The sequence below is a fragment of the Leisingera coralii genome (genome assembly GCF_049056525.1).
In the GTDB taxonomy this organism is placed as follows: domain Bacteria; phylum Pseudomonadota; class Alphaproteobacteria; order Rhodobacterales; family Rhodobacteraceae; genus Leisingera; species Leisingera coralii.
This window is the reverse complement of the sequence record NZ_JBHUPT010000040.1, coordinates 1-57671: the sequence shown is the minus strand read 5'-3', so window position 1 is coordinate 57671 and position 57671 is coordinate 1. Positions and strand designations below refer to the sequence as shown.

Annotated in this window: 50 protein-coding genes and 1 tRNA gene (1 of these 51 running past the window's edge); 30 read left to right on the top strand and 21 right to left on the bottom strand. The window is 63.0% G+C overall.

Translation table 11 applies throughout. From position 1 onward, the window contains the following. From ACFMBG_RS14405 to tsf, 5 genes are all read left to right on the top strand, one after another. Positions 1 to 112, top strand: the 3' portion of a protein-coding gene (locus ACFMBG_RS14405) for a DUF3553 domain-containing protein (protein ID WP_027237671.1). Its footprint begins 71 nt before the window's first position; 112 of the gene's 183 nt are visible here — the last part of the coding sequence; its start codon lies off the left edge, out of view; the stop codon is at positions 110 to 112. Between the two features lie 106 nt (positions 113 to 218). After that, complete coding sequence (gene olsB, locus ACFMBG_RS14400; RefSeq protein WP_421055395.1) at positions 219 to 980, top strand: L-ornithine N(alpha)-acyltransferase; 762 nt, start codon at positions 219 to 221, stop codon at positions 978 to 980. Then, positions 977 to 1807, top strand: a complete 831-nt coding sequence (gene olsA, locus ACFMBG_RS14395; RefSeq protein ID WP_421055394.1) for a lyso-ornithine lipid O-acyltransferase — start codon at positions 977 to 979, stop codon at positions 1805 to 1807. The genes olsB and olsA overlap by 4 nt, the downstream gene beginning before the upstream one ends. A gap of 188 nt (positions 1808 to 1995) precedes the next feature. Then, positions 1996 to 2766 carry a 30S ribosomal protein S2 gene (gene rpsB, locus ACFMBG_RS14390; RefSeq protein WP_226428395.1) on the top strand — a complete coding sequence of 257 codons (771 nt, stop codon included), beginning with the start codon at positions 1996 to 1998 and terminating at the stop codon, positions 2764 to 2766. Between the two features lie 79 nt (positions 2767 to 2845). Then, a complete protein-coding gene (tsf, locus tag ACFMBG_RS14385) occupies positions 2846 to 3721 on the top strand; it encodes a translation elongation factor Ts (protein WP_421055393.1) in 876 nt (291 codons plus the stop codon). 481 nt (positions 3722 to 4202) lie between these two features. On the opposite strand, the gene ACFMBG_RS14380 is transcribed toward tsf, so the two are convergent. Then, a complete protein-coding gene (locus ACFMBG_RS14380; protein WP_421055392.1) occupies positions 4203 to 4958 on the bottom strand; it encodes an autoinducer binding domain-containing protein in 756 nt (251 codons plus the stop codon). Further along, positions 4955 to 5404, bottom strand: a complete 450-nt coding sequence (aroQ, locus tag ACFMBG_RS14375; RefSeq protein WP_421055391.1) for a type II 3-dehydroquinate dehydratase — start codon at positions 5402 to 5404, stop codon at positions 4955 to 4957. Before aroQ ends, ACFMBG_RS14380 begins: the two co-directional genes overlap by 4 nt. 287 nt (positions 5405 to 5691) lie before the next feature. On the opposite strand from aroQ, the gene ACFMBG_RS14370 reads away from it, so the two are divergent. Continuing rightward, on the top strand, positions 5692 to 6903 hold the full coding sequence (locus tag ACFMBG_RS14370; protein WP_421055390.1) for a serine hydrolase domain-containing protein: 1212 nt from the start codon (positions 5692 to 5694) through the stop codon (positions 6901 to 6903). A 69-nt stretch (positions 6904 to 6972) separates the two neighbouring features. Next, entirely contained in the window at positions 6973 to 7836 is an 864-nt protein-coding gene (locus tag ACFMBG_RS14365; RefSeq protein ID WP_421055389.1) for an acyl-CoA thioesterase, read from the top strand. Between the two features lie 319 nt (positions 7837 to 8155). Here the strand turns inward: ACFMBG_RS14365 and ACFMBG_RS14360 are convergent, their stop codons facing one another. The 5 genes from ACFMBG_RS14360 to pdxH all read right to left on the bottom strand — a co-directional run bounded on the left by ACFMBG_RS14360 (position 8156) and on the right by pdxH (position 14405). After that, on the bottom strand, positions 8156 to 11800 hold the full coding sequence (locus ACFMBG_RS14360) for a vitamin B12-dependent ribonucleotide reductase (RefSeq protein WP_421055388.1): 3645 nt from the start codon (positions 11798 to 11800) through the stop codon (positions 8156 to 8158). Between the two features lie 724 nt (positions 11801 to 12524). Beyond that, positions 12525 to 12601, bottom strand: a tRNA-Pro gene (locus ACFMBG_RS14355). Positions 12602 to 12644: 43 nt separating this feature from the next. Beyond that, entirely contained in the window at positions 12645 to 13121 is a 477-nt protein-coding gene (locus tag ACFMBG_RS14350) for a DUF192 domain-containing protein (protein ID WP_421055387.1), read from the bottom strand. A gap of 4 nt (positions 13122 to 13125) precedes the next feature. Next, the gene (locus ACFMBG_RS14345; RefSeq protein ID WP_421055386.1) at positions 13126 to 13665 is read right to left on the bottom strand and encodes a cold-shock protein; all 540 of its coding nucleotides are present in this window, start codon (positions 13663 to 13665) and stop codon (positions 13126 to 13128) included. A 134-nt stretch (positions 13666 to 13799) separates the two neighbouring features. Next, complete coding sequence (gene pdxH, locus ACFMBG_RS14340) at positions 13800 to 14405, bottom strand: pyridoxamine 5'-phosphate oxidase (RefSeq protein ID WP_421055385.1); 606 nt, start codon at positions 14403 to 14405, stop codon at positions 13800 to 13802. 134 nt (positions 14406 to 14539) lie between these two features. On the opposite strand from pdxH, the gene fabI reads away from it, so the two are divergent. From fabI to trpE, 5 genes are all read left to right on the top strand, one after another. Continuing rightward, a complete protein-coding gene (gene fabI, locus ACFMBG_RS14335; protein WP_421055384.1) occupies positions 14540 to 15343 on the top strand; it encodes an enoyl-ACP reductase FabI in 804 nt (267 codons plus the stop codon). Between the two features lie 73 nt (positions 15344 to 15416). Next, a complete protein-coding gene (gpt, locus tag ACFMBG_RS14330) occupies positions 15417 to 15920 on the top strand; it encodes a xanthine phosphoribosyltransferase (RefSeq protein WP_421055383.1) in 504 nt (167 codons plus the stop codon). Between the two features lie 168 nt (positions 15921 to 16088). After that, complete coding sequence (locus tag ACFMBG_RS14325) at positions 16089 to 17264, top strand: aminotransferase (protein ID WP_421055382.1); 1176 nt, start codon at positions 16089 to 16091, stop codon at positions 17262 to 17264. A 118-nt stretch (positions 17265 to 17382) separates the two neighbouring features. Then, complete coding sequence (locus ACFMBG_RS14320; protein ID WP_421055381.1) at positions 17383 to 19224, top strand: peptidyl-prolyl cis-trans isomerase; 1842 nt, start codon at positions 17383 to 17385, stop codon at positions 19222 to 19224. 15 nt (positions 19225 to 19239) lie between these two features. After that, positions 19240 to 20751 (top strand): anthranilate synthase component I, encoded by a 1512-nt coding sequence (trpE, locus tag ACFMBG_RS14315; protein WP_421055380.1) that lies wholly within the window; start codon positions 19240 to 19242, stop codon positions 20749 to 20751. Between the two features lie 81 nt (positions 20752 to 20832). Here trpE and ACFMBG_RS14310 read toward each other — a convergent pair whose 3' ends face one another. Then, a complete protein-coding gene (locus ACFMBG_RS14310) occupies positions 20833 to 22398 on the bottom strand; it encodes a divergent polysaccharide deacetylase family protein (protein WP_421055379.1) in 1566 nt (521 codons plus the stop codon). A 191-nt stretch (positions 22399 to 22589) separates the two neighbouring features. On the opposite strand from ACFMBG_RS14310, the gene ACFMBG_RS14305 reads away from it, so the two are divergent. The 7 genes from ACFMBG_RS14305 (at position 22590) to lexA (ending at position 28178) form a co-directional block, all read left to right on the top strand. Next, entirely contained in the window at positions 22590 to 23171 is a 582-nt protein-coding gene (locus tag ACFMBG_RS14305) for an anthranilate synthase component II (RefSeq protein ID WP_421055378.1), read from the top strand. Further along, a complete protein-coding gene (trpD, locus tag ACFMBG_RS14300; RefSeq protein ID WP_421055377.1) occupies positions 23168 to 24187 on the top strand; it encodes an anthranilate phosphoribosyltransferase in 1020 nt (339 codons plus the stop codon). Before ACFMBG_RS14305 ends, trpD begins: the two co-directional genes overlap by 4 nt. Further along, entirely contained in the window at positions 24184 to 24837 is a 654-nt protein-coding gene (locus ACFMBG_RS14295) for a uracil-DNA glycosylase (protein WP_421055376.1), read from the top strand. Before trpD ends, ACFMBG_RS14295 begins: the two co-directional genes overlap by 4 nt. Before the next feature lie 14 nt (positions 24838 to 24851). Next, positions 24852 to 25664 (top strand): indole-3-glycerol phosphate synthase TrpC, encoded by an 813-nt coding sequence (gene trpC, locus ACFMBG_RS14290; protein ID WP_421055375.1) that lies wholly within the window; start codon positions 24852 to 24854, stop codon positions 25662 to 25664. Between the two features lie 12 nt (positions 25665 to 25676). Further along, a complete protein-coding gene (moaC, locus tag ACFMBG_RS14285; RefSeq protein WP_421055374.1) occupies positions 25677 to 26147 on the top strand; it encodes a cyclic pyranopterin monophosphate synthase MoaC in 471 nt (156 codons plus the stop codon). Then, positions 26148 to 27320 carry a molybdopterin molybdotransferase MoeA gene (locus ACFMBG_RS14280; protein WP_421055373.1) on the top strand — a complete coding sequence of 391 codons (1173 nt, stop codon included), beginning with the start codon at positions 26148 to 26150 and terminating at the stop codon, positions 27318 to 27320. Positions 27321 to 27473: 153 nt separating this feature from the next. Further along, positions 27474 to 28178, top strand: coding sequence for a transcriptional repressor LexA (gene lexA, locus ACFMBG_RS14275; protein ID WP_421055372.1), 705 nt, complete (start codon positions 27474 to 27476; stop codon positions 28176 to 28178). Here the strand turns inward: lexA and ACFMBG_RS14270 are convergent. Next, a complete protein-coding gene (locus ACFMBG_RS14270; protein WP_421055371.1) occupies positions 28172 to 30244 on the bottom strand; it encodes a ComEC/Rec2 family competence protein in 2073 nt (690 codons plus the stop codon). The genes lexA and ACFMBG_RS14270 overlap by 7 nt on opposite strands. Positions 30245 to 30323: 79 nt before the next feature. On the opposite strand from ACFMBG_RS14270, the gene gltX reads away from it, so the two are divergent. From gltX to ACFMBG_RS14255, 3 genes are all read left to right on the top strand, one after another. After that, positions 30324 to 31724 (top strand): glutamate--tRNA ligase, encoded by a 1401-nt coding sequence (gltX, locus tag ACFMBG_RS14265; RefSeq protein WP_421055370.1) that lies wholly within the window; start codon positions 30324 to 30326, stop codon positions 31722 to 31724. Between the two features lie 126 nt (positions 31725 to 31850). After that, complete coding sequence (locus ACFMBG_RS14260; protein WP_421055369.1) at positions 31851 to 33146, top strand: citrate synthase; 1296 nt, start codon at positions 31851 to 31853, stop codon at positions 33144 to 33146. Between the two features lie 298 nt (positions 33147 to 33444). Then, positions 33445 to 34308 carry a calcium-binding protein gene (locus ACFMBG_RS14255; RefSeq protein WP_421055368.1) on the top strand — a complete coding sequence of 288 codons (864 nt, stop codon included), beginning with the start codon at positions 33445 to 33447 and terminating at the stop codon, positions 34306 to 34308. Between the two features lie 39 nt (positions 34309 to 34347). Here ACFMBG_RS14255 and ACFMBG_RS14250 read toward each other — a convergent pair whose 3' ends face one another. The 10 genes from ACFMBG_RS14250 to ACFMBG_RS14205 all read right to left on the bottom strand — a co-directional run bounded on the left by ACFMBG_RS14250 (position 34348) and on the right by ACFMBG_RS14205 (position 46132). Then, on the bottom strand, positions 34348 to 35124 hold the full coding sequence (locus tag ACFMBG_RS14250; protein WP_421055367.1) for an enoyl-CoA hydratase-related protein: 777 nt from the start codon (positions 35122 to 35124) through the stop codon (positions 34348 to 34350). Positions 35125 to 35227: 103 nt separating this feature from the next. Continuing rightward, positions 35228 to 35701, bottom strand: a complete 474-nt coding sequence (locus ACFMBG_RS14245; protein ID WP_421055366.1) for a cytochrome c-type biogenesis protein — start codon at positions 35699 to 35701, stop codon at positions 35228 to 35230. A gap of 5 nt (positions 35702 to 35706) precedes the next feature. Beyond that, positions 35707 to 37671: a heme lyase CcmF/NrfE family subunit gene (locus ACFMBG_RS14240; RefSeq protein ID WP_421055365.1), complete on the bottom strand. Its 1965-nt coding sequence runs from the start codon at positions 37669 to 37671 to the stop codon at positions 35707 to 35709. Positions 37672 to 37748: 77 nt separating this feature from the next. After that, on the bottom strand, positions 37749 to 38324 hold the full coding sequence (locus tag ACFMBG_RS14235; protein WP_421055364.1) for a holin family protein: 576 nt from the start codon (positions 38322 to 38324) through the stop codon (positions 37749 to 37751). Next, positions 38315 to 38926 carry a holin-associated N-acetylmuramidase gene (locus ACFMBG_RS14230; protein ID WP_421055363.1) on the bottom strand — a complete coding sequence of 204 codons (612 nt, stop codon included), beginning with the start codon at positions 38924 to 38926 and terminating at the stop codon, positions 38315 to 38317. Before ACFMBG_RS14230 ends, ACFMBG_RS14235 begins: the two co-directional genes overlap by 10 nt. A 180-nt stretch (positions 38927 to 39106) precedes the next feature. Then, the gene (ccmE, locus tag ACFMBG_RS14225) at positions 39107 to 39550 is read right to left on the bottom strand and encodes a cytochrome c maturation protein CcmE (protein WP_421055362.1); all 444 of its coding nucleotides are present in this window, start codon (positions 39548 to 39550) and stop codon (positions 39107 to 39109) included. Positions 39551 to 39588: 38 nt separating this feature from the next. Next, positions 39589 to 40617 carry an N-acetyl-gamma-glutamyl-phosphate reductase gene (gene argC / locus ACFMBG_RS14220; RefSeq protein ID WP_421055361.1) on the bottom strand — a complete coding sequence of 343 codons (1029 nt, stop codon included), beginning with the start codon at positions 40615 to 40617 and terminating at the stop codon, positions 39589 to 39591. Between the two features lie 114 nt (positions 40618 to 40731). After that, a complete protein-coding gene (gene murI / locus ACFMBG_RS14215) occupies positions 40732 to 41541 on the bottom strand; it encodes a glutamate racemase (protein ID WP_421055360.1) in 810 nt (269 codons plus the stop codon). 9 nt (positions 41542 to 41550) lie between these two features. Then, on the bottom strand, positions 41551 to 42429 hold the full coding sequence (locus ACFMBG_RS14210) for a lysophospholipid acyltransferase family protein (RefSeq protein ID WP_421055359.1): 879 nt from the start codon (positions 42427 to 42429) through the stop codon (positions 41551 to 41553). A 283-nt stretch (positions 42430 to 42712) separates the two neighbouring features. Continuing rightward, complete coding sequence (locus tag ACFMBG_RS14205; RefSeq protein ID WP_421055358.1) at positions 42713 to 46132, bottom strand: indolepyruvate ferredoxin oxidoreductase family protein; 3420 nt, start codon at positions 46130 to 46132, stop codon at positions 42713 to 42715. Between the two features lie 170 nt (positions 46133 to 46302). Here ACFMBG_RS14205 and ACFMBG_RS14200 point away from each other — a divergent pair, with 170 nt between their 5' ends. The 7 genes from ACFMBG_RS14200 (at position 46303) to grxD (ending at position 53839) form a co-directional block, all read left to right on the top strand. Beyond that, positions 46303 to 47208 carry a LysR family transcriptional regulator gene (locus ACFMBG_RS14200; RefSeq protein ID WP_421055357.1) on the top strand — a complete coding sequence of 302 codons (906 nt, stop codon included), beginning with the start codon at positions 46303 to 46305 and terminating at the stop codon, positions 47206 to 47208. A gap of 467 nt (positions 47209 to 47675) precedes the next feature. Further along, on the top strand, positions 47676 to 49862 hold the full coding sequence (locus ACFMBG_RS14195; protein WP_421055356.1) for a mechanosensitive ion channel family protein: 2187 nt from the start codon (positions 47676 to 47678) through the stop codon (positions 49860 to 49862). Positions 49863 to 50040: 178 nt separating this feature from the next. Then, complete coding sequence (purL, locus tag ACFMBG_RS14190) at positions 50041 to 52206, top strand: phosphoribosylformylglycinamidine synthase subunit PurL (protein ID WP_421055355.1); 2166 nt, start codon at positions 50041 to 50043, stop codon at positions 52204 to 52206. Positions 52207 to 52308: 102 nt separating this feature from the next. Then, complete coding sequence (locus tag ACFMBG_RS14185) at positions 52309 to 52827, top strand: hypothetical protein (RefSeq protein ID WP_421055354.1); 519 nt, start codon at positions 52309 to 52311, stop codon at positions 52825 to 52827. A gap of 66 nt (positions 52828 to 52893) precedes the next feature. Continuing rightward, positions 52894 to 53130 (top strand): BolA family protein, encoded by a 237-nt coding sequence (locus ACFMBG_RS14180; protein ID WP_039166638.1) that lies wholly within the window; start codon positions 52894 to 52896, stop codon positions 53128 to 53130. A 5-nt stretch (positions 53131 to 53135) separates the two neighbouring features. Further along, complete coding sequence (locus ACFMBG_RS14175; protein ID WP_421055353.1) at positions 53136 to 53369, top strand: hypothetical protein; 234 nt, start codon at positions 53136 to 53138, stop codon at positions 53367 to 53369. A 107-nt stretch (positions 53370 to 53476) separates the two neighbouring features. After that, a complete protein-coding gene (grxD, locus tag ACFMBG_RS14170) occupies positions 53477 to 53839 on the top strand; it encodes a Grx4 family monothiol glutaredoxin (protein WP_421055352.1) in 363 nt (120 codons plus the stop codon). Positions 53840 to 53919: 80 nt separating this feature from the next. On the opposite strand, the gene ACFMBG_RS14165 is transcribed toward grxD, so the two are convergent. Both ACFMBG_RS14165 and ACFMBG_RS14160 read right to left on the bottom strand, forming a co-directional pair. Next, on the bottom strand, positions 53920 to 54315 hold the full coding sequence (locus ACFMBG_RS14165; protein ID WP_421055351.1) for a cell division protein ZapA: 396 nt from the start codon (positions 54313 to 54315) through the stop codon (positions 53920 to 53922). Continuing rightward, complete coding sequence (locus tag ACFMBG_RS14160; RefSeq protein WP_421055350.1) at positions 54315 to 55184, bottom strand: coiled-coil domain-containing protein; 870 nt, start codon at positions 55182 to 55184, stop codon at positions 54315 to 54317. The genes ACFMBG_RS14165 and ACFMBG_RS14160 overlap by 1 nt, the downstream gene beginning before the upstream one ends. Positions 55185 to 55426: 242 nt before the next feature. Between ACFMBG_RS14160 and tkt the strand changes: the two genes are divergently transcribed. Next, complete coding sequence (gene tkt / locus ACFMBG_RS14155) at positions 55427 to 57448, top strand: transketolase (protein WP_421055349.1); 2022 nt, start codon at positions 55427 to 55429, stop codon at positions 57446 to 57448. Positions 57449 to 57671 lie beyond the last annotated feature (223 nt).

Genomic DNA, 57671 nt, shown 5'->3' with positions numbered 1-57671 from the left:
CGGTCAGGTGCAGTCGAACGCGGGCGGCAAGATCACCGTGAATTTTCCCGATCAAGGAAAGCTCGTGATTGACGGAGCGCGCGTCTCCCTTATCCCCGTCTTTGAGCCATAACGGTTTATGAAGGGTTAACAAACTCCCTCAAATCAGCCTCAAATGATGCGCACTCTTTGCCTCAAGGGCAGGCTGCGCTCAAGCCTGAAACATGCAAGGAAACCGTATGCAAGACCGCGCCCCGGAGTTCTCTGTGAAAATCGCCGACACGGAGGAAGAGCTGCGTGCTGCCCAGGCCCTGCGGTACGAGGTGTTTGTCCGGGAACTGGGCGGCGGCGGCGCGATGGTGGACCACGAGGCCGGTCTGGAACAGGACCGGTTCGACCCTTTTTTCGACCACATGCTGGTGACCGATACCGCCAAGGACATGGTCGTGGGGGTTTACCGGCTGCTGCGGGAGGATCAGGCGGCGAAGGCAGGGCAGTTCTACTCCGAGAGTGAATACGATCTGAGTGTTCTGAAAACCTCCGGCCGCAGGCTGCTGGAACTGGGGCGGTCTTGCCTGCATGCCGACTACCGCGGCGGGATGGCGATGTTTCACCTCTGGTCCGGGCTCGCCGCATATGTCGAGGAGCATGGGATAGAGGTCCTGTTCGGGGTGGCCAGCTTTCATGGCACCGATCCGCAGCAGCTGGCCAATCCGCTGGCGATGCTGCACCACAACCACTTGGCGCCGCCTGAGCTGCGCGTCCGGTCAAAATCGTTTCAGCCCATGGATTTGGTGGCCGAAGCTGATCTGGACCGGAAGCGCGCGATGATCGACACGCCCGCGCTGATCAAGGCCTACCTGCGGCTGGGCGGCTTTGTCGGTGAGGGCGCCTATATCGACCATGCGTTCAACACCACTGATGTCTGCCTGATCCTGGACACCGCGCGGATGAACGAACGGCAGCGCAAAATCTACACAGGAGGCCGGGGCCGGGAATGAGCGTCAGCTGGCAAAGTGAAGAGGCCCCGGACCCTGTCCGCATCACTGCCCTGGGCTGGTGCCTGGTGCTGCTGCGCGGTGTGCCGCTGGCGCTGCTGGTGTTTGGCGGGCTGCTGCTTCTGCTGACCGTCCGCCTGGTTGAACGCCCGCTGTTCGGGCTCCAGAGGCCGGTCACGCCGTTCATCACCCAGTTCGTCTGCCGCAATGCGTTCCGTCTCATGGGGATCCGCTACCAAACCCGCGGCACACTGATGCGGCAGCGCGGCCCGGTTGTTGCCAACCATTCCTCCTGGCTGGACATCTTTGCCTTGAATGCGCGCAAGCGAATTTACTTCGTCTCCAAGGCAGAGGTCGCCAAATGGCCGGGCATCGGCTGGCTGGCGCGGGCCACCGGCACCGTATTCATCGAACGAACCCCCAAGAAAGCCAAGGAGCAGGCAGACCTGTTCGAGCAGCGCCTGCGCGCCGGGCATAAGCTGCTGTTTTTCCCGGAAGGCACCTCAACCGATGGGTTGCGTGTTTTACGTTTCAAAACAACGCTTTTTGCCGCTTTCTTCAATGACCATCTGCGCGATGGCCTGCACGTTCAGCCGGTGTCCGTGGTGCACCATGCCCCCAAGGGGGCGCCCGCCCGGTTTTATGGCTGGTGGGGAGATATGGACTTTGGGCCGCATTTGCTGAAGGTTCTGGCCACTCCGCGCCAAGGCGCGGTGGAACTGATCTATCACCCGCCGCTGAAAGTGTCGGACTTTCCGGACCGCAAGGCGCTGGCCGCCCGGGCCGAGGAATTGGTGCGCAGCGGCCATCAGGTTGCCTTGAAAGCCTGAAATCCGGGGCAGGATGCCGATTTCTGCGGGACGGCACTTGTCAGCTGACAATATCTGCTCTATAGGCGCGCATACGAACCCGCAGGCGGGGTTTGGCCTGATCAGGGGAGACATCCCTGACGGACCCCCGGTTGGAGCTATTGCTCTGAACCCCCGCCGAGGATAGAAACCGGAAAGGAAAGAATAGCATGGCTCTTCCCGAGTTCACCATGCGTCAGCTGCTGGAAGCTGGCGTTCACTTCGGCCACCAGACTCAGCGCTGGAACCCGCGCATGTCGCCGTTCATCTACGGCTCGCGCAACGGCATCCACATCATGGACCTGACCCAGACTGTTCCGATGCTGGACCAGGCGCTGCAGGTTGTCCGTGACACCGTCGCCAAGGGCGGCCGCGTTCTGTTCGTCGGCACCAAGCGTCAGGCAGCCGGCCCGATTGCCGAAGCAGCTGAGAAGTCCGCTCAGTACTACATGAACCACCGCTGGCTGGGCGGCACCCTGACCAACTGGAAAACCGTTTCCCAGTCGATCAACCGCCTGAAGGAAATCGACGAGAAGATGGCGGGCGGCGCCGAAGGCCTGACCAAGAAAGAGCGTCTGGGCATGGAACGCGACCAGGAGAAGCTGCAGGCCTCCCTGGGCGGCATCCGCGAAATGGGCGGCGTGCCGGATCTGCTGTTCGTCATCGACGTGAAGAAAGAAGCGCTGGCAATCGCCGAAGCCAAGAAACTGGGCATCCCGGTTGTGGCTGTTGTCGACACCAACTGCTCGCCCGACGGCGTGGACTACATCATCCCGGGCAACGACGACGCATCGCGCGCCATCTCGCTGTACTGCGACCTGGTTGCCCGCGCGGCTCTGGACGGCATGTCGGCTCAGCTGGGCGCAGCAGGCGTTGACCTGGGCGCATTGGAAGAAGCACCGGCTGAAGAAGCCGTGGCTGAAGAAGCCGCCGAGGCCTGATCCGTCCTGTCACGGAACTGACATGCGGGGCAGGGTATCACCTGCCCCAAATCCGTTTTTGAATTGAGGAGAGCCTAAGATGGCAATCACTGCAGCAATGGTGAAAGAACTGCGCGAATCCACCGGCGCAGGCATGATGGACGCGAAGAAAGCACTGGTCGAAAACAACGGCGACATGGAAGCCGCGGTTGACTGGCTGCGCACCAAAGGCCTGGCGAAAGCCGCCAAGAAATCCGGCCGCACCGCAGCTGAAGGCCTGGTGGCCGTCGTTGTCGAAGGCGGCAAAGGCGTTGCGGTTGAAGTGAACTCCGAAACCGACTTCGTTGCGAAAAACAGCGAATTCCAGGAAATGGTTGCGGGCATCGCCAAGGCCGCTCTGAGCGCCGGCGACGTCGAAGCGCTGAAAGCAGCCGATCTGGGCGGCAAAACCGTCGAAGCAACCCTGACCGACAAGATCGCCACCATCGGCGAGAACATGTCGCTGCGCCGCATGGAGAAGCTGGAAGGCGAGACCGTCGTCTCCTACGTCCACAACGCAGCCACCGCCGGCATGGGCAAGATCGGCGTTCTGGTTGCCATGAACGGCGGCGACGAAGCGATCGGCAAGCAGGTTGCCATGCACATCGCAGCCGTGAACCCGGCCGCGCTGTCCGAAGCTGACCTGGACGCCTCCATCGTCGAGAAGGAAAAGCAGGTCCAGATCGACATCGCCCGCGAATCCGGTAAGCCGGAGCAGGTGATCGAGAAGATGATCGAAGGCCGCATGAAGAAATTCGTGGCTGAATCCACCCTGCTGAACCAGCAGTTCGTGGTGAACCCGGACCTGACCGTTGAAGCCGCTGCCAAGGAAGCTGGTGCCACCATCACCGGCTTTGTCCGCGTGGAAGTCGGCGAAGGCATCGAAGTCGAAAAAGAAGACTTCGCAGCAGAAGTGGCCAAGGCTGCTCAGGGCTGATCAGCACTGCTGACACCTTGCTGATTGAACGGCGGGTGGCTTCCACCCGCCGTTTTTTTGTTTGCACACGGTTCAGCCAGCGGCTGACACAGGACACGGCGGGGCCGCCGGGGTGCGGTTCTGAAACAGGCTGCGGGGAAGGTGAGGGGCCCCAGATGGGGATGGATGGAGCCCCTCTGGTATCCGGGATAGACGCGGACCAATACGCGCCTATTCCCGACCAGGTAGGAGAGCCTTGAAATCGCAAGGGGTCGTTACCCAAAGTTCCTTGGCCAAAGCCACCACTCACGGAACACGTGCAACATGCAGTGAATTACCCTTTAGCGGTAGTACTGAATTCCTTACTTTTTGATGCTGTTTGGCGTCTGGCATCTGCGCAGCAGATAAATCTCAAGCCCGCACACATGGCCGGACAATTTCGGAAAAGTAAAAGGATTTCAAAAAGCTGTACGGAGATCCGAACAAACCTTCGGCTGCCGGGCTATGCGTCCACAACATACATCTGATTGTGCAGAGCGGCCTTCAGAACGGCCTGCGCCGTGGTCTCGACAGACAGGGATGCACGGGCAAGACGCAGGTGCTTTTCAATCGTAGCGGGTGTTAAACCCATCAGAAGCGCGATGTCCTGCGTGGTCTTGCCGTCCCCGACCCATTGAAGAACTTCCCGCTGCCGTTTGGTCAGGCTCCGGTTCGGTGCGGCATAAGGCAGGGTGAGGATTTTCAGGTGCGCCACATTGTTCATCAGGGCAATGTCATCGCCGCAATCCGCCCAAATAGCGTCCACCTCATCCTGGGTCATGCCGGGTTTGGCCGCAAGCGAGATCGCGCCCTTGTACCGCTTTGATGCTGAATGGAAGCTGATAGTATACCCAGCCGTCATGTCCAGCTTCTGATTGAACTCCTGAACTTTCCTTGCTTCCGGAGTCAGCGTGCCGCTGTCGGCCATTTCCTGGGCAATGCGCCAGCTGCCGGCACCTTCATTCTCAAGCGCCCAGCGGAGCATCGGCGACGACAGATAAAGCCCCTTTTTCAGGAAGCCGTTCAGATACTCGCTTTGATGATTGGACAATATGACAAAGTCCTCGGGATCGCCCAGCGAGGTCTCCGTCCTGTAGCGCGTATAGCCGTAGATCAGCCGGTCGAACCCGAAGGAGGCCATTTGATTCACATGCTCGTGCCACAGCTCTTCGAGCCCCTGAGCGCCGCACAGGAAGTTCAGGTATTCCTTTACTTTCATGCCTGTCCGGCCTTATTCAAATGTGCCGCCAGGGCATCCAGCGCCAGCAGATACCCCTTGGCGCCGAAGCCGCAGATCTGACCCAACGCGGCCTTGGCGATGTAGGACGTGTGGCGGAACGGCTCGCGGGCATGAATGTTGGAAAGGTGTACTTCAACCGCCGGGATTTCCACGGAAATCAGCGCGTCCATCAGGGCAATGGACGTATGGGTATAAGCGCCGGCATTCAGAACGATCCCCTGATGCACGCCCTTGGCTCCGTGAATGGCGTCGATCAGCGCACCCTCATGGTTGGACTGCAGGCAGACAACGTCAAAGCCAAGCGTCTTGCCGTGCGCCTGGCAATCCTGCTCCACCATTGCCAAAGTGACAGAGCCGTAAACTTCCGGCTGCCGGGTGCCGAGCAGGTTCAAATTGGGGCCGTTCAATACCAGAATACTCGTCATCAGATGTAATTCCTTGCTGTCCTTCTCCTTGAAGTACTAAGACAATTTCTCTCGGAATGCGAATACACAATGGGATGCGAATATGAAAAAACGCTGCGTGGAATTGCCGAAAATAATATTTGTGCGGATGCCGCTCTGAATTGGTCGGATTGCTGGTACTAGGCCATTTCATTTCACCTCTTGCCAACGCATGCTGCCTTGCGTGAATTTCATGCGACTGGACGGGCACGGCGGCACAGCATGCGAGCGCGGCCTGACGGAAACTGGCAAATGACAAGGGAGCAGCGATGCAAACTGACCGGTTCGGTAGGATCAAGTCCTGGCAGCAACGCTATGTGGAAGAACGAAAATATCCCGGGAGTGCGCTGCTGGTGAAACGCGGTGGCGAAGAGATTTTCTTCCACGCTGCAGGCCTGCGCAATATCGAGGAACAGCTGTCGTTCACCCGCGACACTCTGGTGCGGCTCTACTCAATGACAAAACCGGTAACCTCGGTGGCAATGATGATCCTGCTCGAGCGCGGTCTGTTCCATCTGGACGCGCCCGTCAGCGATTTTTTACCGGAATTCAACGGTATGCAGGCGCTGGTTCCGGGAGCTGCCGACATCAGCCAGACGGAACCGTGTCCGGTGCCGACACTGCATCAGCTGCTGACCCATACCAGCGGGCTGAGTTATTCGTTCAATCCGGGCGTTCTCCCGGAGGCCATGGACGGGGCGGAATTGCTGTTCAAGCCAGACCAGGGCGGCCTGGCCCCGATGGTGTCGCGCCTGGCGGAACTGCCGCTTGCGTTCCAGCCTGGAACCCGGTGGGAGTATTCGGTTGCAACCGATGTGCTGGGCTGCGTCATCCAAGTGGTTTCCGGCAAGACCTTGGGCCAGTTTTTTGCTGAGGAGATCTTCGGGCCACTCGGCATGCGCGAAACCGGCTTCCAGGTGCCAGCCGGGGCAGGGAACCGGTTCGCCTCTCTCTATACTCCGCTGGCCGGCGACGCCATGGCGCTCAATTCGGCCGAGACCGGGGCCGAGAGCTTGCGGCTGACGGACAGCTGGGAGAGTTCACCGTTCCAGAAGGCAGAGATGCATTCCGGCGGCGGCGGCCTGGTCGGGACGCTTGATGACTACATGAAATTCGCTGAGATGCTAAGGCGCCGCGGAAGCTACGATGACGGCTTTATCATCAGCCCGCAAACTGCTGATTTCATGATTCAAAATCATCTGCCCGGTGAGATCGCCTCGATGGGGCCGCAAAGCTTTGCGGAACAACCGATGGAGGGCATGGGCTTCGGGCTCGGCGGTGCCGTGGTACTGGATCCGGCCCGGGCCCGTTGCCCTGGCTCGGTTGGCGACTTCAGCTGGGGCGGCATTGCCTCGACGTTCTTTTGGACCGACCGCAAGCTGGATTTGTCGGTGGTATTCCTGACCCAGCTGGCGCCCTCCAGCTCATACCCGTCGCGGCCGGAACTCAAAGCTCTGGTGCACGGCGCGATGACCACGTGACTTCCACGCGCCGTGTTTCCGGTTATGATAATGAGCCTGTAAAAGACGTGACCATAGAAAGCGCTGCCCATGACAGATACCGCCAAGGTGCTTCTCGACCTTCTGAATCTGGAGACATTGGACACCAACCTTTACCGCGGTTCCGGATCCGGCGGTGAAACGCCGACGCGCATCTACGGCGGTCAGGTGATCGCACAGGCGCTGGCCGCGGCCTATGCTTCTGTTTCCGGACGCTTGTGCCATTCGCTTCACGCGTATTTCATCCGTCCGGGTGATCCGTCTCGTCCCGTCATTTATGAGGTCGATCCGGCCCGCGACGGTCGCAGCTTCACCACGCGCCGGGTTGTCGCCATGCAGAACGGCAAGCAGATCCTGAACCTGGCCGCGTCCTTCCATGCCCAGGAGGACGGCTGGCAGCACCAGCACCCGATGCCGGAGGTTGCGGGACCTGAAGGCTTGGAGCCACGCCATGAAATCCTGTTGCGCAATGCGTTCCGCGTTGACCCCGAAAAGCGCGCCGAATTCACACGCCCGCGGCCGTTCGAAATCCGCGAGGTTGAGCCGCGCGATCCTCTGGCACCCGAAGAAACCAGTGACCTCAATCACATGTGGATCAGAATGGAAGCCGCCAAAGGCGCCGGGCCGGAACTGCAGCATATCCTGATGGCCTATGCCTCGGATTTCGGACTGCTGGGGTCATCAATGCGGCCGCATGGGCTAACGTTCCAAAAACCCGGAGCCATGACTGCCAGCCTGGACCACGCCATGTGGTTCCACGCGCCGGTGCATTTCGAGAACTGGCATCTTTACACCATGGACGCGCCATTCACCGGCAATGGTCGCGGTTTCAACCGCGGCGCCATCTACACGGAAGATGGGCAACTGGTCGCCAGTGTTGCGCAGGAGGGTTTGCTTCGGCCTCTAAAGAATTGATCTATTGAAAGAAAACAGTGTTCAGTTTCGGTGCGTAGATCGTCCATGGCAGGCCTGTTGTTTACATAATTCTGATTATAAGACTGAGCGAACGCCCAGGAACAGGCAAAGAAAATGGCTTCCTCTGCTACAGAGGAAGCCAGTTATCACCGGTCAGGCTCCTTCATTGACTGCCCGAAAGTATTTTCTTACCTGGGCCATCCCGGTGTTCAGAACGGGCGCACCCGTCCCTGATTTCGTCCAAAGCAGGCCTATTCCTGCCTAGGGTTATTTGTTTGCGGCGCCGCTGGGGGTAAGCCGGCGCCGCAAACGGAGGTCCTCAGCTGCAGCCCGAGGTGCCCCCGCAGGTGTTGCACTTCATGCAGGTGCCGTTGCGCACCAGCGTGTAGTTGCCGCATTCACCGCAGGCTTCGCCTTCGTAGCCTTGCATTTTTGCTTTGGTGCGTGCGTCCATACCACCAGTTGTTTGCGCCGGTGCCTCGGTGGTTTCCGGTACCAGCGACTGCAATGCAGCAACTGGATCGGTTCCGGTTCCCAAAATGCCCGCTTCTGTTTGGCCGCCTTGCAGCACCACCAGTTCCTGCGGCAGCCGCTTGCGCAGATAGCCGGTCGAGGAAATCTGCTTCAGCACCTCCAGCGACCGCGTGGCGGCGCTTTCGCTCAGCTCGGAGACGTTGGACACGCCTTCTTCCTCGCCGCGGCCCAGATCGTCGAAGGTCGCGCCCTCGGGTTTCACATGCGCCAGATCGGTGCGGTCCAGATAGCTGACCGCCAGTTCGCGGAACACGTAGTCGAGGATTGAGGTCGCATTCTTGATCGAGTCGTTGCCCTGGACCATGCCTGCGGGCTCGAACTTTGTGAAGGTAAAGGCGTCGACAAACTCCTCCAGCGGCACCCCGTACTGCAGGCCGACCGACACCGCGATGGCGAAATTGTTCATCATCGCCCGGAAGCCTGCGCCTTCCTTATGCATGTCGATGAAGATTTCACCGAGGTTGCCGTCCTCATATTCGCCGGTGCGCAGGTACACCTTGTGGCCGCCGACAACCGCCTTTTGGGTGTAACCCTTGCGCCGCTGCGGCATCTTGGTGCGGTGCGATTTCAGCACCTCCTTGATGACCACTTTCTCGACGATCTTCTCGGCCAACACCGCGGCCTTCTCTTGGGTCGAGCCGCTTTCCAGCACCTCCGCCGCGTCGTCGTCATCCTCGACCAGTGCCGCTGCCAGCGGCTGGCTCAGTTTGGAGCCGTCGCGATAGAGCGCGTTGGCCTTGATGCCCAGGCTCCAGCTAAGCTCATAGGCTTTCTGGCAATCCTCGATGGTGGCCGAATTCGGCATGTTGATGGTCTTGGAGATCGCGCCGGAGATGAAGCTTTGGGCCGCCGCCATCATATAGATATGGCTGTCAACACTCAGGAAACGCTTGCCTTTCTTGCCGCACGGGTTGGCGCAGTCAAAGATCGCGTAATGCTCTTCCTTCAGGTGCGGCGCGCCTTCGAGGGTCATGGTGCCGCAGACGTGGTCATTGGCTGCGTCAATGTCCGACTTGGTAAAGCCCAGGTGGCGCAGCAGGTCGAAGGTGGGGTCATTGAGCTTGGGTGCCGGAATGCCCAGCACGCCGGTGCAGAAATCCTCGCCCAGGGTCCACTGGTTGAACACGAAGCGGATGTCAAAGGCCGATTCCAGCGCCGCATCCACCTTGGCCAGTTCGTTGGGTCCAAAGCCGTGACCCGCCAGCGAGGTGTGGTTGATGCCCGGCGCATTGCCGATGGAGCCGTGGCCGACTGCGTAGGACACGATTTCTTCGATCTGGGCAGAGCTGTAGCCCAGCCCCTCCAGTGCCGACGGCACCGAGCGGTTGATGATCTTGAAGTAGCCGCCACCCGCCAGCTTCTTGAACTTCACCAGGGCAAAGTCCGGCTCAATACCGGTGGTGTCGCAGTCCATCACCAGGCCAATGGTGCCGGTCGGTGCAATCACCGTGGTCTGGGCGTTGCGGTAGCCGTGTTTTTCACCCAATTCCAGCGCCTCATCCCAAGCGCTGGCCGCCAGATCGGTCAGCAGCGCATCCGGGCAGTTGGCGATGTCCAGCGGCACCGGCTTGACCGACAGCTGCTCATAGCCGTCCGCGTTGCCCTTTGCAGCATTGCGGTGGTTGCGGATCACACGCAGCATGTGGTCCGCGTTTTTCGCATAGCCCGGGAAGGCGCCCAGCTCCGAGGCGATCTCGGCCGAGGTGGCATAGGCCACACCGGTCATCAGCGCGGTCAGCGCGCCGCACAGCGCCCTGCCCTCATCCGAGTCATAGCCGTAGCCCATGTTCATCAGCAGCCCGCCGATGTTGGCATAGCCCAGGCCCAAGGTGCGGAAGTCATAGGAGCGCTGCGCGATTTCCTTGGACGGGAACTGCGCCATCATCACCGAGATTTCCAGCGTCAGCGTCCACAGGCGGCAGGAATGCATGAAATCATCCGCCTGGAACAGCCCGTCCTTCAGGAAGCTGAGCAGGTTCAGAGACGCCAGGTTGCAGGCGGTGTCGTCCAGGAACATGTATTCCGAACAAGGGTTTGAGCCGCGAATCTCACCGTCTTCCGGGCAGGTGTGCCACTCGTTCACGGTGTCGTGGAACTGGATGCCCGGATCGGCGCAGGCCCAGGCCGCATGGCCGACCTTCTCCCACAGATCGCGGGCTTTCACCACCTTGGCGACCTTGCCGTCGGTGCGGTTGAACAGCTCCCAGTCGGCGTCCTTTTCGACCGCGTGCAGGAAGGCGTTGGTGACCCGGATCGAGTTGTTGGAGTTCTGCCCGGAAACAGAGCTGTAGGCCTCGGAATCCCAGTCCGTGTCGTAGGTCGGGAATTCGATCGAGGTATGGCCCTGCTTGGCGTAATCCAGCACCCTCTTGATGTAGGTTTCCGGAATTGCGACCTTCTTGGCCTCGCGGATCGCTGTTTTCAGCCCGCCGTTGACCGCCGGGTCATAGGCGTCGGCCTCGCCCCCGTCCCAGCTGCGGATCGCCTCGAAAATGCCGTTCAGCATCTTCTCGTGCATCTTGGAGCCCGCGACGATGGACGCGACCTTCTGCTCCTCGATCACCTTCCACTGGATGAACTGCTCGATATCCGGGTGATCCGCATCCACGATCACCATTTTTGCTGCCCGACGGGTTGTGCCGCCTGATTTGATGGCGCCCGCCGCGCGGTCGCCGATTTTGAGGAATCCCATCAGGCCGGAGGATTTGCCGCCGCCGGACAGCGGCTCGCCCTCGGCGCGCAGATGGGAGAAATTGGTGCCGGTGCCGGAGCCGTACTTGAACAGCCGCGCTTCGCGCACCCACAGATCCATGATGCCGCCGTCCTTGACCAGATCATCGGAGACGGACTGGATGAAGCAGGCGTGCGGCTGGGGATGCTCATACGCACTGTCGGATTTGGTCAGCTTGCCGGTCTTGTAATCGACATAGTGATGGCCCTGCGCCGGGCCGTCGATGCCATAGGCCCAATGCAGGCCGGTATTGAACCACTGGGGCGAATTGGGGGCCGAGCGCTGGGTTGCCAGCATATAGCGCATCTCGTCGTAGTAGGCGCGCGCGTCCTCCTCGGAGGAGAAATAGCCGCCCTTCCAGCCCCAATAGGCCCAGGCGCCCGCCAGACGGTCGAACACCTGCTTGGAGGAAGTTTCACCGCCCAGTTCCGCGCCCTCTTCGGGGACAGAGCGCCACAGGAATTCCGGCACACCCTTCTCGCGAACCTTCTTCAGGCGGGACGGCACGCCGGCCTTGCGGAAATACTTCTGGGCGATGACGTCGCTGGCCACCTGGCTCCAGGACGCGGGGATTTCGATATCGTCGAGACGGAAAACGATGGTCCCGTCCGGGTTGCGGATTTCCGAGGTGGCCGAAACAAAGGCCAGATCGGCATAGGCATCCTGTCCGGGTTTGGTGAATTTCCGTTCGATCTTCATGCTTTGCCCCTTCTCAAGCACTCGTCGTTCATGTGTCTCGGTGCCCCCGCACCATCCAGCCCCGGCTGCAGAACACACGAACATTCCTGCGCCCGCCGCATTTGGCGCACCCGAGGCCCTCGCCGGCCGTTCTTCCCAGGACTGTGTGCTGTTTTCAGCGTTGTTGCTGCGGCTCTAGAACCCACCAGATTTAGTGCCACCGCAACCGGTGAACACAATTTGGCGTATTAAGACACAAGGGGTCAACGTAAAATTTACGTCTTGGAAAGGATCTTTGCTGTTGACGCTTTCTGCGGTTTGCAGGGTCCGCGGGAACGCTTCGATTCATCCACAGGCCGCCGCCCCACCTGCGCCTTTTGACCTCAAAGCGAAAACCGCGAATTTCTATTTGTAAGCGAGTGACTTGCCGGCTTGCGGAAGGAGAAAGACAGTATGGTGTCCCCGGCCGTGACAGATTCTTTTCAACAGCACCGGTATTTGAAACGAAAGATCAGCCTAACGGTGATCCAGCTGTCCCGTTACGCTGCTGGCTTCATGGAAAACGGTCAACAATTAACCTTCTGATGCGCATCAGCGGCAATTGATTAAAGGTGCCTTAACAGGAGGTTAAGAAGACCTTAACGCTTAGGGTTGCGTCGAGCTTGATGGACTCCCCATTGGCGGGAAATGATTCCCGGGCCGCCAGGTGCCCACCAGAGATTCGCCGGATTTTTACTGAGAGAAGTGGTCGGGGCGGCGAGATTCGAACTCACGACCCCCTGTACCCAAAACAGGTGCGCTACCAGACTGCGCCACGCCCCGGACCGTGCGCCTTCCTATCTCCGGCGGATTGATTTGAAAAGCCCTAACAGGGCCAAACTGCGCCGCTACCGGAAAAAATTTCGTGCCGCATCTGGGTGCCCGCCGAGATGCCATAGCGGCGGGCCAGCCCGCCGTTGATTTCCAGAACAGCAAACACCTGGTTGCCGCCGGGGATCGGGGTCAGATCGCCAGGCACTGCGTTTTCGTGAACAGAGGTCACCTGCCCCCGGTCATCCAGAAAGATGATATCCAGAGGGATCAGCGTGTTCTTCATCCAGAAGGCAGCGGGCTGAGGCTGTTCGTAGACAAACAGCATCCCTGCCCCGCGCGGCAGTTCCTCCCGGAACATCAGGCCCCGGGCCCGCTCAGCCTCGCTGTCGGCGATTTCAACGTCAAAGGCGGCCTGCCCCCAGGCGCCGCGCAGGCCGACCCGGTCAGGCGCGCATTCCGCTGCCAGCGCCGGGGCGGCCAAAAGGGTAAGGGCGGCGCACAAGCTCAGAGGAACCAGGTGCCGTCCCATGGCGTCACTCCGTGGCGCCGGACAGCAGTGCGGCTTCCCAGGCCAGGACCTCCACCGCCATGCGGCCGCGCTTGCCGTCGATCACCCGCATCGCCAGCGCTTCGCCAGGCTGCAGGTCGGCAAGCCCGGACTGGCGCAGAACCTCCACATGCAGGAAGACATCCTCGCCGCGGCCAAAGACATTGGCAAAGCCGAACCCCTTGCCCTTGTCGAACCATTTGACCCGCGCCGGCTCCAGCGGCTCGCTCTGCAGGCTGACCATGTCAAGTTCGGCAAAGTCGCTCAGTACCGGGGTGTCGTCGCGCTCCGGCGGCATGATGGACAGCACCTCCACCGCCTGCACGCCGCGGCCGGTCTGATGCGTCACAATCTCGATCCTGGCCCCGTCTGCGACAGAGCTCTGGCCGAAATTCCGCAGCACATTAACGTGGAGAAGAATGTCCGGGCCGCCCTCGTCAGATACGACAAACCCGTAACCCTTGGCCGGGTCGAACCACTTCACCAGCCCCTGAACCTGCTGCAAGCTGCTGAGATCTTCTGCCACTGACTTATTCCCACCGCGTTTTTTTTATTTTGATGACGCTCTGATGCGCGATTCTGACCTTGGATTTCAAGTTAAAAAGTCTTGAAATTGTCACGAAACTGCTATTGACCCTAGGGAAACCTTAACCATTTTCATTACGGGCTAAGCCGCAGGATTTCCCATTCTGCGGTGCTCTCTTTGCGACGCCAGCGGAACCGGTCATGCAGCCGGAATGCGCCATCAGCCCAGAATTCGATCTCCACTGGCACCAGCCGGTAGCCGCCCCAAAACGGCGGCCGCGGCGGGTTCGGGCCCTTTGCGGCCGTGACCTTGGCCACCTCCGCCATCAGCGCGCCGCGGCTGTCTAGCGGCTGCGACTGTTTCGAGGCCCAGGCGCCCAGCCGGCTCTTGAGCGAGCGGGACCTGTAGTATTCGTCGGCCAGCGGCCCGTCCTCGCGGGTGATGGTGCCGCGCACGCGGATCTGGCGGCGCAGGGATTTCCAATGCATCACAAAGGCAGCCTTGCCGGACTGATCCAGTTCCTGCGCCTTTGCACTTTCGTAATTGGTGTAAAACACAAAGGCGCCGTCTTCGATTTCCTTGAGCAGAACCATCCGGCAATTGGGCAGCCCGGTTTCATCCACCGTTGCCAGCGCAATGGCATCGGGATCATTGGGTTCGGACTGTTCCGCCTCCGCCAACCAGGCACGGGCAATTGCAAACGGATCATCGCCCGCGAAAATTCCGGATCGGTCGGTCATTCTTGCACCTCGTCGTGGGGTTTCGGTGCAACCTATGCAGCTTCCTGTCCCGCGGCAAGGGCGTGCACCCTTGAAGCGGCCCGCGCGGCATACTAAACACCGTCTAATTCACAGATCACAGGCGGAGAACCTGCATGTCTAGTCAACTGATGGCCGGTAAGCGCGGCCTCATCATGGGCCTGGCCAACGACAAATCCATTGCTTGGGGGATTGCCAAGGCCTGCGCCGATGCCGGCGCCGAGCTTGCCTTTTCCTATCAGGGCGAAGCACTGAAAAAGCGGGTCGGTCCGCTGGCCGAGCAACTGGGCAGCGACATCGTCCTGCCCTGCGATGTTTCGGACGAAGCCTCGATCGACGGCTTGTTTGCAGAGCTGGAAGCCAAGTGGGGCAAGCTGGACTTTGTCGTTCATGCCATCGGCTTTTCCGACAAGAATGAGTTGCGCGGCCGCTACGTCGACACCAGCCGCAGCAATTTCCAGATGACCATGGACATTTCGGTCTTTTCCTTCACTGCGGTTGCAAAACGCGCCGAGAAGCTGATGACCGAAGGCGGCTCGCTGCTGACCCTTACCTACTACGGTGCCGAGCAAGTAATGCCCCATTATAATGTGATGGGCGTCGCCAAGGCAGCGCTGGAAGCCTCCGTCAAATACCTGGCTGAGGACCTGGGCAAGGACGGCATCCGCGTCAACGCAATCTCCGCCGGCCCGATCAAGACGCTGGCCGCCTCCGGCATCGGCGATTTCCGCTACATCATGAAGTGGAACGAGTACAACTCGCCGCTGCGCCGCAATGTGACCATCGGCGACGTCGGCAATTCCGCGCTTTACCTGCTGTCCGATCTCAGCTCCGGCGTGACAGGCGAGAACCTGCATGTGGACGCCGGCTACCATGTGGTGGGCATGAAGGCGGTGGATGCACCGGATATTTCGAAGTAAATTACTGATACCGGGCCCGGGGCTGCACCCCCGGTTCCGGCAAGCTGACGCGATTTCGCGGGGAGCAAGAAACATGACTGACCGTTTGCCGCACGAAAAAGGCTTTCACATCAGCTGGGATCAGATCCATCGCGACTCGCGCGCGCTGGCCTGGCGCCTGGACGGGCAAGGCCCCGATAACGGCGCCTGGCGCGCCGTGGTGGCGATCACCCGCGGCGGCATGGCGCCGGCGATGATCGTCAGCCGCGAGCTGGACATCCGAACCGTCGACACGATCTCAGTGCGGTCGTATCACCACCAGGCCCAGGGCGAGGCGGAAGTTCTGAAATCCCCGGACGCGGGGCTGATGGGCGACGGTGAGGGCGTGCTGATCATCGACGATCTGGTCGACAGCGGCAAAACCCTGGAGCTGGTGCGCGAGATGTACCCCAAAGCGCATTTCGCCACCGTCTATGCCAAGCCCAAGGGCCGCCCGATGGTGGATACCTTCATCACCGAGGTGAGCCAGGACACCTGGATCTTCTTCCCCTGGGACATGGCGCTGCAGTATGTTGAGCCCTACCGCGGCAAGGACTGATCCGGTCCCGGCAGCAGGATTTCAAAGGCGCGCGTTACAGCGCGCCTTTTTCTTTGGCTGTTCCCGTGACCGCCGTTCCCGCTTGAGCCGCCCGGGCCGCCGTGCCAGACATACGCAGGCGCCCGATCCGGCGCGCCTGACATTGTCTGCCGCCGCCCGGAGCTTCCCATGCCTCTTTCCCGCACCCAAGCCACATTTGTCTCACCCATCGTCGAATCGCGCCGCTGGGTGGCCGGGGCCACGTTTCCGCCGGACCGCCCGCTGCTGAACGTGAGCCAGGCTGCCCCGGCGGAAGCGCCGCCCGAAGAACTGCGCCAGGCAATCGCAGAGGCCGCGCTGAACGACGTCTCAGCGCATTTCTATGGCCCGGTCCTGGGCAACGATCCGCTGCGCCGGGCGCTGGCGCGGCAGATTTCCGGCCACTACCAGGCCGAGGTGCGGCCAGAGCAGGTCGGTATAACCTCCGGCTGCAACCAGGCCTTTGCCGCTGCCATCGCCGCGCTTTCCGGCGAAGGGGACGAGGTGATCATCCCTGTGCCCTGGTACTTCAATCACAAGATGTGGCTGGACATGGCGGGTGTCACCGCCGTGCCGCTGCATGTTGGCGAAGGCATGCTGCCGGACCTTGCTGCCGCAGAAACCCTGATCACGGAACGCACCCGTGCCATCGTGCTGGTGACGCCCAACAATCCCTGCGGTGTCGAATATCCCGCCGGGCTGGTGCAAGCCTTCTTCAGCCTCGCCCGCGACCGTGGCCTGGCGCTCATCGTGGACGAAACCTACCGTGACTTCGACAGCCGCGAGGGCGCGCCGCACGGGCTGTTTCAGATGCCGGAATGGGACAAGACCCTGATCCACCTCTACTCCTTCTCCAAGGCGTACCGGCTGACCGGCCACCGGGTTGGCGCCATTGCGGCGTCTCCGGAGCGGATGTTCGAAATGGAGAAGTTTCTGGATACCGTCACAATCTGTCCTTCGCAGCTGGGCCAGGCCGGCGCCCTTTGGGGAATTGAAAACCTGCAGGACTGGCTGGCTGGCGAACGGCAGGAAATCCTGGACCGCGGCGCCGTGATCCATGAAAACTTCCCGGTGCTGGCCGCGAAAGGCTGGAAACTGCTCGGCTGCGGCGCCTACTTTGCCTATGTCGAGCACCCTTTCGACGCCCCGTCCGAGGAAGTTGCGAAACAATTGGTTGCTGAGGCCTCCATCCTGATGCTTCCGGGCTCGATGTTCATGCCCGCAGGCGACCCGGACGGCGACCGCCAGTTCCGCATCGCCTTTGCCAATGTGGACCGGGCGGGCATCCGGACGCTGTTCGCGCGCCTCGCGGCCTTTAATCCCTGATCATCCAGCAGTTTGATCCGCAACCATCTTGCCCCTCTGCGGGCAGCCGCGTATTCAGTCAGCGGCATTTCCCGCTGCCGGGCAAACCCTTGCGCAGCAGAACAATAAAGAGGGCATCATGGCCGCAGGCATGAAAAAGCTATCCAAAACCTTTGTCTGGATCCTGATGGGGATGCTGATCGTCGGCCTTGCCGGATTTGGCGCGGTGAATTTCACCAGTTCCGCCTCCTCTGTTGCCCAGGTCGGCGACGAGGAAGTCAGCATCGGCAACTATGTGCGCGAACTGCAGCGGGAACAGCGCGCCTTGCAGGCTCAGACCGGTCAGGCGGTATCGATGTCACAGATGACTGCCTTCGGGATGGACCGGATGGTTCTGGGGCGGCTGATCTCCCTGGCGGCGCTGGACCACGAAGCCAAGCAGCTGGGCCTGTCGATCGGTGACGAAAACCTGATCGAAGAGCTGTCCGCCATTGATGCCTTCCAAGGCGTGAGCGGCGGGTTCGACCGCGAGGCCTACCGCTTTGCCCTCAGCAATGCTGGCCTGACCGAAAAGGAATTCGAAGACGACCTGCGCCGCGAAGCCGCCCGCACCATGGTGCAGAATGCGGTTCTGACCGGCACCAAAATGCCCGGGACGCTGACCGATACCCTGACCGGCTTCATCGGCGCCCGCCGCAGCTTCTCCTACGTGCAGATCAATGCCGCTGACATCGCCCTGACTGCCGAGGTGCCGTCGGATGAGGACCTGAAAACCTTCTTTGAGGCCAATCAGGACCAGTTCATGCTGCCGGAAACCAAGGTGATCACCTACGCCGCGCTGCGTCCCTCCATGCTGCTGGATGAGGTCGAGATCGACGAGACCGCCCTGCAGCAGCTGTTCGAGGACCGCGCCGAGCAGTACCAGGTGCCCGAGCGCCGCCTGGTCGAGCGTCTGGTCTTCGCCGACGAGGAGGCCGCGGCCAGCGCCAAAGCGCAGCTGGAAACCGGCGGTGCCACTTTCGAAAGCCTCGTCGAGGCCCGTGGCCTGTCGCTGCAGGATGTCGACATGGGCGACGTCACCATGGGCGATCTTGGTGCTGCCGGCACCGATGTCTTTGCGGCCCAAGTGGGCGATGTGGCTGGCCCCCTGCCCTCAAGCCTCGGCCCGGCGCTCTACCGGGTGAATGGCCGCCTGGAGGCACAGATCACCACCTTTGAACAGGCCGAACCGGAACTGCGCGAAGAGCTCGCCTCCGGCCGCGCCCGCCGCCTGGTGGAGACGCAGGCCGAAGAGATCGACGACCTGCTGGCGGGCGGCTCGACCCTGGAGGAACTGGCCACCGAAAGCGGCCTGGAACTTGTCCAGATCAACTGGACCGAAGAGGCCAGCGACGGCATCGCCGCCTATGAAGGCTTCCGCACCGCTGCCGCGGCGGTTACCGCTGAAGATTTCCCTGCCGTGGACTTCCTGGACGATGGCAGCCTGTTTGCCCTGCGCCTCGACGAGGTCCTCCCGGAACGCCCGGAACCCTTTGAAGAAGCCAAGGACAAGGTCCTGTCCGCCTGGCAGGCGGACCGCCTGGCCAGCGCGCTGAAGGCCCAGGGCGAAGGACTGCTGACCCAAGCTGAAGCCGCAGGCAGCTTTGCGGAGGACGCTGAGGTCAAAACCGAAACCGGAATGACCCGTACCGCTTATATCGACACCGTTCCGGCCGATCTGGTCACCGGGGTGTTTGGCATGGAGGTCGGCGATTTCCGTCTGGTGCAGGACGCGGATTCGGCCGTTGTGGTGCGTCTCGACGCCATCCTGCCGCCGGAGCAGAGCGACGACATGACCTTGCTCACCGACGCCCTGCAGGCGCAGCTGGACCAGTCGCTGGCCGAGGAGCTTTTCCAGGCCTACGTGCAGGACGTGCAGGCCCGCGCCGAACCCCGTGTCGACCAGCAGGCGCTGAATGCGGCGCAGGCAAACTTCCAGTAATCAAGGCAAGCACCCATGGCCCTGACCCCCGATTTCGACACTTTCGCCAAGGCTTATGAGGCCGGTGAAAACCAGGTCGTCTACACCCGCCTTGCCGCCGACCTCGACACGCCGGTGTCGCTGATGCTCAAGCTGACCGGCGCCCAGAAGGACGCCTTCATGCTGGAATCGGTGACCGGCGGCGAGGTGCGCGGGCGCTACTCGATCATCGGCATGAAACCGGACCTGGTCTGGCGCTGCCACGGCGAGCAGTCCGCGCTGAACCGCTCGGCGCGGTTTGACGCGGATGATTTCACGCCGCAGGACGGCAACCCGATGGACAACCTTCGGGCGCTGATTGCCGAAAGCAAAATCGCCCTGCCCGACGACCTGCCCCAGGCCGCGGCCGGCCTCTTCGGTTATCTGGGCTATGACATGATCCGCTTGGTGGAGCACCTGCCGGAGGTGAATCCGGACCCGCTGGGCCTGCCCGACGCGCTGATGCTGCGCCCCTCGGTGGTTGCCGTTCTGGACGGGGTCAAGGGCGAGGTGACTGTAGTCTCCCCCGCATGGGCCAGCGACGGCCAGACCGCCAAGGCGGCCTATGCCCAGGCCGCGGAGCGGGTGATGGACGCGGTGCGTGACCTGGAGCGCGCCATGCCGGCCGAGAGCCGCGATCTCGGCGACGCGGACGAGGTAGCCCCGCCGCAGTCGAACTTCACCAAGGAGGGCTATATGGCCGCGGTGGAGAAGGCCAAGGAATACATCCTCGCAGGCGACATCTTCCAGGTGGTGCCGGCACAGCGCTGGACCCAGGAATTCCGCCAGCCGCCCTTCGCGCTTTACCGCTCGCTGCGGCGCACCAACCCGTCGCCCTTCATGTTCTACTTCAACTTCGGCGGCTTCCAGGTGGTGGGTGCGAGCCCTGAAATCCTGGTCCGCGTCTTCGGGCAGGAGGTCACCATCCGCCCGATCGCCGGCACCCGTCCTCGCGGCGCCACGCCGGAAGAGGACAAGGCGCTGGAAGCCGATCTGCTGGCCGACAAGAAGGAGCTGGCCGAGCACCTGATGCTGCTGGACCTGGGGCGCAACGACACCGGCCGGGTGTCCAAGATCGGCACCGTGCGCCCGACCGAAAAGTTCATCATCGAGCGCTATAGCCACGTGATGCACATCGTCTCCAATGTCGTCGGCGAATTGGCGGAGGACAAGGACGCGCTGGACGCCTTCTTTGCGGGCATGCCCGCCGGCACCGTCTCAGGCGCCCCCAAGGTGCGGGCGATGGAAATCATCGACGAGCTGGAGCCGGAAAAGCGCGGCATCTACGGCGGCGGTGTGGGTTATTTCTCGGCCGGCGGCGACATGGATATGTGCATCGCCCTGCGCACCGCCATCGTCAAGGACCAGAACCTTTACATCCAGGCTGGCGGCGGTGTTGTCTATGACAGCGATCCCGAGGCGGAGTATATGGAGACGGTCCATAAGTCCAACGCCATCCGCCGCGCCGCAGCAGACGCCGCCCGTTTCACCGGGAACGGCAACCGCTGACGTCAGGAAGACAGAAGCCCCAGCTTCATCTTTCCCGAAGTACTCCCGCTGGAGGCAACGGCGCCCGCTCAGGGCGCCGTTTCATTTCGAAGGCAGCTGCGCTTCCAAACTGGCAGAGACCGGCGCCAAGGCCACCCGGCTGGCGCGGTCCTGCAAACCCCAGATCAGCAGCGCCGAGATCGTGTCGGGCCGCAGCCGGCCCAGCATGATAACAGCCCCTTCCTGCCGGGCCCGGAACGCCGCCTGATCCAGAAACCGGCGGATCGCCCGGGGATCCTGGCCCGCCCCGTCAAAGTCGCGGAACACCACGCCGGCAGGCACGCCGTCCTGCAGTGCCAGTTTCTGCACCGTGTTGAGGCCGCTGTTCTGCATCAGCAGGCCGTAGCCGGCAGAGGCCGCCATCGCCGCCACCTGGTCCGACAGCGGCCGGTTGCCCTGCACCCCGGTTTCCACGCCTTCGAGGATCGCAACCGCTTCGGGCAGCCTTCTGCGCCAGACCTCCAGCGCCGTCTCGGCGTCCTGCGGCGTGGCAGCACGCGGCAGATCCGCCAGCATCAGAACCTCGAATCCAGCCGCCCGGCGCGCCGCCATCTTGGCTGCGGCGTCCGGGTCTTCGGGATCGATGGCAAAGCTCAAGGGATAGGGGAACTCCGCCAGCGCCTCTGCACCCACGGCACCTGCGTCATCAATCAGCACGATCGACATCAGCGGCCGGTCCTCAGGGTTGTCGAAAGGCTCCGAGAAGGCCAGAAACGGCGGCTTGTCCAGCGTCTGGGATCCGGACAGCGCGGTCTCCCGCGGCTTGTCCCGTTCGGTCAGCGGAACCACTGGCGTGCCGATCCGCGGTGCCAGCACCTCCTGCTCAGGCTCTGCGGCCGCGGGCTCTTCCGCTGCTTGCTCAGCCTCTTCCTCAACGCTGGCAGCCGGCGCGGCGCCAATCACCGGCAGCATTGTCGCCTGCGGGGCCGCGCCGATATCCGGTACCAGGACCGGGGACGCCGCCTGGGGGTCCGGAGCTTGCTGCACTTCGGGCAGCGGTGCAGTGACCTGCGGCTCTGCAACGGCGGCAGTCGCTTCCTCTTCCGCTGGCTGTTCGGGTTCCGGTGCCGGGTCCGTTGCGGCTATGATTGCGGCCTCGCTGCCGGGCGCCAGCGGGGCCTGCGGCTGCGCGGCCTGCGGCTGGCTTTCAGGGCTGGTCTGCTCCACTCCCGGCACCGGGGCTGGTGCGGGGCTGGTTGCGTCCACCGCAGAGGCCGCAAGGCCGACCTCCGGTTTGCCGGCAGGCGCGGTATCCGCTTCGGCCAAGGCGCTCAGATCGTCGCTGACGCCGGTTGCGGCCGGACCAGCGGGTTGCGCTTCGACCAGATCGGCGTCACGCCCCTGGCCGTTTACAGGGACTTCCGTGGCCTCACCGCCGCCATTCGGCATTTGCGGGGCAGCACCCGGCTCGTGCCGCGGAGGTTCCGGCTCGGCACCGGCGCTCTCTTCAGCAGGTTGCTCAGCAGGTTGCGGCAGGGCTGCCACCGGCTCTTCACCCGGCTGCTCCTCGGGTCCGGAGACCGGCAGCGGCACCGACAAAGACAACATCGCCAGCCCGCCAGCGGCCAGCAACGCCCCAACACTCACGCCGCCCAGAAATCCACGCATGCCTGTTTTGCCTCTCAATCCGTATTTCCGTGCTGCGCCGTTCCGGCCTGCCTGGACGGACCCTGTTACCGGCCCTCTCCAGCAATCGCCTTTCCTGCCCTTGACGCTGCCCCGTATCCCTGAACATGTATGTTGCGACCACTATACTGCGGCGCGCCCCCGGCCCGCCACCCTTAAAAGAGCCCGCTACGATGCTGCTGCTGATCGACAACTACGATTCCTTTACCTACAACCTCGTCCATTACCTGGGCGAGCTGGGCGCGGAAATGGAAGTGCACCGCAACGACGCCATCAACGTGCAGGAAGCGATGGCGATGAAGCCGTCCGGCATCCTGCTGTCGCCCGGGCCTTGCGACCCGGATCAGGCCGGCATCTGCCTGGCCCTGACCGAAGCGGCCGCCGAGACCGGCACGCCGCTGATGGGCGTCTGCCTCGGCCATCAGACCATTGGCCAGGCCTTTGGCGGCAAGGTGGTGCGCTGCCACGAGATCGTGCATGGCAAGATGGGCAAGATGCATCACAAGAACACCGGCGTTTTCAAGGGTTTACCCTCACCATTTGAAGCGACGCGCTATCACTCCCTAGTGGTGGAGCGCGACAGTCTGCCGGACTGCCTGGAGATCACCGCGGAGCTGGAAGACGGCACCATCATGGGCCTGCAGCACAAGGAGCTGCCGATCCACGGGGTGCAGTTCCACCCCGAATCCATCGCCTCCGAGCACGGCCACGCGCTGCTGAAAAACTTCCTCGACGTGATGAAGGTGCCCGCATGAGTGACCGCCTGAAGCCGCTCATCGGAGCTGCCGCCGAACGCACCCTGACCCGCGAAGAGGCTGAAACCGCCTTTACCCTGCTGTTCGAAGGCGAGGCCACGCCCAGCCAGATGGGCGGCCTGCTGATGGCGATGCGCACCCGCGGCGAAAGCGTCGATGAATACGCCGCCGCAGCAGCAGTGATGCGCGCCAAGTGCAACTCGGTAAAGGCGCCCGCAGGCGCGATGGACATCGTCGGAACCGGCGGCGATGGTAAGAACACCCTCAACATCTCCACCGCGACCGCCTTTGTGGTTGCGGGTGCAGGCGTGGTGGTGGCCAAGCACGGTAACCGCAACCTCAGCTCCAAATCCGGCACCGCCGACCTGCAGTCCCAAATGGGCATCAATGTCATGGTCGGCCCGCAAGTTGTTGAAAAAGCGATCAATGAAGCCGGGATCGGTTTCATGATGGCGCCCATGCACCACCCCGCGGTGGCGCATGTGATGCCGACCCGGCAGGAGCTGGGCACCCGCACCATCTTCAACATCCTTGGCCCCCTTACCAACCCGGCGGGCGTCAAGCGCCAGCTGACCGGCGCCTTCAGCCGCGAGATGATCCGTCCGATGGCGGAAACCCTCAAGGCGCTCGGGTCCGAGCGCGCTTGGCTGGTGCACGGCTCCGACGGCACTGATGAGCTGACCATCACCGGTATCAGCTGGGTTTCGGCGCTGGAGGAGGATGGCGAAATCCGCGAGGTGGAACTTCACCCCGAAGACGCCGGCCTGCCGGTGCATCCCTTTGACATGATTGTCGGCGGCACGCCGGAGGAAAACGCCATGGCCTTCCGGGTGCTCCTGCAGGGCACGCCCTCGGCTTACCGCGATGCGGTGCTGCTGAACGCGGCCGCCGCGCTGGTTGTGGCCGGCAAGGCTGCTGACCTCAAGGAGGGCGTCGCGCTCGCAGCCGAGTCCATCGACAGCGGTGCTGCCAAAGCCAAGGTCGAGGCACTGGCCCGCATCACTTCCGCCGCATGACAGATCTGCCTGCCGGGCTGGGCCACTGGGCCCGCCTGCCCTTTTTCACCGATCACTGGCCCGGCATCGCAGCCGCGTTGCAGGAGGATCCCCGCGACATCCTGCCGCCTGCGCAACAGCGGTTTGCGGCGCTGGAACTGACCCGGCCTGAGGACACCCGCGTGGTGATCCTTGGCCAGGACCCTTATCCCACGCCCGGCCATGCGCACGGACTGGCGTTCTCAGCGGAGCCTGATGTGCGCCCGCTTCCCCGCTCCTTGTCCAATATTTACAAGGAACTGGAGGCCGATCTTGGTGCAGTTCGCCCGAATGGAGACCTGCGCGGCTGGGCCCGCCAGGGCGTGCTGCTGCTGAACACCGCGCTGTCTGTCCCCGCAGGTGAGGCGAACGGCCACAAACACCTAGGCTGGCAGCATCTGGTGCATCAGGTGCTGGAGCTGACGTCTGAGCGCCCCACCGCATACATTCTCTGGGGAAATGCGGCGCAGAAGCTTGAAAAACATATCAAACCGGGCGATCACCTGATCCTGAAAACCGCCCATCCGTCGCCCCTGTCGGCGCGGCGCGGCTTCTTTGGGTCCCGGCCCTTCTCAAAAGTGAACAATTGGCTCGCCGCCCGCGGTGAAGCCGGCATAAACTGGAACGCATGAACGGAGGCACTGGCATGACCCAGAACGTGCTGGACAAGATCAAGGCCTACAAGCTCGAAGAGGTAGCCGCCGACAAGGCCGCCAAACCGCTGGAGGCGGTCGAGGCCGAAGCGCGCGAAGCCTCCCCGGTGCGCGGCTTTGCCGAAAGCCTGATGCAGGCCAGCCGCGAAGGCTATGGGCTGATTGCCGAAATCAAGAAAGCCAGCCCGTCCAAGGGGCTGATCCGCCCGGATTTCGAACCGGCGGAACTGGCCAAGGCCTATGAGGCCGGTGGCGCCACCTGCCTGTCGGTACTGACAGACACCCCCAGCTTCCAGGGCGCCAAGGAATTTCTTACCCAGGCGCGCGCGGCCTGCGCGCTGCCCGCCCTGCGCAAGGATTTCATGTATGACACCTATCAGGTGGCCGAGGCTCGTGCCCTTGGTGCCGACTGCATCCTGATCATCCTGGCCTCCGTTTCCGACGCACAGGCGCAGGAGCTGGAGGAAAGTGCGTTTGAATGGGGCATGGATGTGCTGCTCGAGGTGCATGACGCCGAAGAGCTGGAGCGCGCCTGCAACCTGAAATCACCACTGATGGGTATCAACAACCGCAATCTCAAGACGTTTGAGACCACGCTGGACACCACCCGAGAGCTGTCGCGCCTGGTGCCGGCTGACCGCACCATCGTCTGCGAAAGCGGATTGTTCACGCCTGAAGATCTGGCCGACATGGCCCGCTATGGCGCCCGCACCTTCCTGATCGGTGAAAGCCTGATGCGGCAGGACGACGTGGCCGCAGCAACCCGCGCGCTGCTCGCCAACCCGCTGACGCCGGGCATGATGTAAGGAGGCAAGTCCATGAGCCTTACCCATTTCGACACCAAGGGCGACGCCCATATGGTCGATGTCTCGGACAAGGCGGTGACCTCGCGCATTGCCACGGCCGAGGGCCACATCACCATGGCGCCGGAAACCTTTGACATCATTGCCGAAGGCCGTGCCAAGAAAGGCGATGTTCTGTCCGTGGCCCGCTTGGCCGGCATCATGGGTGCCAAGAAAACGCCGGAGCTGATCCCGCTTTGCCACCCGCTGCCGGTGACCAAGGTCGCGGTGGAACTGACGCTCGACCCGGACCTGCCTGGGGTGCGCATCGAGGCAACCGTCAAAACCACCGGCCAGACCGGCGTTGAGATGGAGGCGCTGACCGCCGTCTCCACCGCCGCGCTCACCGTCTATGACATGGCCAAGGCCGTGGATAAGGCGATGGAGATCGGCGGTATCCGGGTGACGCTGAAAGATGGCGGAAAATCAGGCAGGTACGAGGCATAAATGATCTCCGTCAGCGAAGCCCGCGCGCATCTTCTGGCACTGGTCTCCAAGCTGGAGACCGAAGAAGTTCCCTTGGCAGAGGCCGCTGGCCGGGTGCTGGCAGAGGGCATGCACGCGCGCCGCGACCAGCCGCCGTTTTCCGCCTCCGCCATGGATGGCTACGCGGTGAATGCCGCCGAAGTCGAGCTGCACGCCATGTTCAAGGTGATCGGCGAAGCCGCCGCCGGCCATGCCTTTGACGGCCGCGTGGGCGCGGGCCAGGCGGTGCGGATCTTCACAGGCGCGCCGGTGCCGGAAGGCGCAAGTTTCGTTGTCATTCAGGAGGATGTCAGCCGCAACGGAGACCTCATTACCATCAGTGATGAGCCTGGAAGCAACGACAACATCCGCCCCCGCGGCGGCGACTTTACCGATGGCCAGACCGTCTCCGCCCCCCGGCTGCTGACGCCTGCCGACGTCGCCCTTCTGGCCGCGATGAACATTCCCTCCGTTCCCGTCACCCGCCGCCCCGAGGTCGCCTTGATCTCTACCGGGGATGAACTGGTGATGCCCGGCGGTACCCCCGGGCCGGACCAGATCATTGCCTCCAACACTTTCGGGCTCAAGGCCATGGTGGAAAGCCTCGGCGCCCGCGCCCGAATCCTGCCGATTGCCCGCGACACCGAAAGCTCGCTGCGCACCGCCTTTGAGCTGGCAGAGGGCGCCGATCTTGTGGTGACCATCGGCGGCGCCTCGGTCGGCGATCACGATCTGGTCGGCAAGGTGGCGCAGGACGCCGGGATGGAGCGCAGCTTCTACAAGGTTGCTATGCGCCCCGGCAAACCGCTGATGGCCGGCCGGATGGGGGAAGCCGCTATGGTCGGTCTGCCCGGCAACCCGGTGTCGGCAATGGTTTGCGGCCACGTGTTCCTCGCCCCGGTGGTCCGCGCGATGCTCGGCCTGCCGGACAGCGGCCAGCCGCTGCTAACCGCCCCGCTGGCAGAGCCCCTTACTGCAAACGGACCGCGCGAACACTACATGCGGGCCCGCGTCGAGGACGGAAAGGTCCGCGCCTTCGCCAATCAGGACAGCTCACTGCTTACGGTACTGGCCGGTGCCAACGCCCTGCTGATCCGCCCGCCCGGTGATGGCGCGCGCGACGCAGGCGAAACCGTGCAATACCTGCCGATCTGAAACCGCTTTATCTTTGCAAAAATATTCCAGCCGGAGGCACGTGCCTCTGGCGCCTCTATTATCCCGCACAACCGTAAGCCGCCATGTTGACACAAAACGTGAACATGCGTAGAACAAAAGAAAACATCGACAAGAGGCGCGGAGGGAGCGGCGATGCTCACGAAAAAGCAGCTGGATTTGCTGGAATTCATTCACAAACGCCTGCAGCGGGACGGGGTTCCGCCCAGTTTTGATGAGATGAAGGAGGCGCTGGATTTGCGCTCCAAATCCGGCATCCACCGGTTAATCACCGCGCTGGAGGAGCGCGGCTTCATCCGCCGCCTCGCCCACCGCGCCCGCGCCATTGAAATTCTCCGCCTGCCCGAAAGCCTGGGCGGCACCTCCGAACCGCAAGGCTTTGCCCCCTCTGTGATCGAAGGCGGCCAGGGCAATGCCCGCGCTGCCGCCGCTGCGGCGGATCCGATGCGCCACGCCGCGGTTGAGCTGCCAGTGATGGGCCGCATCGCGGCGGGCGTGCCGATCGAGGCGATCAGCCAGGTCTCCCACCAGGTGGCCGTCCCTGGCGGCATGATCTCCCCCAACGGCCAGCACTTTGCGCTGGAGGTCAAGGGCGACTCGATGATCGAGGCCGGAATCAACGACGGCGACATCGTGGTGATCCGCGAGACCGAGGCTGCCGACAACGGCGACATTGTTGTTGCACTGGTCGAAGGCCAGGAAGCCACCCTGAAGTATTATCACAGGCAGGGCGGCATGATTGCGCTGGAGGCCGCGAACCCGGTTTACGAGACCCGGCGCTACCCTGAGGACCAGGTTCAGGTCCAGGGCCGCCTTGTTGGCCTGATCCGCACCTACTGACGCTCCGCCGCCGCGCCCAGCAGGCGGCGCAGGCGCCGGATTTCCGGCCCTTCCGGCTGCCACCCGCTCCACAAGCGCGTTCCGGCTGCCTCGCGGGTGGTCAGCAACCGCCCATCGGGTTGCACCGCGATGCTGCCGGTCTGCCGCATGACTTCGGGCGTCAGCAGCAGGCAGTTGCCAAATTCCGAGGCAGCTACGGTGGACACGATGATATCTGTTTTTTCACAATCACTTGCCTGCAATAGCTTACGTTTTCCTGGCGCGTGTAGCAGCCGGTAATCCGGACCTTGCCAGACCGCCAATGCGTCGTCCCAGGCCTGCCACCGGGCCGCGGCCTCAGACTGGCTGGCTGCATCGCCATCATTCTCCAGCCAGATCTCTGCCGTGAACCCCTGCCCCTTGGCGCGCGACAAGGCGCGCCCCTCAGCCTCCATTACCCCAATCAGCCCGCCGGAACTGGCGATGATGACCGCGGGCCGTTCCGCCCCGCTCCAGATCCAAAGCGCTGCAGCCGCGGGCAACAGCCCCGCCAGCCGCAGCCGCCCTTTCCAGATCACCGCGAACACCATGCCGGCCGCAAACAGAGGCAGAACCGCTCCTCCAGGCGCCGCCGCATGGGAAACGGCTCCCTCAATGCCAGACACGGTCCGCGCAACCCCAAGGATCCAGTCCATCCCCCATCGCATCACCGTCAGCCCGATCCCTTCCAGCCCGATGGGCACCAGGCAAAGCGCCAGCACTGCCGCCGGGATCACCACGGTGCCCATCACCGGCACCGCCAGCAAATTTGCAAGAAGCCCGTAGTGCGGAATGGTGTTGAAGTGCGCGGCTGCAAAGGGCGCGGTTGCAGCCCCTGCCACGGCAGAGGAAATCACCAGTGCCAGAACCGGCCGCAGCCAGCGCGGTCCCAGCGGCACTTCCCCGTCGCGCAGCGCGGCAAAAACCGCAACCAGCGCCGCCGTCGCGGCAAAGCTCATCTGGAAGCCGGGGCTGAGCAGGCTTTCGGGCCGCCGCAGCAGAACGATCAGTGCCGCCGCCGCCACCGCGCGCAGGGTGATCGCCCGCCGGTTCAGCAGCACCGCCCCCAGCATCACGGCCACCATGACAAAGGCCCGCTCCGTCGCAACATTGCCACCTGACAATAAAAGATAACCTGCCCCGGCAGCCAAGGCGGTCAGCGCCGCCAGTTTCTTGACCGGCCAGCGCAGGGCAACCGGCGGCACCAGGCAGAACAGCACCCGCACAGCCGCAAAGACAAAGCCGGTGAGCAGCCCCATATGCAGGCCCGAGATTGCCAGCAGATGCGCCAGGTTGCTTTGCCGTAGGGCCGTCAGCGTTTGCTCGCCGACACCGCTGCGGTCGCCGGCGGTGATGGCCGCGGCGAATCCGCCGGTCTCCCCCGGGATCCGCTGCTGCAGATAATGCGCCATTGCACGGCGCAGACGCTCAACCGGCACGCTCTCTCCCGGCGCTTGTGCCAGCAGGACCGGCACTCTGGTATAGCCCAGGCCGCCCAACTGCTTGAACCAGGCGTGGCGTCGGAAATCGAAACCTCCCGGCTCCGCCGGTCCCTGCGGCGGCAACAGATGCGCGGTAGTCATCACCAAGGCGCCGGGCGGCGGCACCGCGTCCTGCCCTTTCAGGGAAATCCGTACCCGGGCCGGCGTTTTCGCGGGCGGGACACGGTCCAGCAGCACTTGGTCCAGGGTCAGCCGCAGCGCATCGGTCGGAGAGCGGTCGACCGAAACCACCCGCCCCTCCACCGGGCCGTAATAGCGAAAGTCCAGAACCGGGGCTGCGACCCAATTCGCCCTGGCGCCCGCGAGGCACAGGCCCGCGGCCGCAAAAGCGGGCGCCCAGCATAGAAACGCCAGCGAACGCCGCTGCACTGCGACGCAGGCCAGCAGCAGCGAAACCGCCGCAAGACCGGCATAAACCGCCCAGCCAGGTTCGCTTTTCAAACTGAAATAAGCCCCGATCCCGGCGCCCAAGAACACTGGGACCCAGGGGAACAAATGCCCCCGCTGCGCCTGCAGCAGGTCTGAGATGGCAGCACTCAGCCGCATGCTTGCCCCCCGCCTTCTGGCCCGGTAGACAGGCAGAAACTCTATGCCTCCCATGGTTTCCAAAAGGTAAATCCCGCTCATGACCCAACCGGTTGTCACCCGTTTCGCGCCGTCTCCTACCGGCTTTCTGCACATCGGCGGCGCCCGAACCGCGCTGTTCAACTGGCTGTACGCCCGCGGCCGCGGCGGCAAGTTCCTGCTGCGGATCGAGGACACCGACCGCGAGCGCTCCACGCCGGAGGCCACTGCGGCCATCCTGCAGGGCATGGAGTGGCTGGGCCTGGACCATGACGGCGAGGTGATCAGCCAGTTCGAGCGCGCGGACCGCCACGCCGAAGTCGCCAAACAGCTGCTTACCGAAGGCAAGGCCTACAAGTGCTTTGCCACCCAGGAGGAAATTGCTGCCTTCCGCGAACAGGCCAAGGCCGAGGGCAAATCCACCCTCTACCGCTCGCCCTGGCGCGACGCGGAGGAATCTGCCTACCCGGACGCGCCCTATGTGATCCGCATCAAGGCGCCGCAGGATGGCGTGACCGTGATCAAAGACGAGGTGCAGGGCGATGTGACCATCCGCAACGACCAGCTGGACGACATGATCCTGCTGCGCTCGGACGGTACCCCGGTTTACATGCTGGCGGTTGTGGTGGATGACCACGACATGGGCGTCACCCATGTGATCCGCGGCGACGACCATCTGAACAACGCCGCCCGCCAGATGATGATCTATGAAGCAATGGGCTGGGAGGTTCCGGTCTGGGCCCATATCCCGCTGATCCACGGGCCGGATGGCAAGAAGCTCTCCAAACGCCATGGCGCGCTTGGCGCACAGGAATACCAGGCGATGGGCTACCCGGCGGCCGGCATGCGCAACTACCTGGCGCGTCTCGGCTGGTCGCACGGGGATGACGAATTTTTTACAGACAGCCAGGCCAAAGAGTGGTTTAACTTTGACGGTATCGGCAAAAGCCCGGCCCGGTTCGACACCAAGAAGCTGGAGAACCTCTGCGGCCAGCATATTGCCGTTAGCGACGATGCCGCACTGCGGCAGGAAATCTGCGCCTATCTGGCAGCCGCTGGGAAACCCGCCCTGACTGACGCGCAGTCACAAGGGCTGGAAGCTGCGATGTATTGCCTCAAGGACCGGGCCCGCACCTTCCCGGAACTACTTGAAAAAGCGCATTTTATCCTTGCATCACGGCCTCTTGAACGGGACGAGAAGGCAGAAAAAGCGCTGTCTTCTGTATCCGATGGTATACTGGAAGAATTGACGCCGCAGTTGCAAAATGCTAGCTGGGTCCGTGACGATCTGGAGGCGCTTCTGAACGCATTTGCAGAAGCACATGATACCAAGTTCGGCAAACTGGCAGGCCCGTTGCGGGCTGCGCTTGCGGGCCGGGCGGTAACGCCTTCGGTGTTCGATATGATGCTGATTCTGGGCCGCGATGAAACCATCGCAAGGCTCAAAGACGCAACAGGCTGACTCCGGTCTTTACCCGCGGGTAAGCCTGTTTTGATACGACAACCCCTGCGCGAAACCGCGCAGGCGCTGCCCCGCATGAAGACGCCCGAGCGGCAGCTTTCGTGCCTGTAACAGGAAGGGACATCCATGACCGAGACACAGAAATCTGCCACGCTCAGCCTGAATGGCGAAAACTACGAGCTGCCCATTTTCTCGCCAACGGCCGGGCCCGATGTCCTCGACATCCGCAAGCTCTATGCGCAGGCAGGTGTGTTTACCTATGACCCGGGATTCACCTCGACCGCCAGCTGCGACAGCACCATCACCTATATCGATGGCGGCAAGGGCGAACTGCTGCACCGCGGCTATCCGATCGACCAGCTGGCGTCCAAGTCGCATTACCTGGAAGTCTGCTACCTGCTGCTCTACGGTGAGCTGCCGACCGCCGCGCAGCTGGAGGATTTCGAGACCCGTGTGACCCGTCACACCATGGTGCATGAGCAGATGCACAACTTCTTCCGCGGTTTCCGCCGCGACGCGCACCCGATGGCGACCCTGGTGGGCGTGGTCGGCGCGATGTCGGCCTTCTACCACGACTCGCTGGACGTTTCCGACCCGTGGCAGCGCGAAGTTGCGGCCATCCGGCTGATCGCCAAGCTGCCGACCATTGCGGCGATGGCCTACAAGTACTCGATCGGCCAGCCCTTCGTGTATCCGAAAAACGATCTCGATTACGGCGCGAACTTCCTGCACATGTGTTTCTCGGTTCCGGCCGAGGAATACCACGTGAACCCGATCCTGAGCCGCGCGATGGACCGGATCTTTATCCTGCACGCCGACCACGAGCAGAACGCCTCGACCTCGACCGTGCGCCTGGCGTCTTCTTCCGGCGCCAACCCGTTCGCCTGTATCGCAGCCGGCATTGCCTGCCTTTGGGGCCCCGCCCACGGCGGCGCCAACCAGGCCTGCCTGGAGATGCTCAAGGAAATCGGCTCGGTTGACCGCATTCCGGAATTCATCGAACGCGCCAAGGACAAGAACGATCCGTTCCGCCTGATGGGCTTTGGCCACCGCGTGTACAAGAACACCGACCCGCGCGCCAAGGTGCTGAAGCAGTCGGCAGATGAGGTTCTGGAACTGCTCGGCGTCGAGGACAACCCGCTTCTGCAAGTCGCCAAGGAGCTGGAGCGCACCGCGCTGCACGACGACTACTTCATCCAGAAGAAACTGTTCCCGAACGTGGACTTCTATTCCGGCATCATCCTGGAAGCCATGGGCTTCCCGACCTCGATGTTCACTCCGATCTTCGCGGTCAGCCGCACCGTCGGCTGGATCTCGCAGTGGAAAGAGATGATCGCCGATCCGCAGAACAAGATCGGCCGCCCGCGCCAGCTGTACCTGGGCGAGACCCTGCGCGACTACGTCGATATCGAAAAGCGCTAAGCGTCAGCGACCAAGTTTATGTAAACGCCCTGCATCTGCGGGGCGTTTTCTTTTTCGGACAGCAGCGTCCACGGAGTTTTTTCGAAGGACCGCAAGTTGCGGTGCCGGGCAATAGCCGCAAATCGGTAACAATCCCGCGCACTATACCGGACTGTTTCCTTGGAAAGTACAGCAGTTAAGTGTATTTGACTAAACTTGCTCAGCTATTTTATGAAATGTTTAGCTTACTTTTTTACTGGCAGAGCACCTTCTCAGAAATTTCAAACCGCTGTTTGCCAGAAGACTTTGGATTGATGATATGGAATTTTTGATCTTGCTTGGTATTGGCCTGACCATAGGCGGTGTTGCTGTTGCTATGGACGAAGATAACGACGCCGCCGACACTACAGGAGAAACGGTCACTGGAACGGAAGAACAAGACGTTCTGACAGGCACGGAGCTCGATGACACCGTCTTTGGTGACCCAGGCGACGACGCGATCGAAGGCGCTGCAGGTGATGATTGGCTGCGCGGTGGAGTCGACAGCGATGTTGTGCTTGGAGGCAGTGGGGACGACTCAATCTCAGGAAGTCTCGGCGCTGACTGGCTACAGGGAGACCAGGGCGAAGATACGTTGACCGGCGGTTTCGGTGCTGACGGACTATATGGCGGCGAAGGCGCAGACAGCATTCTGGGGGGCGCCGGCGACGATCTCCTGTCAGGCGGTGTTATGTATGAAGTCCCGCAAAGTGAGGCTGCAGATGCGCTGGATGATTTCCAGGGTGGTTTGGACGTTCGCTTTACGCCGGAATACAGCAATGTATCCGATGATAATACCAGCGATACACTCGTCGGCGGGGAAGGTTGGGACACTCTGATCGCAGGCGACGGCGATGTTCTCATCGGCGGCGGCGGGAGCAACGACTTTGTCACAGGGTATTGGGCTGACGGCAGCTCTGCTGCGGTAATTACCGACTTCAACTTGGATGAAGACGCGCTTTTCTATTACTACGTAGAAGCTGAGCCCCCTCAGCTAACCGTAGAAACTCTAGATAACGAGGTCGGCGGGCAGGACTCTGTTTTGTACGCCGACGGCGTTGCAGTTATGCATGTTAATGATACCGGCGGCCGCTTCGACCTTAACACGCATGTTCGCCTAGCAAGGTCCTATGCGCTGACCTGATTTTGTCGGCTCCGCAGTTTGCCTGCGGAGCTAGGGTTTTCAGCGCCCCTCGAATTTCGCGGGGCGTTTTTCCATGAAGGCGGTGACCCCTTCCAGGAAATCCCGGGTTTTGCCGCATTGGCCTTGCATATGTGCTTCTTCCGACAGCTGCTCCATCAGGCCGCGGCCATAGCTTTCGCGCAGGGCGGATTTCGTGGCGGCAAAGGCCTTGCTGGGTCCCTGCGCCAGATTGGCCGCACGCGCGCGCCAGTGCGCGTCGAACTCCGCGTCCGGCACCGCTTCCCAGATCATGCCCCAATCGCTGGCCTGCTGGGCGCTGATGCGGTCGGCAAACAGCGCCGCGCCCATCGCCTTGGCCAGTCCGATCTGGCGCGGCAGGAACCAGGTGCCGCCGGCATCGGGCATCAGGCCGATCTTGCTGAAGGCCTGCATGAAAAACGCGCTCTCGCTTGCGATCACCACATCCGCTGCCAGGGCCAGGCTGGCACCGGCGCCGGCGGCTGCTCCGTTGACCGCCGCAACGACCGGAACCGGGCAGGCATAAATCGCCTCGACCATCGGCAGGTATTCGTCGCGCAGCGTGCGCTCCAGATCCAAGTCCCCCGTGCTGGAGGCATCACTCAGGTCCTGGCCGGAACAGAACGCATCACCCGCGCCTGTCAGCACCACCGCCCGCGCCTCTGCCGCGGCCATACGCACCGCATGGGTGATTTCTGAGCGCATCCGGCTGTTCAGCGCGTTTTTCCGGTTTGCACGGTTCAGCGTGATGACGGCGAGCCCGTCCTCCAGCGTGAACAGGATTTCCTTGTATTCCATAGGGTTGCCTCATGCAGCTTGCGTCCCGCCCGGCCTAGTGCCAGAGGGCTCATTTGACGCTATGGTGACGCAAAGCTTTGCCGCCGGAAAGGCAGACCCGGCGTCAATCCTCCAGGATTTTCCGCAGCCGCTCCTGCTCTTCCGCGCTCAGGCTCTTCTCCGCCGCTTTCGGCGCCCGGGCGCGGCCGCGAACGTAGAAAACCGCAATCACCAGCGCCGCCAGCAGCATCAGCGGCCCTGCTGCCCACAGAAGCCAATTGGCACCGCTGGTGGTGGGGCGCAGCAGAACGTATTCGCCATAACGGGCGACGATAAAGTCCATCGCCTCCCGGTCGCTGTCTCCGGCCACAAGTCTCTCTCGCAGCAGCACCCGCAGGTCGCGGGCCAGCTCGGCGTTGGATTCATCGATGCTTTCGTTGCGGCAGACCAGGCAGCGCAGATCCTTGGACAGCTCCCGCGCGCGCGCTTCCAGGGCCGGGTCCTCCAGGATTTCATCCGGCTCCACCGCCAAGGCGGGCGCCGGAGTGAAAACGGCCACAGCCATCAGCCCCGCCAAGGCTACGATCAGAAGACGCATTCGTTTCATCCTGCTGGCACTCCGGTAGCCGGTGTCTTGCGCGCGCCCGCAGCCACGCGGAAGCGCCTGTCGCTGAGGCTCAAGAACCCGCCGAGCGCCATCAGGATGGAGCCGGCCCAGATCCAGTTGGCGAAGGGCTTGATATAGGTGCGCATGGTCCAGCTGCCGTCGGCTTGCTGATCGCCCAGCACCACATAAAGATCCCTGGTCACCCGGTAGTCAATCGCCGCCTCGGTGGTCGGCATCTTGGCCACCGGGTAATCGCGTTTTTCCGGGAACATCACCGCCTCTGGTCGGCCGTTGCGGGTGACCTCAACCCGGCCCTTGGTGGTGAAGTAGTTTGGTCCCTGCTCGCGGTTCACGTCCTGCAGCACCAGGGTAAAGGCACCAACCTGGAACGGTTCGCCAATCCGGGCAACGCGGATATCCTCCTGCTCCCAGGCGGTCAGGCCTGCGATGGCAAAGATGGTGACACCCAGGCCCGCATGGGCCACGGCCTTACCCCAGTCGGCCCTCGGCAACCGCAGCATCCGCTGCAGGCGGCCGGACTTGCCGCTGCGCATCCACAGGTCCGCCAGCGCGCCGAACACCACCCAAGAGCCCAGGAACAGTCCGACAGGTCCCAGTGCCGAACGGCCTGTCTGCATCGACCAGGCCAGCACGCCAAGCGACACCGCCAGCACAAACACATAGCGCAGCTGCCAGGCGGTGCGCCCGATCCTCCCGCGTTTCCATGGCAGCATGGCACCGACGGGCAGCAGCAGCCCCAGCACCACCATGAAGGGGGTGAAGGCTGAATTGAAGAACGGCGGCCCGACGCTCAGTTTCCGGTCCAGCAGCATCTCGGCCACGATCGGCCAGATGGTGCCGAAGAACACCACAAAGCAGCTGACCGCCAGCAAGATATTGTTGGCCACCAGCGCGCTTTCGCGGCTGATCATGCCAAAGACGCCCTTGGCCTCCATCGCCTGCGCGCGCGCCGCAAACAGGGTCAGCGCGCCACCGGTGAAGAAGGCCAGGATGAACAGGATGAACACGCCCCGCTCCGGGTCATTGGCAAAGGCATGCACGCTGGTGATCACGCCCGAACGCACGATGAAGGTGCCGATCAGCGAGAAGCCAAAGGCCAGGATCGCCAGCAGGATGGTCCAGCTTTTCAGCGCCTCGCGCTTTTCCACCACGATGGCGGAGTGCAACAGCGCAGCAGCCAGCAGCCAGGGCATGAAGGAGGCGTTCTCCACCGGGTCCCAGAACCAGAAGCCGCCCCAGCCAAGCTCGTAATAGGCCCACCACGACCCCAGCGCGATGCCGATGGTCAGGAAGATCCAGGCCGCCAGCGTCCAGGGCCGCACCCAGCGCCCCCATGCGGCATCCACCCGGCCCTCGATCAGGGCCGCAACGGCAAAGGAAAACGCCATGCTGAGGCCGACATAGCCGAGGTATAGGAACGGCGGATGGAACGCGAGACCCGGGTCCTGCAGGAGCGGGTTCAGGTCCTGGCCGTCAAAGGGCGGCACCGTCAGGCGCAGGAACGGGTTGGAAGTGAACAGGATGAAGGCAAAGAAGGCTACCCCGATCGCCGCCTGCACGGACAGCACACGGGCCTTCAGGGTCGGCGGCAGCCCGCCGCCAAAGACCGAGGCCAGCGCGCCGAACAGGCTGACGATCAGCACCCACAAGAGCATCGAGCCCTCGTGGTTCCCCCAGGTGCCGGAGATCTTGTACAGCATCGGCTTGGCCGAATGGCTGTTCAGCGTCACCAGCTTCAGCGAGAAGTCGGAGGTGATGAAGGCCCACATCAGCGCCCCGAAGGAGAAGGCGGTGAACAGGAACTGCGCCTGCGCCGCAGGCTCTGCCACGGCCATCCAGCCAGGCCAGCGTTTATGGGCGCCGATCAAGGGGATAACGGCCTGCACGATAGCGATCATGAAGGCGAGGATAAGGGCAAAGTGGCCGAGCTCTGTAATCATGGCCCCCATATACGCCTGTCCGCGCGGGGCGCCAATGGCAATCCCCGCGCCAAGCCGCCGCAGCAGGCAAAATGTGATCAGCCGCGCAGCGCTTTCCACGCCTCCAGCGCCGGATTGGCCTCTGCCTCCGTGGCGTCCAGCCGGTCGGCCGCACCGGTTCCCGCAGCGGCGGCCCTGGGTGAGTCTGCCCGCAGCCGCTCCAGCGCGGCGATGTTTTCCGCCACTTGCGGTACCTGGGCCATACTGGCGGCCAATCCCTGCTGAAATTCCTGCGTCTTAACCTGGTGGCGCGCGCCGAAATAGAAGGAGACGATGACGCCCAAAAGCCACCACAGCGGCTCCGGCACCAGCGCCAGCCCCTGCATCCGGGCGGCAAACCAGACTGGATCTGCCAGCGCGGCACCTAGCAGCGCCAAGGTTCCCAGCGCCAGCATCGGCCGGGGCAGCCGGTTCACCCCGTCCATGAAACGGTCAAAGCGGCTTTTACCGCCATACTGGAATTCCGCGGCCAACTGGCTCAGCGCAGCGCTCTGCATCTCGTGCGCGCGCGCCGCGCCCGCCTCCGCGTTTTCGCGGAACACTTCAACGGATTCCCGCAAGGCATTGCGCTGGCTTCCAAAAATCAGGCTGAAAACATCTGTGATCAGCCCCATGCCGCTGTCCTCCGCTGAAACTCCTGGCGGCTCAGGCGGTAGCCGGGCGAGATAAATTCCTCCGCCCGCTTGATCCAGCCGCCCTTGCCGCCGGTACGAGTACGGGCGTATTTGCGGCTGGCCGGGCGGCGGTCCGCCAGGCGGAAGTAATAGTTGCGGCGCGCCACCCCATAGGCATCGCACAAGGCTGCCGCGCCGATCTCCGCTGCCTGCGCTGCGGCATCTGCCGTTTGCGGACCGATGGCTCCATCAACCGCCACGCCATAGCCCATCTCCCGCAGCAGCCGCTGCAGGATGCGCACCGCGTTGCTGCCTGCGTTCACATACATGTCGAAGACCGTTGCCTGCAGGCACTGCGGCAGGCTGGCAATCCGCGGCGCCTCGAAATAGTAGCGGATGAAGATCTCCACCGCTTGCGCCCGGCTCAGCGCCCGCACATCTTCCACCCCAACAGTGCCATCGCCGGTCAGATCCAGACCCAGCCGCTGCAGCGTGCCTATCGTCACACCGTATTTCGTGGCCCCGCCGGGATCATCCGGATCATTCACAAAGCCGCCTTCGCGCGCCACGATTTGTTCCGCGATTTCCTTCACAGTCTGCATAGCACCTCACCACTGCCAACCCGGCCATGCTGACGGAAAGGCGCTAACATCCGCTAAGGCCACCGTGCGCCGCAGCCGCAACACATGAGCGTCAGATCTGTGTGCAGGTGGGTCCTGGAGCAAAAAGCCCCGCAGGACACCAGTCCTGCGGGGCCATCTCACATTAGTCCAAGAGAAGGATCAGGATCCGGGTTCCTGATACACCCCCTGTTCCTTCAAGGCGTCCATGACTTCCTTGGGCATGTAAGTCTCATCGTGTTTCGCAAGGATTTCAGTGGCTTCGAACACACCGTTCACGTAACGACCAGTGCCGACCATGCCCTGGTTCTCCTCGAACAGGTCGGGCAGAACGCCGGTATAGGCCACGTCCACAGTCGCTCCGCCATCCGTCACCGCAAAGCGCACGGTTTCACCCTGGCCGCGCTGCAAGGACCCTTCCGCCACCAGCCCGCCGATGCGGAACACCTCCGAAGGCTTCGGCGGCTCTTCCATCACCTGGCTGGGCGAGCGGAAATAGTTGATCCCATCCCGCATGGCAAAGCCGATGAGGGCAGTGGCTACGACCAGGGCCACCGCGGCAACCGCGATGACCTGGATACGGCGCTGTTTCTTCAGGTTCTTCATGGGGTCCTCAATTCAAGCCCAAGCCAGCGCCGACCCGCTTAGGGGAACAGCGGCGCCATCATCAGGCCTTCGGTTTCTTCCTCACCTAACATCAGGTTTGCGTTCTGCAAGGCCTGGCCGCTGCTTCCTTTTGTCAGGTTATCCAGTGCCGCAAAGACAATCGCGCGGCCGTCGATCCGGTCCTGGGCGACGCCGATATGGCAGAAGTTGGAGCCGCGCACATGGTGGGTGCTCGGCGCCTCGCCAAAGGGCAGAAGTTCGATGAAGGGCTCACCGGCATAGGCCTTGGCAAAGGTGTCATGAATCGCCTGCGCGTCGCCCTTCACATAGACGGTCGCCAGGATGCCGCGGTTCACCGGCAGCAGATGCGGGGTGAACTGCACTTTCACGGGCCGGCCTGCGATCTTGCTGAACTCCTGGTCGAACTCGCCCAGGTGCCGGTGGGTGCCGCCGATAGCGTAAGCGTTGTAACCCTCGCTCAGTTCGGCATGCAGCAGGTTTTCCTTGAGAGACCGGCCGGCGCCGGAGACCGCGCATTTCAGGTCCAGGATGATCTCGTCCAGATCGATAACGCCTGCCTCGATCAGAGGCCGCAGGGCAAACTGGCCGGTGGCAGCGTTGCAGCCGGTGCCAGCCACGAGGCGCGCGGCCTTGATTTCTTCCCGGTAGAACTCGGTGAGGCCATAAACCGCCTCTTCCTGCTGCTCCAGCGCGGCGTGCTTGTTGCCGTACCATTTCTCGTATTCCGCCGGGTCGCGCAGACGGAAGTCCGCCGACAAGTCGACGATCTTCAGGTCCTTGGGCAGGGCTGCGATCACTTCCTGGCTGGTCTTGTGCGGCAGCGCGCAGAAGCACAGGTCGATGTTCGCAAAGTCGATCTCATCAATCTTGCACAGCACCGGCAGCTCCATATGGCGCAGATGCGGGAACACTTCGGCCATGGTCATGCCGGCCTTGCGGTCGGCGGACAGCGCCGCGATTTCAATGTTCGGGTGCTGGGCGATCAGCCGCACCAGTTCGGCGCCGGTGTAACCGGATGCGCCAAGGATAGCTACTTTATGGGTCATCTGAGACCTCGTCTTTCAATGTGATATGCCGGTTCCGCAGCCATCTGCGGAAGGAGATAAGGGGAAACGCAGCCCTGCACTTTGACCTGGAGCAATCTCCAGAGTGTTCAGCGTTCAGGCCGCCTGAAAAGTGATTTCCCGTCGGAGGAACTGTGTTGCGCGGTCGCTGACGCGGCCGGGATTGCCAGTGGTGAAGAACCCGCCGCCGCCGTTGCCGTACATGTCGGGATGGCGCTGCAGGTAATCCGCCAGGCTGTCGGCCACCAGGCTGCCCTGGCTGAACACTTTAACCTCCGGCCCCAGGGCCTCCTGGAAAGTCTGCTCCATCAGCGGGTAATGGGTGCAGCCGAGGATCGCGGCCTCCGGGTGCGGCATCTTGCGCTTCAGCGCATCAACGTGGGAGCGCACCAGCGCCTCGGCCAGGATCATGTCGCCGTCCTCGATCGCATCGACGACGCCGCCGCAGGCCTGCGCCTCGACATCCACACCGATGGCGCGGAAGGCCAGTTCCCGCTGGAAGGCGCGGCTGGCAACGGTGGCCGGGGTGGCAAACAGCGCCACATGCTGCACCGCCACTTCCCGCGGCGGCGAGTTGTCGCCCCACTGGCGCTCGGTCAGCGCTTCGATCAAGGGCACGAAGACTCCCAGCACCCGCTTGCCCTTGGGCAGGCCGCCCTCCTGCATCCGGCGCAGCGCGGCGGCAGAGGCGGTGTTGCAGGCCAGGATCACCAGGTCGCAGCCCTTGTCCCACATGTCCTGCACCGCCGCCTTGGTCAGCTGATAGACATCCTCGGCGTCGCGCACCCCATAGGGGGCGCGGGCGTTGTCGCCATAATACAGGAAGTTCACATCCGGCAGCCGCTGCTGCGCAGCGTTCAGGACGGTCAGCCCGCCCAGGCCTGAATCAAAGATGCCTACAGCCATTCCGTTTTCTCACGCGCGGTGTTTCTCCTCGAACTCAAACCCATGCGCATAGGATTTGAGCGGTACCGGAGACAGGTCATACGTGGCTTTGCGCAGGAAATCCATCATTGCTTTTGTGTCTTTGGCGAGCGGGTCCAATACGTCGCGGCCAATCGGCTCTCCAATCACCACCCTGACCGGGGTATCGACGCGTTTGCGGAACTCCTTGATCAGCAGCCCCATCCGCAGGGTCACATGCAGATGGCTGGCAATCTGGAACAGGCGCGAAGTGTGGCCGTCGAAGAACACCGGAACAACCACCGCGTCCGACTTGCCGATCATCCGCGCGGCAAAGCCGCGCCAGCCCGGGTCCATCGGGTGGTCAAAGGGCCGGGCCGCGGTGGACACGGTGCCGCCCGGGAAGATGCCGATGGCGCCGCCCTGGCCCAGGTAATCCAGCGCGGCCTTGCGGGTGTTCAGGTTTGTTTTCAGCGCTTCCTTGGTGTCGTCAAAGGACACCGGCAGGATCACCTTGCTCAGATCCTCAGCCTTGCGGAACACCTGATGCGCCAGGATGCGGAAATCGCCCCGCGTCTGCGACAGGATATGCCCCATCATTAGTCCGTCGAGAATACCATAGGGGTGGTTGGCGATCAGGATCACCGGCTTGTCCTGCGGAATGTTCGCCAGCGATCCTCCGGCCACATCCAGCGACAGCCCGTATCGCTTCGCCATCACGGACCAGAAGCTGCGGCCTGCCGCAACCTCCTGTTCATAGCCCGCGGCCCGGCGGATCAATGCCAGCCGGCCGGTCGAGTTCTCCAGCAGCCGGATCATCGCCCGGCCCGGGCGGGTGGCCGCGGAGTGGGCGTAGGAAATATCGCGGGCAATATGGCGGCGCGCGTGCATCGTGTTTGGCTCTCCGTCAGTCGTCACCGGTCAGATAAGGCCGGGAGCGCATAATGCACAGGCCGCGTAACAGCGCTGTGACGGTTTGCAGCAACGCCGGCTGGGGCTCTGCCCCAGACCCCGGGGTATTTATAACCAGAAAGAAGCCGCTGCGCGCCTGGACTTGGGCTGAGCGCAGCAGCGCCGCGCGTCAGCGCGGCGCCAGGCCCAACCGGGAGGGACCATCCCGCGGATGGTCCGGAGCGGGCGGGAGTGCCCCGCCCTGCCCCCGTGTCTTTCAGCGTTACTCGGCCGCCTGCTTTACCGCCGTGCCGCCCTGGCGCAGGGCCGCCAGCAGTTCCTCGCGGCGCTTGGCAGCCTTTTGCTCATTGGCCAGTTTCACCGGGCCGAAGCCGCGGATCTGCAGCGGCAATTCCGCCAGCGCCACCAGCGGCTCCATGAGCTCCGCACCGGCTTTCGGCAGCCATTCCTGCATGTCGGCCTCATACTGCTTGATCAGCGCCCGCTCCATCTTGCGCTCTTCGGTGTAGCCGAAGACGTCGAGCGGGGTGCCGCGCAGGGGTTTCAGTTTGGCCAGCAGGCGGAACCAGCGCTCCATCCCTGCGCCGAACTTGCGCTTTTTCGGGCGGCCGTTCGGGTCGGTGCCGCCCAGCATCGGCGGTGCCAGGTGGTAGGAGAGCTTGAGGTCGCCCTCGAACTCCGCTTCTGCCTTGGCCCGGCTGTCCAGCAGCAGGCGGGCGACTTCGTACTCGTCCTTGTAGGTCAGCAGCTTGTGGTACCCTTTGGCCACCGCCTCCTTCAGTGCGGGGTCGTTGATGCCGTCCAGCAGCTTGCTATAGCGCTTGGCCAGCCCCTTGCCCTGATAGGCCACCAGATGATCGGCGCGGAAGGCGATTTTCTCGTCCAGCGACTTGGGCTTCTCCACCACCTTGGGCTGGATCAGCCTTGCAGCCTCTTCCGGGTGCAGCACCGCCCAGCGGCCGATGTCGAAGGCGCGCTTGTTGCGCTCTACCGCGGCGCCGTTCATCTCGATCGCCTGTTCGATCGCCTCATGGCTGACCGGAATCAGGCCCTTCTGCCAGGCACCGCCGAACACCATCATGTTCGAGAAGATCGAGTCGCCCATGGTCGCGCGCGCCAGCTCGGAAGCATCAAACAGGTCCAGCCGGTCGCGCAGGCGCGCCTGCAGGGCCACCTCCAGACGGTCGGTGGGGATGGCAAACTCGGTGTTGCGGGTGAATTCGCCGGTGATGATCTCGTGGCTGTTCACAACCGCGCCGGTCTGGCCGGAGGTGGTCAGGCCCAGGGTCTTGGCCCCGGCGCTGACCACGAGGTCGCCGCCGATCAGCGCATGCGCTTCGCCGGTGGCGACGCGGATGGCAGAGATATCCTCCGGCTTGTTGGCGATCCGGCAATGGATATGCACCGCGCCGCCCTTCTGGGCGAGACCGGCCATTTCCATCAGCCCGGCGCCCAGCCCGTCGATCTGCGCCGCCTGCGCCAGCACCGCGCCGATGGTTACCACGCCGGTGCCGCCAACGCCGGTGATCACCACGTTATGGGTGCCGTCGATCGCCGGCAGCTCAGGCTTGGGCAGATGCGGCAGGTCGATATCGGCGGTTGCTTCCTTGCGGATCTTGGCGCCTTCCACGGTCACGAAGGAGGGGCAGAAACCGTTCAGGCAGGAGAAGTCCTTGTTGCAGGACGACTGGTCGATGGCGCGCTTGCGGCCGAGTTCGGTGTCCTTGGGCACGATGGAAACGCAGTTGGATTGCACCCCGCAATCGCCGCAGCCTTCGCAGACGTCGGAGTTGATGAACACCCGCTGATCCGGATCCGGGAACGTGCCCCGCTTGCGGCGGCGGCGTTTCTCGGCGGCGCAGGTCTGGATGTAGATGATGGCAGAGACGCCCTCGACCTGCTCGAACTCACGCTGGATATTCATCATCTCTGCGCGTTCGTGCATCCGCATTCCCGCCGGGAACAGGGAGGCGTCCACGTCCTCCTTCTCGTCATAAACCACGGCCATGGTCTTGACGCCCATCGCCTTCAGCTCATGCGCGATCTGCTGGGCGGTCAGCCCGCCCTCGGCCTGCTGGCCGCCGGTCATCGCCACAGCATCATTGAAGAGGATCTTGTAGGTGATGTTGGTGCCCTCGGCGAGTGCTGCGCGGATCGCCTGCACGCCGGAGTGGTTGTAGGTGCCGTCGCCGAGGTTCTGGAACACATGCTTGCGCTTGGAGAACGGCGCTTCGCCCACCCAGTTGACGCCCTCGCCGCCCATATGGGTGAAACCCGTGGTCTCGCGGTCCATCCACTGCACCATGAAGTGGCAGCCGATGCCCGCATAGGCGCGGGAGCCGTCCGGCAGCTTGGTCGAGCTGTTGTGCGGGCAGCCGGAGCAGAAATAGGGCAGACGGGTTGCGATTTCCTCGGCATTGTCGGCGCGGCGGGCCTCGGCAAGGCTTGCCAGCCCGGCCTTGATCGCCTCGGTGTCGCGGCCCTCCTCTACCAGGATATTGCCCAGCTTTTCGGCGATCATGATCGGGTCTAGCGCATAGCGGGTCGGGAACAGCTCATCCCGGTGCATGCTGCCGGCGCCGCCCTTGTACCAGCCATAGACGCGGCGGCCCTGGCGGTCGTCGAACAGCGCTTCCTTGATCTGGATCTCGATCAGCTTGCGTTTTTCCTCGACCACGACGATCAGGTCGAGGTCTTCAGCCCAGTCGTGGAAGCCCTTCATGTCCATCGGCCAGGTCTGGCCCACCTTGTAGGTGGTGATGCCCAGCCGCTCGGCCATGTTCTCGTCGATGTTCAACAGCTTCAGCGCGTGCACCAGGTCGAGCCAGTTCTTGCCCGCGGCGACAAAACCGATTTTGGCGCCGGGCTTTCCCCACATGCGCTTGTCCATCTTGTTGGCATGGCTGAACGCCTCAGCCGCAAAGCGCTTGTAGTCGATGATGCGGTTTTCCTGACGGAAGCGGTCGTCATCCAGACGGATGTTCAGCCCGTCTGCCGGCATGTCGAACTCCGGGGTCACCAGCTGCATCCGTTCCGGACGGGCGTCGACAACCGAGGTGACCTCGATGGTGTCCTTCATGGTCTTGAGGCCGACCCAAAGACCGGAGAACCGGCTGAGCGCATAACCGTAGATGCCGTAATCCAGGATCTCCTGCACGCCGGCCGGGCTGACAATCGGCAGGTAGCAATCCAGAAGAGACCATTCCGACTGGTGCAGCACGGTGGAGCTTTCGCCGGTGTGGTCATCGCCCATCGCCAGCAGCACGCCGCCATGTTTCGAGGAACCGGCCATGTTGGCATGGCGCAGCGCGTCGCCGGAGCGGTCGACGCCCGGCCCCTTGCCGTACCACAGGCCAAAGACGCCGTCATACTTGCCTTCGCCGCGCACCTCGGCCTGCTGGGACCCCCAAAGGGCGGTAACCGCGAGGTCTTCGTTCAGACCGTACTGAAAGGTGACATCTGCCGCCTTCAGGTGCTTTTCGGCGCGGCTCATCTGCAGGTCCACTGCGCCCAGCGGCGAGCCGCGGTAGCCGGTGACCAGGCCGGCCGTGTTCAGGCCTGCCGCCGTGTCGCGCTGCTTCTGCATCAGCATCAGCCGCACCAGCGCCTGGGTGCCGTTCAGCAGAACAGGCGATTTGGTCAGATCGTATTTATCATTGAGTGAGATCTTCTGCGTGCTCATCGTGGCCTCCTCAACCGGGACTAGCTTGCACATTCTGGCGCGCAGAATAGGTCATAATTGCTGACCTGAATAGCCGCTTTTTTTTTCGTTTTCGCTCGCTTGCGTCACGAAAACTGATACATAACTAAGATTTCATATGGTCGGCCCCAAACGCACAGAAAGTAACGGATATGGATTGGGACAAGCTCAGAATATTTCACGCGGTGGCGGACGCGGGCAGCCTGACCCATGCCGGCGACAAGCTGAACCTGTCGCAATCGGCGGTCAGCCGCCAGATCCGGGCGCTGGAAGAGAGCCTGAACGCCACTCTTTTTCACCGTCACGCGCGGGGCCTGATTCTCACCGAACAGGGTGAGCTGCTGTTTGACGCCACCCAATCCATGACTGCGCGGCTGGAGGCGGCCTCTGCCCGCATCCGCGACAGCGAAGAAGAAGTGTTCGGTGAGCTGAGGGTGACCACCACCGTGGGCTTCGGCACCCTGTGGCTGGCGCCGCGCCTGACCAAGCTTTATGAACAGTACCCCAACCTCAAGATCGACCTGATGCTGGAGGAACGGGTGCTGGACCTGCCGATGCGCGAGGCCGATGTGGCCATCCGCATGAAGGAGCCCAGCCAGGCCGATCTGGTGCGAAAGCGGCTGATGACCGTGCGGATGGGGCTTTATGCCACGCCGGCCTACCTGGAGAAGCACGGCAATCTGGAAACATCCGCCGACATTTCACAGCACCGGCTGATCTGCCAAAACCAGCGTTCGGCCCAAGTGGGCTCTGCCGCCGTGCTGGGTAAAAAGCTGATGGCGCTCGACCCGGCCTCACTGCTGACCGTCAACAACTACTTCGGCGTTCTGCAGGGTGTGCTGCATAATCTGGGTATCGGCATTCTGCCGGACTATGTGACAGAAGAATTCCCGCAACTGGTTGAGGTGCTGCCGGAAGAGGACCAGAACGAGGTTCCGGTCTATCTCGCCTACCCGGAAGAACTGCGCCATTCTCAGCGGGTCGGCGCTTTCCGCGACTTTGTGCAGTCGGAAATCATGGAACACCGCAAGCATATGAAAGCGCTTGGAAAGCTTTGATCCCGCCCGCGGCTGGAGCTGGCTGGACTTGCTGCATTGCAGCAAGCTGAGCGGTTTCCGGAGTGCCTGGTGAAAGGACGCCGCCCCAGCCATGCAAAAACCGCATAGCAGCATTGACGCTCATTTGTTGTTAATCCCCTTGAAGGGGCAGGCCCGGAGCCCTAAATGATCCTCATGAAGGCGGCGGCAACGCCCCCCTTCATACCTCCCTGTTGGACTTCGGCCGAGCTTAGTGCTCGGCCTTTTTTTTGGCCAAACGCCTGCCCTCGAGGGCAATCCGGGGAATTTGGCGTTCTTTGCCGCCGGCACGATTTTCTTTGACCCGAATACAACTCACCGGTTCAATTGTTCCAAGTGTATTCCGTGTACGGCCAGCTTTCCTGGCACGCGAGGTTAAAATGAAATCTATTCTCCGGCACTTTGCCCGCCTTTTCAGCGTTGTTTTGACGATCCTTGTCCTGGAGGGGATGTGGAATCCACCCGCGCAGGCCCAGACCATGGACACCCCTGCCCTCCCTGATCCGCTGACCCAGGAAGCGGTTCATGAAATGGTTGCCCGGATGTCCGACGATCAGGTCCGGGCGCTGCTGCTCGAGCGGCTGGATGCGGTGGCGGCCAGGCAGGATGCTGAGGCACCCCCTGCGACTTTGACAGGCCGGGCAATTCAGCTGTGGACGGCCTTCACGCTGCCGGTCACGGATGCGGTGCGCAAACTGCCGGTGCTGCCGGAGGGCCAGTACCGCGCGATCGGCAACTTTGTCCAGAAACACGGCGGCCTGGGCGGTGTGCTGCAAATGTTCGGACTGATTGCCCTGACGCTGGCCATCGGCCTGGCCGCGGAATTTGCCGTGCGCAAGCTGATTGCCCGCTGGCGCAATCTTGAGACTGTCAGCGTTTCGGCGGACACGCTGGCGGGCGCGCTGAGCTTTCTGGGCAGGCGCTTCCTGCGCGAGATGATTGGCCTGGTCGTGTTTTACGCCGTGATCCGTGCGGTAGGCCGGACGCTGCTGGACGCGCAGATGCTGCAGTTTGCGGCACCGATGGTCACCTATCTGATCTGGCTGCCGCGCGTGGGTGCAGCCGCGTCCCGCTTCATCATGGCGCCGGAGCGGCCGGACCGGCGGCTGGTCAATGCCAGCGACCGCTGGGCAGATTTCCTGCACTTGCACACCATCGGCCTGATCTTCCTGGCCGGGCTGACCATTTTCTCGGTCAACTTCAACACCGCCAACGGCGTGCCGCCGGAATCGATCCGCCTGGCCTATTGGCTGGACAGCCTGGTCTATGTCTACATCATCTGGATCGCCTGGACCGCGCGCGAGGGCCTCACGGACATGATGCGCGGCACCGATCCGGACCGCACCCGCTATGACGAGGTGGCGGCCCATTACTATCCCTATTTCGCGATGGGGGTGGCGGCGCTGACCTGGGTTTCGGTTGGCACGCTTGTCGGCCTTGGCAAGGTGGCGCAGCTGATCCACGGCGCCCATTACATCACCATGTTCTGGCTGCTGGCCGCGCCGGCGCTGGACACGGCGATCCGCGGGCTGGTCAAGCACCTGGTGCCGCCGATGTCCGGCGAGGGCCGGCTGGCGGCCGAAGCCTATAAATCGACCAAGCGCAGCTATATCCGGATTGGCCGCGTGCTGGTGGCTGGCATCGTACTGATGATCATCTCCAATGCCTGGGATGTCGACCTAATGGAAATCGCCTCCGGCACGGAAGGGTTTGCCGGCTATATCATCGGCTGCCTGATGACCATTGCGGCGGGTTATGTGGCCTATGAGGGCGTATCGCTTTGGATCAACCGGCGGCTCGCCAAAGAGCAGACCTCCGGCGAAGAGGCCGAGGCCGGCGGCGAAGGCGGCGGCGCGGGCGGTTCACGGCTGGCAACGGTGCTGCCGCTGCTGCTGGTCACCGCACAAATCGCCATTGTGGTGATCTTCGGGCTGCTGGCGGTCGGGGCGCTGGGGATCGACATCACGCCGCTCCTGGCCGGTGCGGGCATCGTTGGCCTGGCGATCGGCTTTGGCGCGCAGAAGCTGGTGTCGGACGTGGTCTCCGGCATCTTCTTCCTGGTGGACGATGCTTTCCGGGTCGGCGAATATGTCGAGGTCGAGGGCACCCGGGGCACGGTCGAGAAGATCTCGATCCGCTCGATGCAGTTGCGTCACCACCGCGGGCCGGTCAACACCATCCCCTACGGCGAGATCCCCAAGCTGACCAACTATAGCCGCGACTGGGTGATCATGAAGCTGCGCTTCACGGTGCCTTTTGACACCGACCCAAACAAGGTGAAGAAGATCTTCAAGAAGATCGGTGCCGAAATGATAGCGGATGAGCTGTACAAGGACGATTTCCTGCAGCCTTTCAAAAGCCAGGGCGTCTTCGACTTCGACGATGTCGGCATGATCATTCGCGGCAAGTTCATGGCCAAGCCTGGAACCCAGTTCACCATCCGAAAGGAGATCTACAACCGGGTGAAGGCAGCCTTTGCGGAAAATGGCATCGACTTTGCCCGCCGCGAGGTCCGGGTAGCGATCCCGGGGTTGGAGGATGCCGACCAGCTGAACGACACCGAAAAGGCCGCTGTGGCCGCCGCTGCCGGGAGCACTGCGCAGCAGCAGGCGGCCGCCGAAGCCGGTAAAAAATGACAGCCGCTGACGGCAAACCCGTGGCCGCCGGACAACGGGTCCGGCGGCAGCAGGTGCTGGCGGGCAGGAATTCCGCCCTGCGGCCACGTTGCCGCCACCCGTTTGCTCAACCCCTCTTTCCCAATGGCAAAGCTTGCTCTAAAAGGCGCGCAATCGCAGCCATTGGGGACGTTTACGGATGCAGGAACCCGCCATCACGCCTGAACTGATTGCAAACCACGGGCTGAAGCCCGAGGAATACGATCTGATCCTCGAAATCATCGGGCGGGAGCCGACCTTCACCGAGCTGGGAATTTTCTCGGCAATGTGGAACGAGCATTGCTCCTACAAGTCTTCCAAGAAATGGCTGCGCACCCTGCCGACCGACGGCCCTCAGGTGATTTGCGGCCCCGGCGAAAACGCGGGCATCGTCGATATCGGCGACGGTGATGCCGTTGTTTTCAAGATGGAAAGCCACAACCACCCCTCCTACATCGAGCCCTACCAGGGCGCCGCAACCGGGGTTGGCGGCATTCTGCGCGACGTCTTCACCATGGGCGCGCGGCCCATCGCCTCGATGAACTCGCTGTCCTTCGGCGAGCCGTCCCACCACAAGACCCGCCAGCTGGTCAACGGCGTGGTTGAAGGCATCGGCGGCTACGGCAACTGCTTTGGCGTGCCTTGCGCGGGCGGCGAAGTCCGCTTCCACCCCGCCTATAACGGCAACTGCCTGGTGAACGCATTTGCCGCGGGCCTCGCGCGCACCGACTCGATCTTCTACTCCGCCGCTTCGGGCGTTGGCATGCCGGTTGTGTACCTCGGCGCCAAGACCGGCCGTGACGGCGTCGGCGGCGCCACCATGGCGTCTGCCGAATTCGACGACACCATCGAGGAAAAACGCCCCACCGTTCAGGTCGGCGACCCCTTCACCGAAAAGCGCCTGATGGAAGCCACGCTGGAGCTGATGCAGACCGGCGCGGTGATCTCGATCCAGGACATGGGCGCCGCGGGCCTCACCTGCTCTGCCGTGGAAATGGGCGACAAGGGCAAGCTGGGCGTGCGCCTGGACCTGGAAAAGGTCCCGCAGCGCGAAGAGAACATGACCGCCTACGAGATGATGCTGTCGGAATCCCAGGAGCGGATGCTGATGGTGCTGAAGCCGGAGCTGGAAGCCGAAGCGCGCGCGGTGTTCGAAAAGTGGGACCTGGACTTTGCCATCGTCGGCGAAACCATCGCCGAGGACCGCTTCCTGATTATGCACAACGGCGAAGTGAAGGCCGATCTGGTGCTGTCCAAGCTGTCCTCCACCGCGCCGGAATACGACCGCCCTTGGGTGGAAACCCCCGCGCCTGCGCCGCTGACCGACGCGGACGTGCCGACCATCGACCCGATCGACGGCCTGAAGGCGCTGCTGTCCTCGCCGAATTATGCCGGCAAGCAGTGGGTTTACGAGCAGTACGACACCACCGTGATGGGCGACACCCAGCGCCGCCCGGGTGCAGGCTCCGGCATCATCCGCGTGCACGGCACTGACAAGAAACTGGCCTTCACCTCCGACGTGACCCCGCGCTACGTCAAGGCCAACCCGTTCGAGGGCGGCAAGCAGGCGGTGGCCGAGGCCTACCGCAACCTGACCGCAGTAGGCGCCAAGCCGCTGGCCACCACCGACAACCTGAACTTCGGCAACCCCGAAAAGCCGGAGATCATGGGCCAGTTCGTTGGCGCCATCAAGGGCATCGGCGAGGCGGTTGCCGCGCTCGACATGCCGATCGTTTCCGGCAATGTGTCGCTCTATAACGAAACCGACGGCAAGGGCATCCTGCCGACCCCGACCATCGGCGCCGTGGGCCTGATCGCTGCGGGCGAAGAGCCGATCATCGGCGAGGCGCGCGACGGACATGTTGCCCTGCTGGTGGGTGAAACCGTGGGCCATCTGGGCCAATCGGCGCTGCTGGCCGAAGTCTTCAACCGCGAAGAAGGCGACGCCCCGGCGGTCGATCTGGAAGCCGAGAAGCGCAACGGCGAGTTCATCCGCGCCAACCGAGAACTGATCAAGGCCTGCACCGACCTTGGCGACGGCGGCCTGGCGCTGGCGGCGTTCGAGATGGCGGAAGAGGCCGGTGTCGGCGTGCAGATCGACGCGGGCGACACCCAGACGGTGTTCGGCGAGGACCAGGCACGCTACCTGATCGCCTGCAACTTCGACCAGGCCGAGGCGCTGATGCTGGCCGCGGGCCAGGCGGGCGTGACCATCACCACCGTCGGCAAGTTCGGTGGCGACATGGTCAAGATCGGCGGCTCCGAAGCGCCGCTGGCCGAGCTGAAGGAGATCTTCCGCTCCAGCTTTGCCGCTGCTGTGGCCTGATAGACTTCTTGCGCGGCCTTTACAGAGGGCCGCGTCAGACGGAAGCTCAGGGGTGGGATGGCGCTGTCATCCCGCCCTTTCTTTTGAAGCGGGGACCGGCCCTTGACCCTTCCAGAGCTGAAAGAGGACTGCAGCCGATGTGCGGCCCTGTGCTGCCTGGCCTATCCCTTTGAAGAGCACGAAGACTTCGGCCTGCTCAAAGAGGCGGACACACCCTGCCCCAACCTTGGCCCCGATTTCCGCTGCACGATCCACAGCGGCCTCGCCGCCTGCGGCTTTGGCGGCTGCGTCGCCTATTCCTGTGCCGGCGCCGGGCAGCGCGTAACACAGCAGCTGTTCGACGGCGAAACCTGGCGGGATGACCCGGACCTGCTGACGCACATGACCCACGCCCTGCGGGTGCTGCGCCCGATCCACGAGGCACTGCTGGTGCTGCAGGAGGCCGCCGTCTTGCCCCTGCCGGACGGCCTCAGGGCCCGTTGCGCGGCGCTGACCCAGGCGCTTTGCCCGGAAAACCCCTCATCAGTCTGGGACTTCGAGGAGGACAGCGTTCAGCAAGCTCTGGCCGAACTGCCGGAATTCGTTGAAACGATTGCGCCCTTTACCGAAGGCTGCCCCTAATCCTGCTTGCACAGCCGGGAGTGCACACCTACATTTTTGACAAACAAGACAAAAGGATCCCCCCGGATGCCCATGCAAGCCCACGAAATCGAAGAACTGCTGCGCGACGCCTTCCCGGACGCCGAAATCCAGGTCGGCGGCACCGACGGCGTGCACATGTCGGCGATGGTCGTCGACGAAAGCTTCCGCGGCAAGAACCGCGTGCAGCAGCAGCGCGCCGTCTATGCCGCGCTGAAAGGCAAGATGGATGGCCCCGACGGCGAGTTGCACGCGCTGGCGCTGACCACCAAGGCGCCGGAGTAACTTTCGTGTCTCTGTTCGCCTCCATCCTGGTGCTCGGCATTGTGGTCATGACCGCCGTTGTTGCGGTTGTTTCCCAGCGCCGCCGCCCGTTGGAGGAGGACGAAACGGACCCGGACTACCACATCTTGCGCTCCGACTATCAGTCGGGCATGGGCGGCGGGTCCGTTCGCACATGGAAGGTCCCGAAAGACCCGCAGGAATACGCACGTTTTTTCGTTCCCAAGAGCAAGTCGAAATAGCGCTGCTCCGATCCCGGTGTGCCCCAAGGGGCGGATTGGCAATACCCGCGAAATTACCTATATGACGGCCAACGCAAACGGCGCAGCAGCCGAAAGGAAATGAATAGATGACCGACGCAAAGACCCGCATCGACGAAACCGTCAAAGCCAATGACGTGGTGCTCTACATGAAAGGCACCAAGGAAATGCCGCAGTGCGGCTTCTCCTCGCGCGTGGCCGCAGTGCTGAACTACATCGGCGTGGACTATACCGATGTGAACGTGCTGGCGGATGAAGAGATCCGCGCCGGCATCAAGGAATACTCCGACTGGCCGACCATCCCGCAGCTTTATGTGAAGGGCGAGTTCGTCGGCGGCTGCGACATCATCACCGAAATGACCCTGTCGGGCGAGCTGGACGGCATGTTCGAGGAAAACGGCATCGCCTTCAACAAGGACGCCGCCGACAAGATCCGCGAAGCCAACGGCTGATTTCAGCCCCTGCCGCAATGCAAGAAAGGCGCCTCTCGGGCGCCTTTTCCGTTTCAGCAGGTTTCAAGGGCGGGCTGCCTTCAGCCCGCGGCCTTTTCCTCGATCTGCTGGGCCAAGGCCTCGCTGCGGGCCGCAATCTCGGCCAGCGCCTCGGTCACCAGGGGCGGCACCACCGGCACTTCGATCCGTTCCGGTTCCGGCGCAGGCGCGGCGCGCAGTTTCGCCAGCTCCCGCTCGCGCTCGGCCAGTTCCGCCTCAACCTCCTTGATCCGGTCCTCGACCGCCGCGGTCTTGTCCGCCAGCATCAGCCCGGCCATCAGGAGCATCCGCGCCTCGGGCATGCGGCCGATCTGGTCGGACAGCACCTGCGCTTCGTCGTCCAGCATCTTGGCGGCGGAGTGCAGATAGCTTTCCTCGCCCTCCTGGCAGGAGACCTCAAAGCCGCGGCCGCCGATATGAATGGTCACTTCGGGCATCAGACTTCCTCCCCTTCCGGCAGATTGCGGGCATTGGCCAGCAGCGGTTCCAGCTTGGCCAGCACCGCATTCACCTGCGCCTGGTCACTGGCCTGGGCCGCGCGCAGGCCCTCGATCTCGGCCTCCATCGAGGCATTGATCAGCCCGGCATCGCCCAGGCCCTGGGCATTCGCCTCGCGCAGCGCGGCGTTGGAGGCGCGCAGCTCCTCATTGGACTGGCGCAGCTGCTGCAACTCGGTATCCAGCCGCAGCAAAGCTTCGTTCTGGCGTTCGATTTCCGCGCTCATGTCAGGCGCTGCGGCAGGTTCTTCCGCAGCTTGCCCGGCGGAGGCCTCGGCCTCTTCCAGGCGGGATTGCAGGCTGTCCTTGGCGGCCTGAACCTCGGCGAGCTGGTCCTCCAGCTGTTCCTTGACGCTGGCGGCGGTATTTGCGGCGGCTTCCAACTGGTTTTTCAGACGCTCGACCTCGGCCCGCAGCGCTTCCTTTTCGGTCGGGTCGCCCGCCTCGTTGCGCAGCAGCTGCAGTTCCGCCTGCATCGCGGCCACATCGCCACCCTCTGCCGGCGCACTGTTTTCGGCCTCCTTAAGGCGGGCGTGCAGCACCTTCACCCGCTCCTCCAGCTGGGCGTTGGCGGTTTTCTCTTCGTCAAGAGCCTGCTCCAGCGCCTCATTGGCAGCATTCGCAGCGGCTTCTTCGGCCGCCCTTGCAGCGTTCGCAGCGGCCTCTTCAGCCGCCTTGGCGGCTTCGGCAATGGCTTCGGCCGCCTTCACCTTGTCCGCCTCGCGGGCCTCCTGCAGCGCTGACGTGCCGGAACTGATGCGCTCCAGCGCGGCCTGGATGCGGCCTTGCAATTCTTCAATCTGGTTCATGCCTGTCCCTCACCCGTCCACATCAGTCCACTCTTTTTCCGGCGTCTGCGCGAATCGTGCATTTGCCGCTGACATGGGCCAGTTATTCCCTTTCAGGGATAAAACACCCCCCCTTGTCTTTCAACCACTTGCCGCGCCAACTTCGCGCAGTCCGGCAGACATGCGCGCAACCATGCTTGATCTTTGCTGCATCGCTGTTATTGAGCGCAGCAATTGCCTGTAACGCCAAAGGAACAATCCCAGTGGACCTGACAGCCCTGCGCACCGCCAATCCCGAGCATTGGAACAAGGCCGCCGCCATCCGCGCGCTGGCCCTCGACGCCGTCGCCGCCGCCAACTCCGGGCATACCGGCATGCCGATCGGCATGGCCGATGTGGCGACCGTGCTGTTCGAAAAGCACCTCAAATTTGATGTATCCAACCCGACCTGGCCGGACCGCGACCGGTTTGTCCTGTCGGCTGGCCACGGCTCGATGCTGATCTATGCCCTGCTCTACCTGGCCGGCGACAAGCAGGTCACCCTGGATCAGATCAAGAACTTCCGCCAGATGGGCGCGCTGACCGCGGGCCACCCGGAGAACTTCCTGCTCGACGCCGTCGAAGTCACCAGCGGCCCGCTGGGTCAGGGCATCTCCAACGCCGTCGGCTTTGCCATGGCAGAGGAAATGCAGCGCGCCCACTACGGCAAGAAGGTCGTGGATCACTACACCTATGTGATCGCCGGCGACGGCTGCCTGATGGAAGGTGTCAGCCAGGAGGCCATCGGCCTGGCCGGGCGTCACCAGCTGGGCAAGCTGATCGTGTTCTGGGACAACAACAACATCACCATCGACGGCACCGTTGAACTGTCCGACCGCACCAACCAGGTGCAGCGCTTCAAGGCGTCGGGCTGGCAGGTGCTGGAAATCGACGGCCACGACCCCAAGGCCATCGACGAGGCCATCGAGGCGGCCAAGAAAACCAAGAAGCCGTCGATGATCGCCTGCAAGACCCACATCGCCTTGGGCCACGCCGCGCAGGACACCTCCAAGGGCCACGGCGCGCTGACCGATGCAGACCAGCTGCAAGCGGCCAAGGATGCCTACGGCTGGACCGGCGGCGCGTTCGAGATCCCGGCAGAGATCAAGTCCCAGTGGGAAGAGATCGGCGCGCGCGGCAAGTCCGAGCGCGAAGCCTGGGAAGCCCGCTTTGCCGAGCTGTCGCAGCAGAAGCAGGACCGCTTCAACCGCGCCTATGCGCTGGAAGCGCCCAAGAAGCTGTCGGCAGCCATCAAGGCGCTGAAAAAGCAGGTGAGCGAGGAGCAGCCCAAGGTTGCCACCCGCAAATCCTCGGAAATGGCGCTGGCGGTCATCAACCCGCTGATGCCGGAAACCGTGGGCGGCTCGGCCGACCTCACTGGCTCCAACAACACCAAGACCGGCGACCTGGGTGTCTTTGACACCGACAACCGCAAGGGCCGCTATGTCTACTGGGGTGTCCGCGAGCACGGCATGGCCGCGGCGATGAACGGTATGGTTCTGCACGGCGGCGTGCGCGCTTACGGCGGCACCTTCTTCTGCTTTACCGACTATGCCCGTCCGGCGATGCGCCTGGCGGCACTCTCGAAGATCCCGACCGTGTTCGTGATGACCCACGACTCGATCGGCGTCGGCGAAGACGGCCCGACCCACCAGCCGGTCGAGCACCTGGCCATCTGCCGCGCGACTCCGAACACCTACGTGTTCCGCCCGGCCGACACCGTCGAGACCGCCGAGGCCTGGGAAATCGCCCTGACCGCCAAGGAAACCCCCTCGGTGCTGGCCCTGACCCGTCAGAACCTGCCCACCGTGCGGACTGAGCACAAGCTGACCAACATGGTCGAAAAAGGCGCCTATGTGCTGGCCGAAGCCGAGAACAAGCGCCAGGTGATCCTGATCGCCACCGGCTCGGAAGTCTCCGTGGCAATGGAAGCCAAGGCCAAGCTGGAAGCCGAAGGCATCGGCACCCGCGTGGTCTCCATGCCCTGCATGGAGCTGTTTGCCGCGCAGGACGAAGCCTACCGCCGCAAGGTCCTGCCCGCAGGCCCGGTTCGCGTCGGCATCGAGGCGGCCGTGCGCGACGGCGGCTGGGACCGCTGGCTGCTGGGCGAGCGCGGCCAGGAGAAGAAGGCCGGTTTCGTCGGCATGGACCGCTTCGGCGCCTCTGCCCCTGCAGGCGAGCTGTTCGAACGCTTCGGCATTACGGCTGAGGGCACAGTGGCCAAGGTGAAAGAGCTGCTGGGCTAACTTGGCCAATGAATAAAAGAACGAAGGGTGCCCAATTGGGCGCCCTTTTCAATTCTTGAATAGCAATCGTGCGGTCTATCCTGACCATGCGCTACTGACTATTTGGTCGGGAGCCAAAAAAGGTTTTTGATACTCCTGTCTGCATCCAGCCGAGGCTGTGTGGAAACTCGCCGTTATCAGCGGCCTTCGCCTCGTTCCCGAGCGATCTCGGCGTTGATCCTGC

Bases quoted from the DNA above. Each gene is read 5' to 3' on its own strand.
- olsB (WP_421055395.1), top strand. From the start codon at position 219: ATGCAAGACCGCGCCCCGGAGTTCTCTGTGAAAATCGCCGACACGGAG.
- olsA (WP_421055394.1), top strand. From the start codon at position 977: ATGAGCGTCAGCTGGCAAAGTGAAGAGGCCCCGGACCCTGTCCGCATC.
- rpsB (WP_226428395.1), top strand. From the start codon at position 1,996: ATGGCTCTTCCCGAGTTCACCATGCGTCAGCTGCTGGAAGCTGGCGTT.
- tsf (WP_421055393.1), top strand. From the start codon at position 2,846: ATGGCAATCACTGCAGCAATGGTGAAAGAACTGCGCGAATCCACCGGC.
- ACFMBG_RS14380 (WP_421055392.1), bottom strand. From the start codon at position 4,958: ATGAAAGTAAAGGAATACCTGAACTTCCTGTGCGGCGCTCAGGGGCTC.
- aroQ (WP_421055391.1), bottom strand. From the start codon at position 5,404: ATGACGAGTATTCTGGTATTGAACGGCCCCAATTTGAACCTGCTCGGC.
- ACFMBG_RS14370 (WP_421055390.1), top strand. From the start codon at position 5,692: ATGCAAACTGACCGGTTCGGTAGGATCAAGTCCTGGCAGCAACGCTAT.
- ACFMBG_RS14365 (WP_421055389.1), top strand. From the start codon at position 6,973: ATGACAGATACCGCCAAGGTGCTTCTCGACCTTCTGAATCTGGAGACA.
- ACFMBG_RS14360 (WP_421055388.1), bottom strand. From the start codon at position 11,800: ATGAAGATCGAACGGAAATTCACCAAACCCGGACAGGATGCCTATGCC.
- ACFMBG_RS14350 (WP_421055387.1), bottom strand. From the start codon at position 13,121: ATGGGACGGCACCTGGTTCCTCTGAGCTTGTGCGCCGCCCTTACCCTT.
- pdxH (WP_421055385.1), bottom strand. From the start codon at position 14,405: ATGACCGACCGATCCGGAATTTTCGCGGGCGATGATCCGTTTGCAATT.
- fabI (WP_421055384.1), top strand. From the start codon at position 14,540: ATGTCTAGTCAACTGATGGCCGGTAAGCGCGGCCTCATCATGGGCCTG.
- gpt (WP_421055383.1), top strand. From the start codon at position 15,417: ATGACTGACCGTTTGCCGCACGAAAAAGGCTTTCACATCAGCTGGGAT.
- ACFMBG_RS14325 (WP_421055382.1), top strand. From the start codon at position 16,089: ATGCCTCTTTCCCGCACCCAAGCCACATTTGTCTCACCCATCGTCGAA.
- ACFMBG_RS14320 (WP_421055381.1), top strand. From the start codon at position 17,383: ATGGCCGCAGGCATGAAAAAGCTATCCAAAACCTTTGTCTGGATCCTG.
- trpE (WP_421055380.1), top strand. From the start codon at position 19,240: ATGGCCCTGACCCCCGATTTCGACACTTTCGCCAAGGCTTATGAGGCC.
- ACFMBG_RS14310 (WP_421055379.1), bottom strand. From the start codon at position 22,398: ATGCGTGGATTTCTGGGCGGCGTGAGTGTTGGGGCGTTGCTGGCCGCT.
- ACFMBG_RS14305 (WP_421055378.1), top strand. From the start codon at position 22,590: ATGCTGCTGCTGATCGACAACTACGATTCCTTTACCTACAACCTCGTC.
- trpD (WP_421055377.1), top strand. From the start codon at position 23,168: ATGAGTGACCGCCTGAAGCCGCTCATCGGAGCTGCCGCCGAACGCACC.
- ACFMBG_RS14295 (WP_421055376.1), top strand. From the start codon at position 24,184: ATGACAGATCTGCCTGCCGGGCTGGGCCACTGGGCCCGCCTGCCCTTT.
- trpC (WP_421055375.1), top strand. From the start codon at position 24,852: ATGACCCAGAACGTGCTGGACAAGATCAAGGCCTACAAGCTCGAAGAG.
- moaC (WP_421055374.1), top strand. From the start codon at position 25,677: ATGAGCCTTACCCATTTCGACACCAAGGGCGACGCCCATATGGTCGAT.
- ACFMBG_RS14280 (WP_421055373.1), top strand. From the start codon at position 26,148: ATGATCTCCGTCAGCGAAGCCCGCGCGCATCTTCTGGCACTGGTCTCC.
- lexA (WP_421055372.1), top strand. From the start codon at position 27,474: ATGCTCACGAAAAAGCAGCTGGATTTGCTGGAATTCATTCACAAACGC.
- ACFMBG_RS14270 (WP_421055371.1), bottom strand. From the start codon at position 30,244: ATGCGGCTGAGTGCTGCCATCTCAGACCTGCTGCAGGCGCAGCGGGGG.
- gltX (WP_421055370.1), top strand. From the start codon at position 30,324: ATGACCCAACCGGTTGTCACCCGTTTCGCGCCGTCTCCTACCGGCTTT.
- ACFMBG_RS14260 (WP_421055369.1), top strand. From the start codon at position 31,851: ATGACCGAGACACAGAAATCTGCCACGCTCAGCCTGAATGGCGAAAAC.
- ACFMBG_RS14255 (WP_421055368.1), top strand. From the start codon at position 33,445: ATGGAATTTTTGATCTTGCTTGGTATTGGCCTGACCATAGGCGGTGTT.
- ACFMBG_RS14250 (WP_421055367.1), bottom strand. From the start codon at position 35,124: ATGGAATACAAGGAAATCCTGTTCACGCTGGAGGACGGGCTCGCCGTC.
- ACFMBG_RS14245 (WP_421055366.1), bottom strand. From the start codon at position 35,701: ATGCGTCTTCTGATCGTAGCCTTGGCGGGGCTGATGGCTGTGGCCGTT.
- ACFMBG_RS14240 (WP_421055365.1), bottom strand. From the start codon at position 37,671: ATGATTACAGAGCTCGGCCACTTTGCCCTTATCCTCGCCTTCATGATC.
- ACFMBG_RS14235 (WP_421055364.1), bottom strand. From the start codon at position 38,324: ATGGGGCTGATCACAGATGTTTTCAGCCTGATTTTTGGAAGCCAGCGC.
- ACFMBG_RS14230 (WP_421055363.1), bottom strand. From the start codon at position 38,926: ATGCAGACTGTGAAGGAAATCGCGGAACAAATCGTGGCGCGCGAAGGC.
- ccmE (WP_421055362.1), bottom strand. From the start codon at position 39,550: ATGAAGAACCTGAAGAAACAGCGCCGTATCCAGGTCATCGCGGTTGCC.
- argC (WP_421055361.1), bottom strand. From the start codon at position 40,617: ATGACCCATAAAGTAGCTATCCTTGGCGCATCCGGTTACACCGGCGCC.
- murI (WP_421055360.1), bottom strand. From the start codon at position 41,541: ATGGCTGTAGGCATCTTTGATTCAGGCCTGGGCGGGCTGACCGTCCTG.
- ACFMBG_RS14210 (WP_421055359.1), bottom strand. From the start codon at position 42,429: ATGCACGCGCGCCGCCATATTGCCCGCGATATTTCCTACGCCCACTCC.
- ACFMBG_RS14205 (WP_421055358.1), bottom strand. From the start codon at position 46,132: ATGAGCACGCAGAAGATCTCACTCAATGATAAATACGATCTGACCAAA.
- ACFMBG_RS14200 (WP_421055357.1), top strand. From the start codon at position 46,303: ATGGATTGGGACAAGCTCAGAATATTTCACGCGGTGGCGGACGCGGGC.
- ACFMBG_RS14195 (WP_421055356.1), top strand. From the start codon at position 47,676: ATGTGGAATCCACCCGCGCAGGCCCAGACCATGGACACCCCTGCCCTC.
- purL (WP_421055355.1), top strand. From the start codon at position 50,041: ATGCAGGAACCCGCCATCACGCCTGAACTGATTGCAAACCACGGGCTG.
- ACFMBG_RS14180 (WP_039166638.1), top strand. From the start codon at position 52,894: ATGCCCATGCAAGCCCACGAAATCGAAGAACTGCTGCGCGACGCCTTC.
- grxD (WP_421055352.1), top strand. From the start codon at position 53,477: ATGACCGACGCAAAGACCCGCATCGACGAAACCGTCAAAGCCAATGAC.
- ACFMBG_RS14165 (WP_421055351.1), bottom strand. From the start codon at position 54,315: ATGCCCGAAGTGACCATTCATATCGGCGGCCGCGGCTTTGAGGTCTCC.
- ACFMBG_RS14160 (WP_421055350.1), bottom strand. From the start codon at position 55,184: ATGAACCAGATTGAAGAATTGCAAGGCCGCATCCAGGCCGCGCTGGAG.